The 57,249-nt window shown below is 59.8% G+C and carries 48 protein-coding genes, 1 pseudogene and 1 riboswitch (1 of these 50 cut by a window edge); of the genes and pseudogenes, 21 read left to right on the top strand and 28 right to left on the bottom strand.

All coding sequences use genetic code 11. The features are described 5' to 3' along the window. Together xylB and dalD are read right to left on the bottom strand one after the other, a co-directional pair. On the bottom strand, positions 1 to 1,177 hold the 5' portion of the coding sequence (gene xylB / locus ACLH1U_RS20840) for a xylulokinase (protein ID WP_121935863.1). It extends 287 nt beyond the left edge of the window; only the first 1,177 of its 1,464 coding nucleotides appear in the window; its start codon is at positions 1,175 to 1,177; the stop codon falls past the left edge of the window. A 9-nt stretch (positions 1,178 to 1,186) separates the two neighbouring features. After that, the gene (dalD, locus tag ACLH1U_RS20845; protein ID WP_032453483.1) at positions 1,187 to 2,554 is read right to left on the bottom strand and encodes a D-arabinitol 4-dehydrogenase; all 1,368 of its coding nucleotides are present in this window, start codon (positions 2,552 to 2,554) and stop codon (positions 1,187 to 1,189) included. Positions 2,555 to 2,760: 206 nt separating this feature from the next. On the opposite strand from dalD, the gene ACLH1U_RS20850 reads away from it, so the two are divergent. Beyond that, a complete protein-coding gene (locus tag ACLH1U_RS20850) occupies positions 2,761 to 3,702 on the top strand; it encodes a sugar-binding transcriptional regulator (protein ID WP_032453484.1) in 942 nt (313 codons plus the stop codon). A gap of 21 nt (positions 3,703 to 3,723) precedes the next feature. On the opposite strand, the gene ACLH1U_RS20855 is transcribed toward ACLH1U_RS20850, so the two are convergent. Beyond that, positions 3,724 to 4,725: a substrate-binding domain-containing protein gene (locus ACLH1U_RS20855; RefSeq protein WP_032453485.1), complete on the bottom strand. Its 1,002-nt coding sequence runs from the start codon at positions 4,723 to 4,725 to the stop codon at positions 3,724 to 3,726. 255 nt (positions 4,726 to 4,980) lie between these two features. Here ACLH1U_RS20855 and ACLH1U_RS20860 point away from each other — a divergent pair, with 255 nt between their 5' ends. The 3 genes from ACLH1U_RS20860 to ACLH1U_RS20870 all read left to right on the top strand — a co-directional run bounded on the left by ACLH1U_RS20860 (position 4,981) and on the right by ACLH1U_RS20870 (position 8,730). Then, on the top strand, positions 4,981 to 5,730 hold the full coding sequence (locus ACLH1U_RS20860) for an SDR family oxidoreductase (protein WP_004180592.1): 750 nt from the start codon (positions 4,981 to 4,983) through the stop codon (positions 5,728 to 5,730). A 27-nt stretch (positions 5,731 to 5,757) separates the two neighbouring features. Further along, positions 5,758 to 7,365 (top strand): FGGY-family carbohydrate kinase, encoded by a 1,608-nt coding sequence (locus ACLH1U_RS20865; RefSeq protein WP_217220756.1) that lies wholly within the window; start codon positions 5,758 to 5,760, stop codon positions 7,363 to 7,365. 81 nt (positions 7,366 to 7,446) lie between these two features. After that, positions 7,447 to 8,730 (top strand): RbtT/DalT/CsbX family MFS transporter, encoded by a 1,284-nt coding sequence (locus tag ACLH1U_RS20870; protein WP_032453488.1) that lies wholly within the window; start codon positions 7,447 to 7,449, stop codon positions 8,728 to 8,730. A gap of 60 nt (positions 8,731 to 8,790) precedes the next feature. On the opposite strand, the gene fbaB is transcribed toward ACLH1U_RS20870, so the two are convergent. The 3 genes from fbaB to thiM all read right to left on the bottom strand — a co-directional run bounded on the left by fbaB (position 8,791) and on the right by thiM (position 11,561). Further along, positions 8,791 to 9,843 (bottom strand): class I fructose-bisphosphate aldolase, encoded by a 1,053-nt coding sequence (fbaB, locus tag ACLH1U_RS20875; RefSeq protein ID WP_004201578.1) that lies wholly within the window; start codon positions 9,841 to 9,843, stop codon positions 8,791 to 8,793. A 147-nt stretch (positions 9,844 to 9,990) separates the two neighbouring features. After that, positions 9,991 to 10,791, bottom strand: coding sequence for a bifunctional hydroxymethylpyrimidine kinase/phosphomethylpyrimidine kinase (thiD, locus tag ACLH1U_RS20880; RefSeq protein WP_009307429.1), 801 nt, complete (start codon positions 10,789 to 10,791; stop codon positions 9,991 to 9,993). Further along, positions 10,788 to 11,561, bottom strand: coding sequence for a hydroxyethylthiazole kinase (gene thiM, locus ACLH1U_RS20885; RefSeq protein ID WP_072420675.1), 774 nt, complete (start codon positions 11,559 to 11,561; stop codon positions 10,788 to 10,790). Before thiM ends, thiD begins: the two co-directional genes overlap by 4 nt. Positions 11,562 to 11,595: 34 nt before the next feature. Then, positions 11,596 to 11,693: riboswitch (TPP riboswitch) on the bottom strand. A 239-nt stretch (positions 11,694 to 11,932) separates the two neighbouring features. On the opposite strand from thiM, the gene ACLH1U_RS20890 reads away from it, so the two are divergent. Continuing rightward, positions 11,933 to 13,909, top strand: a complete 1,977-nt coding sequence (locus tag ACLH1U_RS20890) for an alkyl/aryl-sulfatase (RefSeq protein WP_411299440.1) — start codon at positions 11,933 to 11,935, stop codon at positions 13,907 to 13,909. A 65-nt stretch (positions 13,910 to 13,974) separates the two neighbouring features. Here the strand turns inward: ACLH1U_RS20890 and ACLH1U_RS20895 are convergent, their stop codons facing one another. Beyond that, the gene (locus ACLH1U_RS20895) at positions 13,975 to 14,610 is read right to left on the bottom strand and encodes a helix-turn-helix domain-containing protein (RefSeq protein WP_032453493.1); all 636 of its coding nucleotides are present in this window, start codon (positions 14,608 to 14,610) and stop codon (positions 13,975 to 13,977) included. A gap of 201 nt (positions 14,611 to 14,811) precedes the next feature. On the opposite strand from ACLH1U_RS20895, the gene ACLH1U_RS20900 reads away from it, so the two are divergent. Next, on the top strand, positions 14,812 to 16,788 hold the full coding sequence (locus tag ACLH1U_RS20900; RefSeq protein ID WP_411299445.1) for an alkyl/aryl-sulfatase: 1,977 nt from the start codon (positions 14,812 to 14,814) through the stop codon (positions 16,786 to 16,788). A 141-nt stretch (positions 16,789 to 16,929) separates the two neighbouring features. Then, complete coding sequence (locus tag ACLH1U_RS20905) at positions 16,930 to 17,352, top strand: universal stress protein (protein WP_023290412.1); 423 nt, start codon at positions 16,930 to 16,932, stop codon at positions 17,350 to 17,352. Here ACLH1U_RS20905 and ACLH1U_RS20910 read toward each other — a convergent pair. Then, positions 17,349 to 18,263 carry a LysR family transcriptional regulator gene (locus ACLH1U_RS20910; RefSeq protein ID WP_032453494.1) on the bottom strand — a complete coding sequence of 305 codons (915 nt, stop codon included), beginning with the start codon at positions 18,261 to 18,263 and terminating at the stop codon, positions 17,349 to 17,351. The genes ACLH1U_RS20905 and ACLH1U_RS20910 overlap by 4 nt on opposite strands. Before the next feature lie 120 nt (positions 18,264 to 18,383). Between ACLH1U_RS20910 and ACLH1U_RS20915 the strand changes: the two genes are divergently transcribed. Together ACLH1U_RS20915 and ACLH1U_RS20920 are read left to right on the top strand one after the other, a co-directional pair. Beyond that, complete coding sequence (locus tag ACLH1U_RS20915) at positions 18,384 to 20,195, top strand: adenine deaminase (RefSeq protein ID WP_117132549.1); 1,812 nt, start codon at positions 18,384 to 18,386, stop codon at positions 20,193 to 20,195. 2 nt (positions 20,196 to 20,197) lie between these two features. After that, entirely contained in the window at positions 20,198 to 21,541 is a 1,344-nt protein-coding gene (locus ACLH1U_RS20920) for an NCS2 family permease (protein WP_023290415.1), read from the top strand. Here the strand turns inward: ACLH1U_RS20920 and ACLH1U_RS20925 are convergent. Then, complete coding sequence (locus tag ACLH1U_RS20925; protein ID WP_023290416.1) at positions 21,531 to 22,430, bottom strand: LysR family transcriptional regulator; 900 nt, start codon at positions 22,428 to 22,430, stop codon at positions 21,531 to 21,533. The two genes, ACLH1U_RS20920 and ACLH1U_RS20925, sit on opposite strands and share 11 nt — an antisense overlap. Positions 22,431 to 22,613: 183 nt before the next feature. Between ACLH1U_RS20925 and ACLH1U_RS20930 the strand changes: the two genes are divergently transcribed. Continuing rightward, complete coding sequence (locus ACLH1U_RS20930; RefSeq protein WP_004201590.1) at positions 22,614 to 22,931, top strand: RcnB family protein; 318 nt, start codon at positions 22,614 to 22,616, stop codon at positions 22,929 to 22,931. Further along, complete coding sequence (locus ACLH1U_RS20935; protein WP_411299442.1) at positions 22,906 to 23,367, top strand: GNAT family N-acetyltransferase; 462 nt, start codon at positions 22,906 to 22,908, stop codon at positions 23,365 to 23,367. The genes ACLH1U_RS20930 and ACLH1U_RS20935 overlap by 26 nt, the downstream gene beginning before the upstream one ends. On the opposite strand, the gene apbC is transcribed toward ACLH1U_RS20935, so the two are convergent. Then, positions 23,364 to 24,473 (bottom strand): iron-sulfur cluster carrier protein ApbC, encoded by a 1,110-nt coding sequence (gene apbC, locus ACLH1U_RS20940; RefSeq protein ID WP_101989106.1) that lies wholly within the window; start codon positions 24,471 to 24,473, stop codon positions 23,364 to 23,366. The genes ACLH1U_RS20935 and apbC overlap by 4 nt on opposite strands. Positions 24,474 to 24,626: 153 nt before the next feature. On the opposite strand from apbC, the gene metG reads away from it, so the two are divergent. After that, complete coding sequence (gene metG, locus ACLH1U_RS20945; protein ID WP_411299446.1) at positions 24,627 to 26,660, top strand: methionine--tRNA ligase; 2,034 nt, start codon at positions 24,627 to 24,629, stop codon at positions 26,658 to 26,660. Between the two features lie 109 nt (positions 26,661 to 26,769). Here the strand turns inward: metG and ACLH1U_RS20950 are convergent, their stop codons facing one another. From ACLH1U_RS20950 to ACLH1U_RS20960, 3 genes are read right to left on the bottom strand one after another with little or no spacing between them, the layout of a single operon-like run. After that, complete coding sequence (locus ACLH1U_RS20950; protein WP_023290420.1) at positions 26,770 to 27,240, bottom strand: DUF1456 family protein; 471 nt, start codon at positions 27,238 to 27,240, stop codon at positions 26,770 to 26,772. A 47-nt stretch (positions 27,241 to 27,287) separates the two neighbouring features. Then, entirely contained in the window at positions 27,288 to 28,007 is a 720-nt protein-coding gene (gene btsR / locus ACLH1U_RS20955; RefSeq protein ID WP_023290421.1) for a two-component system response regulator BtsR, read from the bottom strand. Further along, on the bottom strand, positions 28,001 to 29,689 hold the full coding sequence (locus ACLH1U_RS20960) for a sensor histidine kinase (RefSeq protein WP_004189065.1): 1,689 nt from the start codon (positions 29,687 to 29,689) through the stop codon (positions 28,001 to 28,003). Before ACLH1U_RS20960 ends, btsR begins: the two co-directional genes overlap by 7 nt. 229 nt (positions 29,690 to 29,918) lie before the next feature. Between ACLH1U_RS20960 and ACLH1U_RS20965 the strand changes: the two genes are divergently transcribed. Next, positions 29,919 to 30,032 carry a protein YohO gene (locus ACLH1U_RS20965; RefSeq protein ID WP_002912762.1) on the top strand — a complete coding sequence of 38 codons (114 nt, stop codon included), beginning with the start codon at positions 29,919 to 29,921 and terminating at the stop codon, positions 30,030 to 30,032. Here the strand turns inward: ACLH1U_RS20965 and ACLH1U_RS20970 are convergent. The 5 genes from ACLH1U_RS20970 to bglX all read right to left on the bottom strand — a co-directional run bounded on the left by ACLH1U_RS20970 (position 30,007) and on the right by bglX (position 36,184). Beyond that, positions 30,007 to 30,744 (bottom strand): ABC transporter permease, encoded by a 738-nt coding sequence (locus ACLH1U_RS20970; RefSeq protein ID WP_023290422.1) that lies wholly within the window; start codon positions 30,742 to 30,744, stop codon positions 30,007 to 30,009. The two genes, ACLH1U_RS20965 and ACLH1U_RS20970, sit on opposite strands and share 26 nt — an antisense overlap. Continuing rightward, complete coding sequence (locus ACLH1U_RS20975) at positions 30,728 to 31,675, bottom strand: ABC transporter ATP-binding protein (RefSeq protein ID WP_060590017.1); 948 nt, start codon at positions 31,673 to 31,675, stop codon at positions 30,728 to 30,730. Before ACLH1U_RS20975 ends, ACLH1U_RS20970 begins: the two co-directional genes overlap by 17 nt. Further along, positions 31,668 to 32,825, bottom strand: coding sequence for an ABC transporter permease (locus ACLH1U_RS20980; protein ID WP_275257073.1), 1,158 nt, complete (start codon positions 32,823 to 32,825; stop codon positions 31,668 to 31,670). The genes ACLH1U_RS20975 and ACLH1U_RS20980 overlap by 8 nt, the downstream gene beginning before the upstream one ends. 7 nt (positions 32,826 to 32,832) lie before the next feature. Then, positions 32,833 to 33,750 (bottom strand): ABC transporter substrate-binding protein, encoded by a 918-nt coding sequence (locus tag ACLH1U_RS20985; RefSeq protein WP_110212350.1) that lies wholly within the window; start codon positions 33,748 to 33,750, stop codon positions 32,833 to 32,835. Between the two features lie 136 nt (positions 33,751 to 33,886). Then, the gene (gene bglX / locus ACLH1U_RS20990; protein ID WP_032453511.1) at positions 33,887 to 36,184 is read right to left on the bottom strand and encodes a beta-glucosidase BglX; all 2,298 of its coding nucleotides are present in this window, start codon (positions 36,182 to 36,184) and stop codon (positions 33,887 to 33,889) included. A gap of 194 nt (positions 36,185 to 36,378) precedes the next feature. Between bglX and dld the strand changes: the two genes are divergently transcribed. Together dld and ACLH1U_RS21000 are read left to right on the top strand one after the other, a co-directional pair. Continuing rightward, positions 36,379 to 38,124, top strand: a complete 1,746-nt coding sequence (dld, locus tag ACLH1U_RS20995; RefSeq protein WP_048297897.1) for a D-lactate dehydrogenase — start codon at positions 36,379 to 36,381, stop codon at positions 38,122 to 38,124. Positions 38,125 to 38,209: 85 nt separating this feature from the next. Further along, positions 38,210 to 38,764 (top strand): GNAT family N-acetyltransferase, encoded by a 555-nt coding sequence (locus ACLH1U_RS21000; protein ID WP_002912829.1) that lies wholly within the window; start codon positions 38,210 to 38,212, stop codon positions 38,762 to 38,764. A gap of 411 nt (positions 38,765 to 39,175) precedes the next feature. Here ACLH1U_RS21000 and pbpG read toward each other — a convergent pair whose 3' ends face one another. Together pbpG and ACLH1U_RS21010 are read right to left on the bottom strand one after the other, a co-directional pair. Next, a complete protein-coding gene (gene pbpG / locus ACLH1U_RS21005; protein WP_074194602.1) occupies positions 39,176 to 40,126 on the bottom strand; it encodes a D-alanyl-D-alanine endopeptidase in 951 nt (316 codons plus the stop codon). A gap of 188 nt (positions 40,127 to 40,314) precedes the next feature. Next, positions 40,315 to 40,902, bottom strand: coding sequence for a Yip1 family protein (locus ACLH1U_RS21010; protein WP_032453512.1), 588 nt, complete (start codon positions 40,900 to 40,902; stop codon positions 40,315 to 40,317). Positions 40,903 to 41,056: 154 nt separating this feature from the next. On the opposite strand from ACLH1U_RS21010, the gene ACLH1U_RS21015 reads away from it, so the two are divergent. Then, entirely contained in the window at positions 41,057 to 41,626 is a 570-nt protein-coding gene (locus ACLH1U_RS21015; protein ID WP_023290430.1) for a DedA family protein, read from the top strand. A gap of 32 nt (positions 41,627 to 41,658) precedes the next feature. Here ACLH1U_RS21015 and mdtQ read toward each other — a convergent pair whose 3' ends face one another. Beyond that, the gene (gene mdtQ / locus ACLH1U_RS21020) at positions 41,659 to 43,098 is read right to left on the bottom strand and encodes a multidrug resistance outer membrane protein MdtQ (protein ID WP_044524206.1); all 1,440 of its coding nucleotides are present in this window, start codon (positions 43,096 to 43,098) and stop codon (positions 41,659 to 41,661) included. A gap of 128 nt (positions 43,099 to 43,226) precedes the next feature. Between mdtQ and ACLH1U_RS21025 the strand changes: the two genes are divergently transcribed. Further along, complete coding sequence (locus tag ACLH1U_RS21025; RefSeq protein ID WP_085551302.1) at positions 43,227 to 43,961, top strand: class I SAM-dependent methyltransferase; 735 nt, start codon at positions 43,227 to 43,229, stop codon at positions 43,959 to 43,961. Positions 43,962 to 43,994: 33 nt separating this feature from the next. Here ACLH1U_RS21025 and ACLH1U_RS21030 read toward each other — a convergent pair whose 3' ends face one another. The 5 genes and pseudogenes from ACLH1U_RS21030 to dusC all read right to left on the bottom strand — a co-directional run bounded on the left by ACLH1U_RS21030 (position 43,995) and on the right by dusC (position 51,046). After that, positions 43,995 to 45,389, bottom strand: a complete 1,395-nt coding sequence (locus ACLH1U_RS21030) for a glycoside hydrolase family 1 protein (RefSeq protein ID WP_048297900.1) — start codon at positions 45,387 to 45,389, stop codon at positions 43,995 to 43,997. 15 nt (positions 45,390 to 45,404) lie between these two features. Beyond that, a pseudogene (bglF, locus tag ACLH1U_RS21035) lies at positions 45,405 to 47,376 on the bottom strand (PTS beta-glucoside transporter subunit IIABC). A gap of 29 nt (positions 47,377 to 47,405) precedes the next feature. Further along, complete coding sequence (gene bglG / locus ACLH1U_RS21040) at positions 47,406 to 48,239, bottom strand: transcriptional antiterminator BglG (protein ID WP_048336199.1); 834 nt, start codon at positions 48,237 to 48,239, stop codon at positions 47,406 to 47,408. 155 nt (positions 48,240 to 48,394) lie between these two features. Then, entirely contained in the window at positions 48,395 to 49,759 is a 1,365-nt protein-coding gene (locus ACLH1U_RS21045; protein WP_105491248.1) for a carbohydrate porin, read from the bottom strand. 354 nt (positions 49,760 to 50,113) lie between these two features. Then, the gene (gene dusC / locus ACLH1U_RS21050) at positions 50,114 to 51,046 is read right to left on the bottom strand and encodes a tRNA dihydrouridine(16) synthase DusC (protein WP_032453520.1); all 933 of its coding nucleotides are present in this window, start codon (positions 51,044 to 51,046) and stop codon (positions 50,114 to 50,116) included. A gap of 358 nt (positions 51,047 to 51,404) precedes the next feature. Here dusC and ACLH1U_RS21055 point away from each other — a divergent pair, with 358 nt between their 5' ends. From ACLH1U_RS21055 to sanA, 4 genes are all read left to right on the top strand, one after another. Further along, a complete protein-coding gene (locus tag ACLH1U_RS21055) occupies positions 51,405 to 51,809 on the top strand; it encodes a CidA/LrgA family protein (RefSeq protein WP_023290438.1) in 405 nt (134 codons plus the stop codon). Next, positions 51,799 to 52,494, top strand: a complete 696-nt coding sequence (locus ACLH1U_RS21060) for a CidB/LrgB family autolysis modulator (protein WP_004201621.1) — start codon at positions 51,799 to 51,801, stop codon at positions 52,492 to 52,494. Before ACLH1U_RS21055 ends, ACLH1U_RS21060 begins: the two co-directional genes overlap by 11 nt. A gap of 128 nt (positions 52,495 to 52,622) precedes the next feature. Then, positions 52,623 to 53,507 carry a cytidine deaminase gene (gene cdd / locus ACLH1U_RS21065; protein WP_032453522.1) on the top strand — a complete coding sequence of 295 codons (885 nt, stop codon included), beginning with the start codon at positions 52,623 to 52,625 and terminating at the stop codon, positions 53,505 to 53,507. Between the two features lie 337 nt (positions 53,508 to 53,844). Beyond that, positions 53,845 to 54,561, top strand: coding sequence for an outer membrane permeability protein SanA (gene sanA, locus ACLH1U_RS21070; RefSeq protein ID WP_004201624.1), 717 nt, complete (start codon positions 53,845 to 53,847; stop codon positions 54,559 to 54,561). Positions 54,562 to 54,631: 70 nt separating this feature from the next. On the opposite strand, the gene mglC is transcribed toward sanA, so the two are convergent. Beyond that, positions 54,632 to 55,642 (bottom strand): galactose/methyl galactoside ABC transporter permease MglC, encoded by a 1,011-nt coding sequence (mglC, locus tag ACLH1U_RS21075; RefSeq protein WP_002912871.1) that lies wholly within the window; start codon positions 55,640 to 55,642, stop codon positions 54,632 to 54,634. A 15-nt stretch (positions 55,643 to 55,657) separates the two neighbouring features. Further along, on the bottom strand, positions 55,658 to 57,178 hold the full coding sequence (gene mglA / locus ACLH1U_RS21080) for a galactose/methyl galactoside ABC transporter ATP-binding protein MglA (protein ID WP_004175074.1): 1,521 nt from the start codon (positions 57,176 to 57,178) through the stop codon (positions 55,658 to 55,660). Positions 57,179 to 57,249: the final 71 nt, after the last annotated feature.

The following is a 57,249-nucleotide window of genomic DNA, read 5'->3' on the forward strand; positions in this document are numbered from 1 at the left end:
GCGCGATCGGCGTCCCGCTCTCTTTCAATACCTGCAGGCCGTCGTTGATGCCAAAGCTCACCCCCTCCAGCACCGCGTAGCCGAGCTGGGCGCGCAGGCTGGAGTGGGTCATACCCCAGAACATGCCGCGAGCGTCAGGATCGTTATGCGGGGTACGTTCCCCGGAGAGATAGGGCAGGAAGAACGGCGCGTTGGCTTTCTCCTCCTCGCTTAGCTCGGCAATCTCCGCCAGCAGCGCCACCTCCGTGGTGCCGGTCAGGCGGCAGAACCACTGTAAACAGCTGGCGGCGCTGAGCATCACGCTCATCTGATGCCACAGGTTCGGCAGAACGTGACAAAACGCATGGACCGCCGACTGCGGCGCCGGACGATAGGCGTCGGTCACCACAAACAGCACCCCTGAGGTGCCGAGCGAAATAAACGCGTCCCCCGGCGAGACCGCGCCGACGCCAATGGCGCTGACCGCGTTATCGCCGCCGCCCCCGGCCACCACCACCGAGGCGTTCAGCCCCCAGCGTTCGGCCACTTTCGGATCAAGGGTGGCGGAAACCTCGCAGCCTTCCACCAGCGTCGGCATCTGGCTGCGCGACAGACCGCACTTGTCCAGCAGCGCATCGGACCAGTCGCGCTTCGCCACGTCCAGCCACAGCGTCCCGGCGGCGTCCGACATATCGGAGACTTTCTTCCCGGTCATCCGGTAGCGCAGATAATCCTTCGGCAGCAGCACCGTGTCGGTGCGCTGAAAGTTTTGCGGCTCGTGACGACGCACCCACAGCAGCTTCGGCGCGGTAAAGCCGGGCATCGCCAGGTTGCCCGCCACCTGATGCAGCTCCGGCGCCATCTCCTCCAGCTCCGCGCACTCTGCGGCGCAGCGGGTGTCGTTCCACAGAATGGCCGGACGGATCGTCTCCCCCTTTTCATCCAGCAACACCGCGCCGTGCATCTGTCCGGAGAGGCCAATCGCCTTGACGGCCGGCCAGTGCTGGGCGCATTTTTCCCGCAGCGTGGCCATCAGATACTCCGTCGCCTCCCACCATAACTCCGGTGATTGTTCTGACCAGTGCGGATGAGGCCGCTGAATGCTCAGCGGCGCGCTATGGCTGGCGATAACCTGATTGTTCTCATCAATGACCAGCGCTTTGACTTCCGATGTGCCAAGATCGATACCCAGATACATAGCCACCTCTTATTTAATCAGCGTGTAAACGGCGGCGACTTTCTCGCGCATCAGCGCCAGGAAATCCGCGTTGTCGGCCAGGTCACCAAACAGGGCTTTATCACGGGCGAAGACAGCCAGCGGATCCTGAGCCTCATACATCTCATGCACCGCCTGCTCATCCAGGATGCCATCCTGGTACTGATACGGCAGGGTTCCCTTATGCCACTGCTCCATAAAGACGAAGAACAGCGCCGGCAGCATGGCGGTCGCTTCCGGGCGGACGCTGCGCTGATAGCACTCCTGCAGGGTTGGGGCGATCATCGCCGGAATTTTCGAGAAGCCGTCGGCGGCGACGCGCTGGTTGGTGTCCTGGATATGCGGGTTGGTAAAGCGCTTGAGCACCACATCGCGGTAGGTCGGCAAATCAATACCGTTATCGCCCAGGCATGGGATCACATCTTCCGTGACGTAGCGGTCGGCAATGGCGTAGATAACATCGGTGAGCGTGCTTTCGTGAATATACTGCTGGCCGATTAAGGTCCCCGCCCACGCAATGCAGCTGTGCGACGCGTTCAGGATGCGGATTTTCGCCTCTTCATACGGGATAACCGACTCGACCATCTCCACGCCGACCGCTTCCAGGTTCGGGCGGGCATCGCGGAAGTTGTTCTCTACCACCCACTGGATAAAGGTCTCGCCCATGACCGGCGCCTTATCGTCAATGCCGGTTTGCGCTTTGATACGGGCCGGCAGATCGGCCGCCGGACGCGGGGTGATGCGGTCCACCATGGTGTTCGGACAGGTGGTATTGGCCGCCATCCAGTCAATCACCGCCTGTTTGCCGGTGAGTTGCAGGAACTCCACCATCCCGTCGTGGAAGCGCTCGCCGTTATGACGCACGTTGTCGCAGTTAAGCAGGGTCAGCGGCCCGGCGTTGTCCGCCATGCGCTTTTCCAGAATTCGCGCGAGGGTGCCGTAAATAGTTTTGCATTCGCCTTTCAGGTCAGCCTGCAGATCGGGGTTGCTGGTTTCCAACTGATGGCGGGTATTCAGGTAGTACCCCCCTTCCGTCACGGTAAAGGCGATAACTTTGGTTTGCGGGTTGGCCCCTTCGTTAATCAGCGGCTGCAGCCCGGCCTGCCACGGCAGCAGTTTCTGAATTGAGGTGATCTCTTCATATTCACGCGCCCCTTCCGGGCTGACGGTCTCCAGGACGTAACGTCCGCCCTGCGCCGCCAGCGCCTGCACCACCTGCTCGGCGTCGTTGCGAATATTGCCCGCCGCGATGCGCCAGCGCTTATCGCCGGAAGCGATCAGACGATGCAGATACCACGCCTGATGCGCGCGATGAAAAGAACCCAGACCGATATGAAGCCATGTGAATTGATTGTTCATGTTCTGCTCTCCTTGAGTGGATGGCGCCACTGTAATTGATCATTTGACCAAAATAAGAGCCACGGATCACAAAAGAGCAATTACCCACTTAAATTACAAATGACCATTAAAGAGCAAAAGCTTGCCAGTTATGGCAACCACGGCGAGAATGCGGATATTCGCCGGGCCAATTGCGTGCCCTGGCCAGCAATTTAGGGCGGGAAACCATGAGTAAAGAAGACGATATCCGGTTGGATCAGAAGGTGCGTGCCGCATGGATGTACTACATCGCCGGCCAGAATCAGAGCGAGATCGCCAGCCAGTTGGGCACCTCCAGACCGGTGGTGCAACGGCTGATCGCCGCCGCGAAAGAAGAAGGGATTGTGTCGATTAATCTGCACCATCCGGTGGCGAACTGCCTCGATTATGCGCAGTTGTTGCAGGAAAAGTACCGGCTTATCGAATGCAATGTGGTCCCCGCCTTTAGCGAAGAGAGTACCCTCGACAGCGTATCGTTTGGTTGCTATCAGCTGATGGCTCGCTATCTGCAGGATGATAAAGAGAAAATCATCGGCCTGGGCTCAGGCCTGACCCTGAAAAAAGCGCTGCAGCGCATCGATTTCGACAGCCTGAACACCCGCTGCGTGGCGCTGATCAGCGCCATGGACGCCGACGGGCAGTGCAACTATTACGATGACGTGCCCCTGCTGCTCACCCGCAAAATTAAGGCCAAGTACTATCAGTGGCCTGCGCCGCGCTACGCCCAGACCGCAGATGAGTATGAGATGTGGTGCACCAATCGCTTATTTCGCAGCGTCTCTGGCGTCGCCCGGGAGGCGGACGTCATTTTTGTCGGCATTGGTCCGCTGGGCACGCAAAGTCCCATCTTTAAAGACGGCTTTATCAATCAGGCGCAGATGGATGAGCTGACCGCCCGCGGCGGCATCGGGGAGATCCTCGGGCGGTTTATCGATGCAGAAGGCGAGGTGGTAGACAGCGAGATCAACCGCATGATCACCAGCTATGATATCCGCCAGAACCACTGCCCGCGGATTGCCGCGGCCTGTGGAGAATACAAACGACCGGCGATCCTGGCCGCCCTTAAAGGCGGCTGGATCAACGGTCTGGTGACCGATGAACATACCGCGCGCTGGCTGCTGACGCGCTAACGGCAATCAGCAGACGGCGACTCAGCTACTGCTCATCAATCGCGGCGGAATTTCAATCCGCTGCTGGCTGGCTTCGCCGGCGTCAATAATCGAAAAAACAGCGTCCAGCATCGCCGGTACGTCCTGCTGCACCATGTCGATATCGTGCCCCAGCAGATAGACAAACGGATCCCAGTCGAAGCAGCCCATCGGCGGCTGCTCGCTGCCGGTCAGCCCCACCTGCGACAGCCAGCGCACAACCCCTTCGAGAGATATCGTCGAGTTAACAAATATCCCCTGCAATAGCGTCTTCGCGCTGCCAAACCGCTCCTGCAGGCAGGCCTCAACGTGACCTTTCGAATAGCCGGGAGCCAGAATATTCGCCTGCGGCACGCGCAGCCCCTGCTCGTGATGCGCATCGTGAAAGCCGCGTAAGCGCTCGCTGGTGTTATGGTCGTTGCTGCGCCCGCCGATGAAGGTCAGCGGCGCCAGCTCTCCCCGACGGCGGGCGCTGTTAGCGAGGATCTTGTGGGTCAGCGCTTTCGCGCCGCCGTAGTTATCTGAAATCACCGACGGAGAGAGAGACCCCGGCAGGTCGAGATTGATCGTGGGCACGCCCGCCTGCTGGCACAGCGCGGAAATTTTATCCGGATTGGTCGCCCCGGTCGCGATCACCCAGTCAACCTGCCAGGAGAGCATCGCTTTTACCGCTTCGAGCTCCAGATCCGGGCTTCGACGCGTACAGGTGATAATCGGCAGCAGGCCACGCTCGCGGGCCATCTCCTCAAAGCGTTCGGCGACGGAGCCGAAGTAGCGGTTATCGTATTTGGGGATAATCATGCCAATGACGTGTGATTTTTTACTGCGCAGCATGCTGGCCTGGCGGTTAATCGCATAGCCCTGCTCCTCAGCAATCCGTGTCACCTTTTCGGCAAGCTTTGCGCTGATGCGGCGTTTTTTCCAGTTGCCGTTGAGGATTGCGCTCACCGCGCTCGCCGAAACGCCGGAAAGCTCCGCCAGGTCGTAAATCGTTATCTTCTTCATTTTTCCAACTTGCGTCACAAAATCATGTCGCTGTTAATTTCCCCACTTGCTCAATCGATGAAGCTAGAGCAACATAGCTTCATCGATTGAGCATCCATTTCACGCCAGGAAGTACGCGCGCATACCGCCTTAACATGCCAGCAAGCCTGAATAATGATGCTGATATTCAATAGGTTACCATGTTTTTGTCCATCACCTCGAACGCGATGCCCTCGGGTTCGATAGTTGCAACCAGACACGGCAAAGGATTATAAAATGAACCACTCTGTCTCCTCTATGAATACTTCCCTCAGCGGTAAAGTCGCCGCGATCACCGGCGCGGCGTCCGGTATCGGCCTCGAGTGCGCGAGGACCCTGCTGGGAGCTGGCGCAAAAGTGGTGCTTATCGACCGCGAAGGCGAAAAGCTCAACAAACTGGTCGCCGAACTTGGCGAAAACGCCTTCGCTCTGCAGGTGGATCTGATGCAGGCGGACCAGGTCGATAACCTTCTGCAGGGCATTTTGCAGCTCACCGGGCGTCTCGATATCTTCCACGCCAACGCCGGGGCCTATATCGGCGGGCCGGTGGCCGAGGGCGACCCGGACGTCTGGGACCGCGTGCTGCACCTCAACATCAACGCCGCCTTCCGCTGCGTGCGCAGCGTCCTGCCGCATCTGATCGCGCAAAAATCCGGGGATATTATTTTCACCAGCTCCATCGCGGGCGTGGTGCCGGTGATCTGGGAGCCTGTCTATACCGCGTCGAAATTCGCCGTGCAGGCGTTTGTACATACGACTCGTCGCCAGGTGGCGCAGTATGGCGTGCGCGTCGGCGCCGTACTACCGGGCCCGGTGGTGACCGCTCTGCTGGACGACTGGCCAAAAGCCAAAATGGATGAAGCGCTGGCCAACGGCAGTTTGATGCAACCGATTGAAGTGGCGGAGTCAGTGCTGTTTATGGTGACGCGTTCGAAAAACGTCACCGTACGCGACATTGTGATCCTGCCGAACAGCGTGGATCTCTGATCCGTAACCAGCCTGTGAGAGGATGTGATGCAAAACGATACGCAAAACATTATTGGTGTGGATGTCGGTTCGGGCAGTGTGCGCGCCGGGGTATTCAATCTGCGTGGCGAGCTTCTCGCCCACGCGACCCGGGAAATTACCCTCTTTCGCAGCGCCGGAAACAGGGTGGAGCAGTCGAGCCGTGAGATCTGGCAGGCGGTGTGCTACTGCATTAAAACCGCCGTGGCCAGCGCCGGCGTCCCGCCGTCATCGATCGCCGGGATCGGCTTCGATGCCACCTGTTCGCTGGTGGTGATTGGCGATAACGACGCGCCGCTGGCGGTCGGGCCTTCGGACGATCCGGACCGCAATATTATCGTCTGGATGGATCATCGCGCCACCGGGCAGGCGGAAAAGATCAACGCGACGGGCCACCCGGTGCTGCAGTACGTTGGCGGCAAAATTTCGCCGGAGATGGAAACGCCGAAAATTCTGTGGTTGAAGGAGAATCGCCCGCACATCTATCAGCAGGCGCGCCACTTCTTCGACCTCGCTGATTACCTTACCTGGCGCTCAACCGGCGATGAAGCCCGCTCGGTCTGCACTGTGACCTGTAAATGGACCTACCTGGCGCATGAACAACGCTGGGATGCCGGCTACTTCCGCCAGATTGGCCTCGAAGAGCTGGCGGATGAAGATTTTGTCCGCATCGGCCAACGGATTGTCGAACCTGGAACCCCCTGCGGCGACGGTCTTTGTGCCACGGCGGCGGAAGAGATGGGCCTGCCGATCGGTACGCCGGTGGCGGTGGGGATGATTGACGCCCACGCGGGCGGCATCGGCACCGTCGGGGTACTTAACGGCGCGGTCAACAATATGGCCTACGTCTTCGGCACCTCCTCCTGCACCATGACCACCACTGAGGAAGCGGTGTTCGTCCCCGGCGTCTGGGGCCCATACTATTCGGCGATGGTGCCTGGCTACTGGCTGATTGAAGGCGGCCAAAGCGCCGCCGGCGCGGCTATCGACCAGCTGCTGAGCTTCCATCCGGCGGCGGCGGAGGCTCGCGAGGAGGCGAAAGCGGCGGGCGTCCCTCTGCCGGTCTGGCTGGCGGATCGCGTACTGGCGCAGACGGCTTCGCCTTCTGAGGCGGTAACGCTGGCCGCCGGTCTGCACGTGGTGCCCGAATTTCTCGGTAACCGCGCGCCGCTTGCCGACCCACACGCGAAAGCGCTGATTGCCGGGCTGGGGATGGAGCGGGACCTGGATAACCTGACCGCGCTGTACGTTGCCGGATTATGCGGGATTGGCTATGGCCTGCGACAGATCCTCGACGCCCAGCGCGCCTGCGGGATTGAGAGTGAAAATATCGTCATCAGCGGCGGGGCCGGACAGCATCCGCTGGTGCGTCAGCTGCTGGCCGACGCCTGCGGCGTTAGCGTCGTGAGCACCGTCAGCAGCGAGCCGGTGCTGTTAGGCTCCGCCATCCTCGGCGCGGTGGCGGGCAGAGTCGCGGCTTCGCTGCCGGAGGCCATGAAGCAATTCACTCAGGTGGATGCCACCTATCACAGCGAGACTGCGTTTAGCTCGTTACATCAGCGCAGATATGAGGCCTATAAGGCGCTACAACAGGCCGGCAGGCTGATTCGCGAATAACATCCCTCTTTTTTTAATAACAATAATGCTCCGCTGCTGTGCAGCGGAGACACTCATCTGCACTCTGAAATCGAGGTCAACATGTCCGTTAATAACAAACAGTGGTATGGTCTACCGCTCAACCTCATCTGGGGATATGTCGCCATCGCCGTGTTTATGACCGGCGACGGCTTTGAGCTGGCTTTTCTGTCGCACTACATCAAAACACTCGGATTTACCCCGGCGCAGGCTTCCTTTGCCTTTACGCTTTACGGTCTGGCCGCCGCCCTGTCGGCGTGGATTTCCGGCGTGGTGGCGGAAATCATCACCCCGCGCAAGGCCATGATGATCGGCTTCGTGCTGTGGTGTGTATTCCACGTGCTGTTCCTCGTCTTCGGTCTCGGTCGCGCCAACTATGCGCTGATCCTGCTGTTTTATGGCATTCGCGGCCTGGCCTACCCGCTGTTCCTCTACTCATTTATCGTCGCCATTATCCACAACGTTCGCAGCGACAGTTCCAGCTCTGCGCTGGGCTGGTTCTGGGCGGTCTACTCCGTGGGTATCGGCGTGTTCGGCAGCTATATTCCGAGCTTCACCATTCCCCACATTGGCGAAATGGGCACCCTGTGGCTGGCGCTGGTCTTCTGTGCCGCCGGCGGCATCATTGCGCTGGTGTCGATGCGTCATACCGAAACGCCGCGCCATATGCAGAACCTGACCACTCGCGAAAAACTCGCCGAACTGGGGCGCGCCGCGACGCTGATCTATACCAACCGCAGCATCCTGTTCTCCAGCATCGTGCGCATTATTAACACCCTGTCGCTGTTTGGTTTTGCGGTGATTATGCCGATGATGTTCGTTGATGAGCTGGGCTTTACCACCTCGGAGTGGCTCCAGGTGTGGGCGGCCTTCTTCTTTACCACCATCTTTTCGAACGTTTTCTGGGGGATCGTGGCGGAGAAAATGGGCTGGATGAAGGTGATTCGCTGGTTCGGCTGCATCGGGATGGCGCTTTCCAGCCTGGCGTTTTACTACATCCCTCAGCACTTTGGCCACAGCTTTGCGATGGCGCTGGTGCCGGCTATTGCCCTGGGTATTTTCGTCGCCGCGTTCGTGCCGATGGCGGCGGTGTTCCCGGCGCTGGAGCCGAACCATAAAGGCGCGGCGATTTCGGTCTATAACCTGTCTGCCGGGCTGTCGAACTTTCTGGCGCCGGCGATCGCCGTGGTGCTGCTGCCCTATTTCAGCACCATCGGGGTGGTGATTGCCTATACCGCCTTATATATTCTGGCCTTCTTCCTGTGCCCGTTAATCCGCGTTGAACAGCCTGGCATTACCCGCGCTCAGAGTGCGAAACCGTTTACCGCCAACGCGGCGGAGTCTTAATAAACCCGACATCTGCTATGAACAACGAGCAATCCGGGCGGTGACGCCCGGATTTTCGCCTTAGGCGATAGTCACTTTGCCGTCCAGATAGACATCCTGCACGGCATTGATCAGCTTCACGCCGTCGGCCATCGATTTCTTAAACGCTTTGCGGCCAAGGATCAGCCCCATGCCGCCGGCGCGTTTATTGATCACCGCGGTGCGCACCGCGTCGGCAAGGTCGGTCTCCCCGCCCGCCGCGCCACCGGAGTTAATCAGCCCGGCGCGGCCCATGTAGCAGTTGGCCAGCTGGTAGCGCACCAGATCGATGGGGTTATCGCTGGTCAGTTTGCTGTACACCCGGTCGTCGGTATAGCCGAAGTTAACCGCTTTGTAGCCGCCGTTATTCTCCGCCATCTTTTGCTTGACGATATCGGCGCCGATGGTGGCCGCCAGGTGGTTGGCCTGACCGGTCAGGTCAGCGGAAACATGGTAGTCGACACCGTCTTTCTTGAATGCCGAATTGCGCAGATAGGCCCACAGCACGGTGACCAGGCCCAGCTCATGGGCCCGCTCAAAGGCCGCAGAGATCTCTTCTATCTGACGACGCGATTGTTCCGAGCCGAAATAGATCGTCGCGCCCACGGCCACCGCCCCCATATTGAACGCCTGCTCAACGCTGGCGTAGAGGGTCTGGTCGTACTCGGTGGGGTAGCTCAGCGTTTCGTTATGGTTGAGCTTCACCAGGAAAGGAATACGATGCGCGTAACGGCGCGACACCGAGGCCAGCACGCCGTAGGTCGACGCCACGCAGTTACAGCCGGCTTCGATCGCCAGCTCGACGATATTTTTCGGATCAAAGTACAGCGGGTTGGCGGCGAAGGAGGCCCCCGCCGAGTGCTCCACGCCCTGGTCGACCGGCAGAATGGACAGGTAGCCGGTCCCCCCCAGTCGTCCGGTGTTGTACAGGGTTTGCATATTGCGTAGCACCGCCGGCGGCCGGTTGTTATCCACCATCACCCGATCAACATAATCTGCGCCAGGCAGATACAGCTGGTCGGCCGGAATGGTTATACAACGGTGCTGCAAAAGGCTCTCGGCATCTTTGCCCAGCAACTGCGTAATATCAGTCATAGCAATCTCCCGTAAGGCCGGCCGGAGCCGGCATGCATTATCCCAACCCAATTATTTTGGGCAGGTTAAGCCTGGTACCGACTTAGCCTATTTTCCAGCCGGGAGGGCATTTTTTCAGGAGATTCTGCTGTCCCGTTACGCTGCCATTTACCACCAGGCATGGAAATGGTGCACCGGCCCGATGCCGTGGCCCACCTCCAGGGAGTCGGCCTGCGCCAGGGCCGCCGACAGCCAGGCCTTGGCCTCGGTAACGGTGGCCGCCCAGTCGGCGTGACGCGGACGCAGCGCCGCCAGCGCCGCCGAGAGCGTGCAGCCGGTGCCGTGCGTGTTTTTGGTCTGTACTCGCGGCGCGGTAAATCGCTGTTCCCCTTCGCGGGTGAAGAGCCAGTCCGGGCTCTCGGCATCGTCGAGATGGCCGCCCTTCATCAATACCGCGCCGCAGCCCAGCGCCAGCAGCGCCCGCCCCTGCTCCAGCATTTCGCGCTCGTTGCGCGCATGGGGAGCATCGAGCAGGGCGGCCGCTTCCGGCAGGTTCGGGGTGATCAGCGACACCTGCGGCAACAATCGTTGACGCAGGGTCTCCACCGCCGAGGCCGACAGCAGCGGATCGCCGCTTTTCGCCAGCATGACGGTATCCAGCACCACGTTGGCCACCCGGTAGCGCGCCAGCCGCTCGGCCACGGCTTCCACAATATCGGTTTCCGCCAGCATGCCGATTTTGGTGGTATCGATGCGCACATCGCTGAACACCGAATCGAGCTGCGCCGCCACAAAGTCCGGTTCAATACGATAGACCGACTGCACGCCGCGGGTGTTCTGCGCCACCAGGGCGGTGATCGCCGAGCAGCCGTAGGCCCCCAGCGCGGAGAAGGTTTTCAGATCGGCCTGGATACCGGCCCCGCCGCTGGGATCGGTGCCGGCGATGGTCAGAGCATTGATGCGTTTCATGCGCGCACCTCCTGATACAGCGCGTCAAGAAACGCCGGAACAAAGCTCCCGGGCCCCCCGTGACGGGCAGCGATTTCCCCGGCCTGCTTCATGAGCCCGCAGGCGGCGGCCACGTTTTCCAGCCGGTCTCCCGGCAGCGCCGCGCTCGCCGCCACCACCGCCGACAGCGCGCAGCCGGTGCCCACCACCCGGGTCATCAGCGCACTGCCGCCCGCCACGCTGAGCACCCGCTCGCCGTCGGTGACGTAATCCACCTCACCGGTGACCGCCACGACGGAGGTCAACTGACGAGCCAGCGCCTGGGCCGCCGGCAGCGCCGCGGCGGCCGTATCGGTGGTATCCACCCCGCGCCCGCCGGCGCTCATCCCGGCCAGCGCCAGAATTTCGGAGGCATTGCCGCGAATGGCCGCCGGCTGGAAGGCCAGCAGCGCGTGACAAAAGGCCGTGCGCACGGTCAGGGCGCCGACCGCCACCGGATCCAGCGTCCAGGGCTTGCCGGCCTGGCGGGCCTGCTCCACTGCGGCACGCATGGCCACTGCGCGATCTTCGGTCAGGGTGCCGACGTTGATTAACAGCGCATCGGCGATGGCGGCGAACTGCGCCGCTTCGCGGGGATCGATCACCATCGCCGGCGAGGCGCCGACGGCCAGCAGAACATTGGCGGTAAAGGTCTGCACCACGTCATTGGTCATGCAGTGCACAAGGGGGGAATGGGCGCGCAGCAGATGGCGCAGGTGCGCGACAGGCGCGGGATTCAACAGCTCAGGCATGGTTTGCTCCCGCCAGACGAGGTAGAAGCAATGACCCTGCGGTCTCTGACTTCCCTACGCTGGCATTATCCAGATCAGGTGGTACGGGTATTTCTCAGCCTTCATTTAAGAAGGGCACCCCGAGTCATAAAAGCGGTACAACTTTTTCCTGAAGCAGGGTACGAAATGTGGCGGTGTAACACAAGCTGACCGGCTTTTTTTCCCCGTTCGCCAGCTAATACAAAAGGCGTAATTTCTGATTAAAAATGTGTTTTTTGCAAGCAAAACTGGATGAATGTAAATGTGTGGTTATATTTAAAAAATCTGTAACAAACAGTCACCTGCGTTAAATCGGTAAAACCGAACGAACCATGCAATAAATGAGGATTGCAATGAAATTAACCCCAATAGTGAAAGGGTTAGCGTTAGCGGGCATGTTGAGTAGTCTCGCTTTCGCCGCCTGGGCAGATACGTCAGCCAAAGAGGCAACCGAAGCGACCAAAAAAGCAAACGATGCCCTCTACAACCAACTCCCCTTCTCCGATAACACCGATTTCACCAATGCGCATAAAGGCTTTATTGCCGCCCTGCCGCCAGAGGTCATCAAAGGCGAACAGGGCAATGTCATCTGGGATCCGGGCCAGTACGCCTTCATTAAAAAAGGGGAAAAAGCGCCAGAAACCGTAAACCCGAGCCTGTGGCGTCAGTCGCAGCTGATCAACATCAGCGGCCTGTTTGAAGTCACCGACGGGGTCTACCAGATCCGCAACCTCGATCTCTCCAATATGACAATCATTGAGGGTAAAGAGGGGATCACCGTCGTAGACCCGCTGGTCTCGGCTGAAACCGCCAAAGTCGGCATGGATCTCTACTATAAGAACCGGGGTAAAAAACCGGTCGTCGCGGTGATCTACACCCACAGCCACGTTGACCACTACGGCGGCGTGCGCGGCGTGGTTGATGAAGCCGACGTCAAAGCGGGTAAAGTAAAAATCTACGCGCCGTCTGGCTTTATGGAAGCGGCGGTGGCGGAAAATATCATGGCCGGGAACGTCATGAGCCGCCGCGCCAGCTATATGTACGGCAACCTGCTGAAGCCGGACGCTAAAGGCCAGGTGGGCGCGGGCCTGGGGACTACCACCTCGGCAGGCACCGTCACCCTGATTGCGCCAACCAACATCATTGATAAGGATGGCCAGAAAGAGGTGATCGACGGCCTGACCTATGACTTCATGCTGGCGCCAGGCTCCGAAGCGCCGTCAGAAATGCTGTGGTATATCGAAGAGAAGAAATTGATCGAATCCGCAGAGGATGTCACCCACACCCTGCATAACACCTACTCGCTGCGCGGGGCGAAGATCCGTGAGCCGCTGCCGTGGTCGAAATATATCAACCAGGCGATCGTTCGCTGGGGCGATAAGGCTGAGATCATAATGGCCCAGCACCACTGGCCGACCTGGGGCAACGAGAACGTGGTTAACCTGCTGAAGAGTCAGCGTGACCTGTATCGTTACATCAACGACCAGACCCTGCGGATGGCTAACGAAGGCCTGACCCGCGATGAAATCGCCGCTAACTTTAAGCTGCCGGACGGCCTCGCCAATACCTGGGCTAACCGCGGCTACTACGGCTCGGTCAGCCACGATGTGAAGGCCACCTACGTGCTGTATCTCGGCTGGTTCGACGGCAACCCGGCCACCCTTGACGAACTGCCGCCGGAAGAAGCGGCGAAGAAGTTCGTCGAGTACATGGGCGGCGCGGATGCCATCCTGAAGAAAGCGAAAGAGGATTACGACCAGGGTAACTACCGCTGGGTTGCCCAGGTGGTGAGCAAAGTCGTCTTCGCCGACCCTAACAACCAGCAGGCGCGTCATCTGGAAGCCGATGCCCTGGAGCAATTAGGCTATCAGGCGGAGTCCGGCCCGTGGCGTAACTTCTACCTTACCGGCGCCCAGGAACTGCGCAATGGCGTGGTGAAAGGTCCGACCCCGAACACCGCCAGCCCGGACACCGTCCGCGCCATGACCCCGGAAATGTTCTTTGATTATCTGGCGGTCCATATTAATGGCGAAAAAGCGGGCAATGCGAAGTCGGTCTTCAATATCGATCTGGGCAATGACGGCGGTAAATATAAACTGGAACTGGAAAACGGTGTGCTGAACCACACCGCCAATGCGCAAGCCAAAGAGGCGGATGCCACCCTGACGCTGGATCGCGCTACCCTCAATAAAATCATTCTCAAAGAAGAGACCCTGAAGCAGGCGGAAGATAAGGGGGAAGTTAAAATCAGCGGTAACGGGGCTAAACTCGATGAAATGTTAGGCTATATGGACCCGTTTGACTTCTGGTTTAACATCGTGACGCCGTAATGATTCGCTGACGGCTATCATGGTAACAAGGCGGTGATCCCGCCTTGTTACCCTCTCCTGCCCGGTCAGTACTCCGCAGGCAGCGGTCGATCGATAGAGATCAGTTTGCCACGTTTCATCGTGATATATCCCCCCGCCTTTAAGTCCGCCAGCACGCGAAACACATGAGTGCGCGAAAGATTCGTACGCCGGATGATAAATAACGCCAGCCCCTCATTTTCACCCTCATGCGTATGCTGCCGATACAAATAGCGATACAGCATCGGACGAATCGTCTGGTAGCTGGTGACCTGGCGACGTTCATTGTGCAGGTCGATGGTAAAGATACTCATGAACACCAACACCTGCGCCAGCGCCTCAACGCGCTGCGGGTGGGTAGCAATAAAAAGGCGATCAAAAGTGGCGTAGGAAATTTTACGCAGCGTCACGGTTGCGCTTCCGGTATATTCAAATTTCGCCAGCGGGCAATACCGTTCCATCAGGCCAATCGGCATATGCTCAATAGTATTACCGATATTCAACCCATCATCCGGCATTAATATGGATAGCGAACCCTCGGTGCAAAAATAAATATACCCCGGTTGCGGGCACCATTTTTTATTGGCGGCGAGAATAACCTCTTCACCTTCCACGAGGATATCGGCAAAAAAGTCGGCTATGGCTAACGTCTTATAATAACTATGTATTTCCTGGAAATTCATTCTCTGCCCTCGCCTGCGCCGTTAGCGACAGTATAGCAGTCCTCGCCTGCTAAAGACGAGGAGATCCTTTAGCGGCGCCGCGCCAGTCCCATATGGGACTATTCAGCGGAATATTAGTCTTTAGAATAAACGACAAGCCATTCACTTTTTAAGCGGGAGATATTTTTTATTTCCGCATAATAAATTACCTGAGAGGTAGTGATGAAATTAAATCAGATAGCCAAAAATCTGGCGCTGGCCGGAATGTTATCGTCTTTGTCGGTAACCGCCTTTGCCGCCGAGCAACAACAGGATGCCACACCGGCCACGCGGGAGGCGAACCAGGCGCTATACCGTAAACTGCCGTTTGCGGATAAAACCGACTTTAACAACGCCCATCAGGGATTTATCGCGCCCCTGCCGCCGGCGATGCTCAAAGGTGACCAGGGAAATATTATCTGGGATCCGGCCAAATATAATTTCGTCAAAGAGGGCGAAAAAGCGCCGGACACCGTCAATCCCAGCCTGTGGCGCCAGTCGCAGCTGCTTAATATCGGCGGTCTGTTCAAAGTCACCGACGGCGTTTACCAGATCCGTAATCTCGATCTTTCCAATATGACCATTATTGAAGGCAAAACCGGGATCACCATCATCGACCCGCTGCTAAGCGCCGAACCGGCTAAAGAGGCTCTGGCGCTCTATTTTGCCCACCGGCCGAAAAAACCGGTGGTGGCGGTTCTGTTTACCCACAGCCATGTGGACCACTACGGCGGTATCCGCGGGGTGGTGGATGAAGCCGATGTCAAAGCCGGAAAAGTGAAGATTTACGCCCCGGACGGCTTTATGAAAGAAGCGGTTTCCGAAAATATCATGGCCGGTACCGCGATGAGCCGCCGCGCCAGCTATATGTATGGCAACCTGCTGAAGCCGGACGCCAAAGGTCAGGTTGGCGCCGGTCTCGGCACCACCACCTCGGCGGGTACCGTCACGCTGATCCCGCCGACCAACTACATTACCCATACCGGTCAGCAGGAAGTGATCGACGGCCTGACCTATGACTTTATGATGGCGCCGGGCTCGGAAGCGCCGTCTGAGATGCTGTGGTATGTCAAAGAGAAGAAAATGATCGAGGCGGCAGAGGATGTCACCCATACCCTGCACAACACCTACTCGCTGCGCGGCGCCAAAATCCGCGATCCGCTGGCGTGGTCGAAATACATCAACGCCGCCATCGACCGCTGGGGCAACGATGCGGAAGTGATTATCGCGCAGCACCACTGGCCGACCTGGGGCAATGACAATATCGTTAAGCTGATGAAAGGTCAGCGCGATATGTATCGCTATATCAACGACCAGACTCTGCGGATGGCGAATTTGGGCATGACCCGCGATGAGATCGCCGCCAACTTCAAGCTGCCGGAGTCCCTTGAGAAACAGTGGTCCAGCCGCGGCTACTACGGTTCCGTCAGCCACGATGTGAAAGCGACCTACGTCTTCTACCTCGGCTGGTTCGACGGCAACCCGGCCACCCTCGACGAGCTGCCGCCAGAGCAGGCGGCGAAGAAGTTCGTGGAATATATGGGCGGTGCCGATGCCATCATGCAGAAAGCCAAAGCCGACTACCAGCAGGGGAACTACCGCTGGGTGGCGCAGGTGACCAGCAAAATCGTCTTCGCCGATCCGAACAATCAGCAGGCGCGTCATCTGGAAGCCGACGCCCTGGAGCAGCTCGGGTATCAGGCGGAAGCCGGGACCTGGCGCAACTTCTACCTCACCGGCGCTCAGGAGCTGCGTAACGGCGTGCAGAAACTGCCGACGCCGAACACCGCCAGCCCGGATACCGTGCGGGCGATGACGCCGGAAATGTTCTTCGATTATCTCGGGGTGCATATCAACGGCGAAAAAGCCGGGGCGGCTAAAGCGGTCTTTAACATCGACCTCGGTAAAGACGGCGGCAAGTACAAACTGGAGCTGGAAAACGGCGTGCTTAACCATACCGCCAATGCGGTAGCCGACAACGCAGACGCCAGCATCTCGCTCAGCCGCGACACCCTGAATAAGATCATCCTGAAACAGGAGACGCTGAAGCAGGCTCAGGCTAACGGCGAGGTTAACATTCGCGGCAATGGCGCTAAGCTCGACGAAATGCTGAGCTATATGGACACCTTTGCCTTCTGGTTCAACATCGTCACCCCGTAAGCGCCACGCGCCCCACGCTCCCCCCGCCGCCTGTCAGGCCGCGGGGGAACTTTATCTTCAGGCAAACGCGCCGAGGGTTTGCCATCCCCCCGCCCGCGGCTCAAAATACGCTGAGGACAACTTTTTTGCGCGGAGGTATTTATGGCGCTTTATCACCATGCGCTGGTACTGATTAACAGCAGTCAGGACGGCGTCCCGCTGCTCGAGCATGCCGCCAGAATGGCGGAAGAGAACGGCATGCGCATCACTATCGCCCACATCAGCACCGACTACCGGGCGCTGAACTATGTTTCCGACAGCCTGCGCGACGATCAGGTCTCGCAGGAGGTGATCCAGGCCAAAGCCCTGCTCAACGAGCTGGCCTGCACCGTCTCCCTGCCGGTGGATACCCTCTCACTGGTGACCACCCGCCGCTTTGAAGATGTCGAAACCTGCGTTCGACAGCGGCAGATCGATTTAATTATTGCCGGACACCATAACCGGCTGCTGGGCGTCCTCTCCTCACACTCGCTGGAGTACATCAACCACTTAACCATAGACGTGCTGATCAAGCACCTGCCCTAGCGCAAGGCGGCCTGCAGCAGGGAAAAACAGTCTTCGATAAGCGGCGGCAGCGCCTGCGGCCCGCGCATCAGGGCCACCGTGCGGGTCAACGCCGGCTGCTGCAGCTCGGCGACCTTGAGCGCCGGGTCCTGCAGATGGGTGGTGTACAGCTCCGGCAGTATCGCCACCGCTAAGCGCGAGCGCACCAGGCCATACAGGGTTTCGATATAGTCCACCTGGTAGCGGGTGGTCAGCGTCAGGCGATGGCTCTCCACTAATGCCGCCACCAGCCGCTGAATATTGCCCTTCGAGAAGACGGCAATGTCCCGCCCCACCAGCTGTTTCCACGGCAGATGCGCCTGCGCGGCCAGCGGATCGTCGCGGTGCAGCACCGCCACGAAGGGATCGTCGCGCAGCGGATAGACCAGCAGTTCTGCGGGCAGTGAGCTGTCGATCGCCCCGATGCCGAAATCAATCTCGCCGCGCAGCAGCGCCTGGATGAGCGCATCGTTGGTCTGATCGTGAAATTCAATACGCAGACGGGGAAAGGCCTGGGCCAGGGTCTGCGGCAGCAGCGGAAACAGCAGCGAACTGACCGACGGCACCAGGCCGATGCGCACCGTCCCGTCGCCGCCCGCCTCGACGATCTGCTGCATATCGAAAAAGGCCGCCTGCGCCACGCTGAGGATCCGCTGGGCGTGGGGTAAAATCGCCGCCCCCAGTTCAGTCAGGGTGACCGCCGAAGCGGTGCGGTTGACCAGCTTGCCGCCGAGCACCGTTTCAATCTGCCGCAGAGCGCTGCTCAGCGCTGGCTGGCTAATCGCCAGCCGACTGGCGGTATCGGTAAAATGGCGCAGCTGGGCCAGGGTGACGAAATACTGAAGCTGTTTAAGAGAGAGCGCGGGCAGCCGCTGCCAGGGTTCGTTCATCATCGGGTTCGCTACGGTGGTCCTGCACAATAACCCGAGCTTATCGGGTGATAAATTTATTCATCTGGGCAAACGTTTGCTGTGCCCCTAGAGTATCCGCATTATCCTTGTGCCGGAGTGGTTATGTCCAGCAATGCTCAAGTCCGCCGTCGCGCCGTGCAGGCCGCGCGCGGCGAATCCCCGTTTGATCTGCTGCTGGTCGATGCGCAGATCGTCGATATGGCCACGGGCGAAATCCGCCCGGCTGATGTCGGTATCGTCGGCGAGATGATCGCCAGCGTCCACCCGCGCGGCAGCCGCGTCGACGCCCATGAAGTGCGTTCCCTGTCCGGCGGCTACCTGTCGCCCGGCCTGATGGACACCCACGTGCACCTCGAAAGCTCCCACCTGCCGCCCGAGCGCTACGCCGAAATCGTCCTCACCCAAGGCACCACCGCGGTGTTCTGGGATCCGCATGAGCTGGCCAACGTGCTCGGCGTCGAGGGCGTGCGTTACGCGGTAGACGCCAGCCGCCACCTGCCGCTGCAGGTGATGGTCGCCGCGCCGTCGAGCGTGCCCTCCACCCCCGGCCTCGAAATGTCCGGCGCCGATTTCGCCGGCGCGGAAATGGAGACCATGCTCGGCTGGCCGGAAGTGCGCGGCGTGGCGGAAGTGATGGATATGCATGGCGTGCTGCACGGCAGCGAGCGGATGCAGGAGATTGTCCAGGCCGGTCTCAACAGCGGAAAACTGATTGAAGGCCACGCCCGCGGGCTGAGCGGCGCCGACCTGCAGGCCTACCTCGCCGCCGGCGTCACCTCCGATCATGAACTGACCTCGGCGGACGACGCGCTGGAAAAACTGCGCGCCGGGCTGACGATCGAGATCCGCGGCTCGCACCCCTACCTGCTGCCGGATATCGTGGCGGCGTTGAAAACGCTGCCGCACCTCTCCTCGCAGATCACCGTCTGCACCGATGACGTGCCGCCGGATATGCTGCTGGAGAAAGGCGGGATCATCGCCCTGCTCAACCTGCTGATCGAGCATGGATTACCGGCGGTCGATGCGCTGCGTTTCGCCACCCTCAACGCTGCTATTCGCCTGCAGCGCCACGATCTCGGGCTGATTGCCGCCGGGCGACGCGCCGACCTGGTGGTGTTTGATTCCCTGGAGAAACTGGCGGCCCGCGAAGTCTACGTTGGTGGGGAACGGCTGGCCCATGCCGGCCGCCTGCTGAAGCCGATCGCCCCGGCGCCGGGCGTGACGCCGCCGCGCGATACCTTGCAGATAGCCCCCCTCGCCGCCGATGACTTTATCCTGCGCATCAAGGACATTCGCCACGGCGTCGCCCGCCTGCGCCATATCCGCGGCGCGCGCTTCACCCAGTGGGGTGAGGTCGAAGTGCAGATCCGCGACGGCCAGGTCCAGCTGCCCGCCGGCTTCAGCCTGATCTGGGTCAAGCACCGCCACGGCCGCCATCAGGCGACGCCGCAAATCGCCCTGCTTGAAGGCTGGGGCGAGCTGCGCGGCGCCATCGCCACCAGCTATTCCCACGATTCACACAATCTGGTGGTGCTCGGGCGCAATGCTGAGGATATGGCGCAGGCGGCCAACCAGCTTATCGCCTCCGGCGGCGGGATGGCGCTGGCGCAACGGGGCGAGATCCTCGCCCATGTGGCGATGCCGATTGCCGGCATGCTGTCGGATCTCCCGGCGGCCGAGCTGGCGCGTCAGTTCCGCGAGCTGCGCGATCTGAGCAGCAAAGTCGCCGACTGGGAGCCGCCGTACCGGGTCTTTAAGGCCATTGAAGGCACCTGTCTTGCCTGTAACGCCGGGCCGCATTTAACCGATTTGGGTCTGACCGACGGCGGCAGCCGCCAGATAGTCGACCCGTTGATAGCCTGCCGGGAAACCCCGGCGCCAACGCCTCACAACAATAATCCTCAGGGAGCCTGAGCATGGCCGATAACACACTTCACTCTTCCGCCCGCGATAACTGGCTGGAGCGCCGCTTTGCGCTGCGCTCGCGCGGCGGCACGCTGCGCAGCGAATGCCTGGCCGGGATCACCGGTTTTCTCGCCGCCGCCTATTTACTGGTGGTCATCCCGGGACTGCTGGCGATCGGCGGAATGGACAAAGGCGCCGCCACCACCGGCACCATTCTGGTCTTCGTCGTCGGCTCGCTGCTGATGGCGTTTTACGCCAACCTGCCGTTTATCGTCGGCCCGGGCATTGGCGGCTCAGTGCTGGTGGGGGTCACGCTGGCCGGTAGCGAGGGGATTGGCTGGCAGACGGGCCTCGGGATCGCCTGCTGGTCGGGGGTTCTCTTCTTCCTGCTGACCCGCTTTGGCCTGCGTGAAGTGGTGACCCGCTCGGTGCCGCAGTCGATCAAGCTGGGGCTGACGGCCTCCATCGGCCTGTTCGTCGCCGTCCTCGGCTTTCGCAACGCCGGGCTGGTGCTCGCCAATGCCAAAACCAACGCCCTGATGCTCGGCGACTTCCTCGCCCCCGGCGCGCTGGTGGCGCTGTGCGGCCTGTTCCTGGCCATAGCCCTGCAGGCGCGTAAGGTGCCGGGCGCCATTTTGTGGGCCATTCTGTGCGCTACCCTGGTGGGGATCCCGTTCGGCGTCACGAAACTGCCGACGCATTTTATCGATGTCCCCCACTCGCTGGCCCCGGTGCTGGGAGAGGTTGACCTGCTGGGGGCGTTAAACATCGCCTTCCTGCCGTTCCTGTTTGTCTTTTTCGCTTCTGAGTTTTTCTCCACCATGGGGACGACGCTGGCGGTGGGCGGCGAGGCGGGTCTGCTGGATGAAGAAGGCAACATGCCGCAGATTAATCGCCCGTTTATGGTCGATTCGATTGCCGCGGCGCTCGGCCCGTGGGTAGGTATTCCGGCGGCGACGGCGCTGATTGAGTCCTCGGCGGCGGCGGAAGCCGGCGGCAAAACCGGCCTCACCGCGCTGTCGGCGGCGGTGATGTTCCTGCTGATGCTGCTGTTCACGCCGGTGGCGCTGATGATCCCGAAGGAGGCCACCGCCCCGGCGCTGATCCTGATCGGCCTGAACATGTTCAGCGGCCTGCGCAAAGTGGATCTCGGCAACTTCACCGACGGCCTGCCGGTGCTGATGATGGTGATGATCACCCTTATCGCCAACAGCTTCGGCACCGGCATCGCCGGCGGGCTGCTGTTTTACATTGTGATCAAGGCCATCGCCGGCAAGTGGCGGGAAATCCCGATTGGCCTGTGGGTGCTGGCCGTCCCGCTGGTCTACTACTTCGCGACCTTAGTTAGACATTAAGCCCTTCACAATGTGATTTCACCTCTTCATATAACAAACGCACCGCGGCAGAGAGCTGTTTGCGGTGCGGACAAATCAGGTTCAACGGCACCACATCCCCCTGGTAACGCGGCAGCAGGCGCCGCAGGCGGCCCGCCCGCAGATCGTCGCTGACGTCGAGCATCGATTTATAGGCAATGCCCTCCCCGGCCACCGCCAGCCGGCGGATCACCTCCGCGTCGTCGCTCATCACCGTGCCGGAGACCTTCTGCTGCAGAACTTCGCCGTCGAGGCTCAGCGACCAGCGGTCGAACGGGCGGCCGCGCAATATGTAGATCAACGCATTGTGCTGGCCGAGCTCCTCAAGGGTCTGCGGCTCGCCGTGGCGGGCGATCCACTCAGGAGAGGCCACCAGTACCCGACGATTTTCCGGCGCCACCGGCAGCGAAATAAACGAGGCGTCATCGTTATTGCCATAGCGAAACGCGACGTCCACCGGATCTTTAAACACGTCGGTCAGCTGGTCGGAAAAGAGCAGCCGCAGGCGCAGCGCCGGGTGGCGTTGCCGAAAGTCGCGGAACAGGCTCAGGAGCAGGTTACGCCCGAGATCCGACGGCACGGCGATCTGCAGCATGCCGCGAATTTCATCGTCCGGGGTCTGGATCTTCTGCAGGCCAGCCTCGAGGGTATCGAGCATCTGGGTGGCATACGGCAGCCAGGTCTCCCCCTCCGGCGTCAGGCGCAGGCTGCGGGTCGAGCGGGCGAACAGGCGAATATTGAGGATTGTCTCCAGACGCTTAATCGCCGCGCTTACCTGCGCCGGTTGCTGCCCCGCCTCGCGCGCGGCGTCGCTAAAACTGCCCAGTGCCGCGGCGCGGACAAATAAGGTCAGATCTTCCAGCCTGAACATGCCGATTCTCCCCTGCTTCAGATTGCTCCCAAAATAGGCATCACCGTCGCTGCAACGCAAGCGGCGCATGACTTGCGCCGTGTTTTGCTTACACTTTTTAAAAATCCAGTGCTTGCCATTTCAGCAACGCATCAGGAATGATACGAGGCTGCTATTTTGAGTCCAGGTAATATTGAGGAAACTATGCGTAAAACAAAAATGATGCTTCTGGGCGTACTCCTTGCCACCGCCGGCGCCAGCTGGACGGCTTCTGCCGCGGGGATCGATCAGTATGCGCTGAAAGAGTTCACCGCCGACTTCACCCAGTTCCACATTGGCGACACCGTTCCGGCGATGTACCTCACCCCCGAATACAACATCAAAGGGTGGCAGCAGCGTAATCTGCCCGCGCCGGACGCCGGCAGCCACTGGACCTATATGGGCGGTAACTACGTGCTGATCACCGACACCGAAGGCAAAATCCTCAAGGTGTACGATGGCGAGATCTTCTATCATCGCTGATCCGCTCAAACTCCGCATCCGCCCCGGCGAACCAGCGGACTCTCCGGCGCTGCGCCAGCTCTTTCTGCGGGCGCGCAGTATGTCGTGGACCTGGCTTCCCTCCACGACGTGGCGGCTGGAAGATTTCGATGCCGCCACCGCGGATGAACAGCTATGGGTCGCGGAATACGACGGCCTGCCGGTGGGCTTTGCCGCCGTATGGACCGCCGATAACTTTCTTCACCATCTGTTCGTCGACCCGGACTGGCAGGGCAAACATATCGGCAGCGCGCTGCTGGCGCAGGTCGAACGGACCTTTACCACCAGCGGGACGCTGAAGTGCCTGATGGAAAATAAAAACGCCCTGCGCTTCTACCAGCGTCACGGCTGGACCATCGAAGCACAGGGCGCCTCGCCCGAGGGCGGATACTGGCTGATGCGCTCGCCGCGGCCTTAAACGGCGCGGAAGGCAATCTCACCCGGGATCACTTCTCCCTGCCAGTACATCTGGGCCGCCACCCGACCCGCCAGCTGGCGGTAGATGCCGGTAAATTCGCTTTCCGGACGCGCCACCACCGTCGGCGTGCCGTTATCGAGATCTTCCCGCAGCGTAATATGCAGCGGCAGCTGGCCCAGCAGCTGGGTATGGTATTTCTCGGCCAGTTTTTGCGCGCCGCCGGTGCCGAAGATCGGCTCATGGTGCCCGCAGTTGCTGCAGATATGCATGCTCATGTTTTCCACGATCCCCAGCACCGGCACTTCCACTTTTTCGAACATCACGATGCCTTTTTTGGCGTCGATCAGCGCGATATCCTGCGGCGTGGTGACTACCACCGCGCCGGTGACCGGAATGTTCTGCGCCAGCGTCAACTGGATGTCGCCAGTGCCCGGCGGCATATCCAGCACCAGGTAGTCGAGATCCGGCCACAGGGTCTCCTGCAGCATCTGCATCAGCGCCTTGCTGGCCATCGGCCCGCGCCACACCATGGCGTTGTCGTCGGTCACCAGGTAGCCGATGGAGTTGGTGGCCAGACCGAACTTCATGATCGGCGCCATATGGGTACCGTCCGGCGAGGTCGGGCGGCTGTCTTCCGCGCCAAGCATGGTCGGAATCGACGGGCCGTAGATATCGGCATCCAGAATGCCCACCTTCGCCCCTTCCGCGGCGAGCGCCAGCGCCAGGTTTACGGCAGTAGAAGATTTACCGACGCCGCCTTTCCCGGAGCTGATGGCGATAATGTTCTTCACGCCGTTGATGCCGGGCTGGTTTTTCACGCGCTTGAGGGTCGCGATGCTGTGGGTCAGCTTCCAGTCGATGGCCTTCGCGCCAGTGATGCGCAACAGCTCAGCGCTGCACTGCTCTTTGAGCGCTTCGAAGGCGCTGCTCCAGACGAACGGCATTTGTAGCTCGATATGAACGGTATCGTCCAGCCAGGCGACATGGTGCAGCGCCTTGAGGGTGGTGAGATTATGCTTCAGGGTTGGGTGCTGGAAATTGGCCAGCGTCCCGGCGACCATCGCGCGGAGGCGCTCGGGGGATTTGGCCTGGGATTGCGAATTCATCCCGACTCCTTTGTTGTTTTGAGATGCTTTCAGTAATCACAGAGTTTATCACAGGAAAGGATTATCCATATATGGGCAGCCATTTATGGCGCACCCACAGCCCTTTTGGTAATATCGGAAGCCCTTTTTACAACAGAAGATGTAATGCTCACTATGACTCAAGTCGCGAAGAAAATTCTGGTAACGTGCGCCCTGCCGTACGCCAACGGCTCCATCCACCTCGGCCACATGCTGGAGCACATCCAGGCTGATGTCTGGGTCCGTTACCAGCGAATGCGCGGCCACGAGGTCAACTTCATCTGCGCCGACGACGCCCACGGCACGCCGATCATGCTCAAGGCGCAACAGCTCGGTATCACCCCGGAGCAGATGATTGGCGAGATGAGTCAGGAGCATCAGACCGATTTTGCCGGCTTCGACATCAGCTACGATAACTATCACTCGACGCACAGCGACGAGAATCGCGAGCTGTCGGAGCTTATCTACACCCATCTGAAAGAGAACGGTTTTATCAAAAACCGCACCATCTCTCAGCTCTACGATCCGGAAAAAGGCATGTTCCTGCCGGACCGTTTTGTGAAAGGCACCTGTCCGAAGTGTAAATCTCCGGACCAGTACGGCGATAACTGCGAAGTGTGCGGCGCGACCTACAGCCCCACCGAACTGATCGACCCGAAATCGGTGGTCTCCGGCGCCACGCCGGTGATGCGTGACTCCGAACACTTCTTCTTCGACCTGCCGTCGTTCAGCGAAATGCTGCAGGCGTGGACCCGCAGCGGCGCGCTGCAGGAGCAGGTGGCGAACAAAATGCAGGAGTGGTTCGAATCCGGCCTGCAGCAGTGGGACATCTCCCGCGATGCGCCGTACTTCGGCTTCGAAATTCCGAACGCGCCGGGCAAATATTTCTACGTCTGGCTGGACGCGCCGATCGGCTACATGGGCTCTTTCAAGAACCTGTGCGACAAGCGCGGCGACACCACCAGCTTCGACGAATACTGGAAGAAAGACTCCACGGCCGAGCTGTATCACTTTATCGGCAAGGACATCGTCTACTTCCACAGCCTGTTCTGGCCGGCGATGCTGGAAGGCAGCCAGTTCCGTAAACCGACCAACCTGTTCGTGCATGGCTACGTGACGGTCAACGGCGCGAAGATGTCTAAGTCGCGCGGCACCTTCATTAAGGCCAGCACCTGGCTGAAGCACTTTGATGCCGACAGCCTGCGCTACTACTACACCGCCAAGCTCTCTTCGCGCATCGATGATATCGACCTCAACCTGGAAGACTTTATCCAGCGCGTTAACGCCGACATCGTCAACAAGGTGGTTAACCTCGCTTCGCGCAACGCCGGCTTTATCAGCAAGCGTTTTGACGGCGTGCTGGCCGCTGAGCTGGCCGACCCGGCGCTGTACAAAACCTTCACCGACGCGGCGGAAAGCATCGGCGAAGCGTGGGACAGCCGCGAGTTCGGTAAGGCCATCCGCGAAATCATGGCCCTCGCCGACGTGGCCAACCGCTATGTCGATGAGCAGGCGCCGTGGGTGGTGGCGAAACAGGAAGGCCGCGACGCCGACCTGCAGGCCATCTGCACCATGGGCCTGAATATGTTCCGCGTGCTGATGACCTGGCTGAAGCCGGTCCTGCCGCAGCTGGCCGCGCGCGCGGAAGCGTTCCTCAACAGCGAGCTGAGCTGGGACGCCATCCAGCAGCCGCTGCTGGCGCATAAGGTCAATCCGTTTAAGGCGCTGTACAACCGCATCGAGATGAAGCAGGTGGAAGCCCTGGTGGAAGCCTCTAAAGAAGAGGTGAAAGCCACCGCGGCGCCGGTCAGCGGCCCGCTGGCGGACGATCCGATTCAGGAAACCATCACCTTTGACGATTTCGCCAAAGTCGACCTGCGCGTGGCGCTGATTGAAAACGCGGAATTCGTCGAGGGCTCCGACAAGCTGCTGCGCCTGACGCTGGATCTTGGCGGCGAGAAGCGTAACGTCTTCTCCGGCATCCGCTCCGCTTATCCGGATCCGCAGCTGCTGATTGGCCGCCTGACGGTGATGGTCGCCAACCTGGCGCCGCGCAAAATGCGCTTCGGCATCTCGGAAGGGATGGTGATGGCCGCCGGCCCTGGCGGGAAGGATATCTTCCTGTTAAGCCCTGACGATGGCGCGAAGCCGGGTCAGCAGGTGAAATAATAAAAAAGCCGGAGAATATCTCCGGCTTTTTTTTGCCCGGCGGCGCTACCCTTGCACGGGCCGACGGGTTTTGTAGGCCGGGTAAGGCGAAGCCGCCCCCGGCTAACCATCACGCCTTCGGGTTATGCACCCGCTGGGTCAGGCCGCGCAGGAAATTGCGCAGAAACTGGTCGCCGCACTCGCGGTAGTTTTTGTGGTCAGGCGACCGCATCATGGCGGTCACTTCCGGCACCGAGACGCGGTATTTCTGCTCGCTCATGATCGCCACAATATCATCCGTTTTCAGCGAGAAGGCGATCCGCAGCTTTTTCAGCACCGTATTGTTATTCACCCGGCGCTCCAGCGCCAGCTCCGGCGCCGAATCGTCTTTACCGCGCTTGTCATAGATAAGGCCGTTGAGGAAACCCGACAGGATAATGTCCGGGCAGCGGACAAAGCCCTCTTCATCCTCTTTCGTCGTCCAGGTGTCAAAGCTGGCGGAGGTGGATTCCATATCGGATAGCGCAAGAATGCGCACCATATCGTTATTATTGACTTTCAGGGTGTAGCGCAGGCTACGAAGAATATCATTACTGAGCATGAGTGCCTTTTACTGTCGATGATGCAATGGGGCGCAGTGTAGCAGCTTTACAGGCCAATCGCCTCTTTCAGGCTTTTTAAATAGCGCCGGCTCACCGGCACCGTTTGCCCGGCGCGCATCAGCAGCTCCGCCTGACCATTCTCCTCCAGGCGAATCTCCTTCAGGTGCGCCATATTCACCAGATACTGGCGATGACAGCGCAGCAGCGGCGTGCGGCTCTCAAGGGTGCGCAGGGTCAGCTCGGTAAACCCCTCCTTGCCCTCGCGGTCGGTCACGTAGATCCCGCTCATCCGGCTGCTGACAAAGGCCACATCCTCCATCTGCAGCAGCCAGATACGGCTGTGGCCGGTACAGGGGATGTATTTCAGCGTCTGCCGGGCGTCATCCAGCAGCGACACATCCTGCAGATTACGCTCCTGGCGCAGGCGGGCGAGGGTTTTCTCCAGCCGGGCAGCTTCAATCGGCTTGAGCAGATAGTCAAAGGCGTGCTCCTCAAAGGCTTTCACCGCGTATTCATCAAAGGCGGTGAGAAACACGATATAGGGGCGGTGCTCCGGGTCGAGCATCCCGACCATCTCCAGGCCGCTGATGCGCGGCATCTGGATGTCGAGAAACAACACGTCGGGACGCAGCTTATGGACCGCGCCAATCGCCTCCACCGCGTTGCCGCATTCGCCGACGATCTCGATATCGCGCTGAGTCTCCAGCAAAATACGCAGGTTTTCCCGCGCCAGCGGCTCATCATCGACGATCAATACTCTCAGCATGCATTCTCCTCCAGGGGCAAACGTAGGGTGACACGGGTAAAGCGCTCCGGTTCGCAGGTGACGCTGATGCCGCAGTCGGCGCCAAAACGCGCCCGAAGCCGCCTGTCCACCAGATTCATCCCCAGCCCGCTGGCCTGAGGGTTGGCCCGGTACAGCCCAGCGTTATCTTCGATATCCAGCTGCAGCCAGCGATCGTCCTGGCTGGCGCGAATGGTAATTTCGCCGACGCCAAGATGTTGCGATGTGCCATGCTTTATAGCGTTCTCCACGATCGGCTGTAGGGTAAAGGCCGGCAGCTGGTGATGCGCCAGCCCTTCCGGCACCGCCATCTGGATCTGCAGGTTAGCCTGAAAGCGGGCCTTCTCAATCTGCAGGTAGGCGTTAACATGCTCGATCTCATCGGCGAGGGTGACGATTTCTGTCGGCCGCTTCAGGTTCTTGCGAAAGAAGGTCGACAGATACTGCACCAGCTGGCCGGCCTGCTCGCTGTCGCGACGGATCACCGCCTTCAGGGTGTTAAGCGCGTTAAACAGGAAGTGCGGGTTGACCTGGGCATGCAGAAGCTTGATTTCGGATTGCGTCAGCAGCGCCTTCTGCCGCTCGTACTGCCCGGCGAGGATCTGCGCCGACAGCAGCTGGGCAATCCCCTCCCCGAGGGTGCGGTTGATCGAACTGAACAGGCGGTTTTTCGCCTCATACAGTTTGATGGTGCCGATCACCCGCTGGTTCTCGCCGCGCAAGGGGATCACCAGCGTCGACCCCAGCTTACAGTGCGGATGAATCGAGCAGCGGTAGGGCACCTCGTTGCCGTCGGCATACACCACCTCCCCGGTCTCAATCGCCCGTTGCGTATACGAGGAGGAGATAGGTTTGCCCGGCAGGTGGTGGTCGTCGCCGATGCCGGTAAACGCCAGCAGCTTGTCGCGGTCGGTGATCGCCACCGCGCCGATATCCAGCTCCTGGATAAGCACCTGGGCCACCTTCATGCTGTTCTCTTCGTTGAACCCCTGACGCAGGATCCCCTCGGTGGACGCCGCCACCTTCAGCGCCGTGGCGGAAAAGGCGGAGGTGTACTTCTCGAACATCGCCCGCTTGTCCAGCAGAATGCGCATAAACAGCGCCGCGCCGACGGTATTGGTCACCATCATCGGCGCGGCAATGCTCTGCACCAGATGCAGGGCGTCCTGGAACGGGCGGGCGATCAGCAGAATAATCATCATCTGCACCAGCTCGGCCACGAAGGTGATCGCCCCGGCGGTCAGCGGGCTAAAGACTTTGTCCGGCCGGCCGCGCTTGACCAGCACGCTGTGCACCAGACCGCCCAGCAGCCCCTCGACGATAGTGGAGACCATGCAGCTTAAGGCGGTCATCCCCCCCAGCGAGTAGCGGTGCAGGCCGCCGGTCAGCCCCACCAGCCCGCCGACCACCGGGCCGCCGAGCAGGCCGCCCATCACGGCGCCGATGGCGCGGGTGTTGGCGATAGAGTCTTCGATATGCAGACCAAAATAGGTCCCCATAATGCAGAAAATGGAGAAGGTGACGTAGCACAGCAGCTTGTGCGGCAGGCGAACGGTGACTTGCATCAGGGGGATAAACAGTCGGGTTTTGCTCATCAACCACGCGATGACCAAAAATACGCACATCTGCTGAAGCAGCAGCAACACCAGATCAAACTCGTACATACCCGCAAACCACACATTCCTGAAAGCGCGTACCTTACACTGCCTGGCGGAGACTTTCTTTGAAGCCCTGCATAAAAATGAAAAATGACGGGCAGGATCACACTTTTTTGCGGCGCGTGACGCAGCGAAAGCGGCAAAAAGCCCGGCGCGGCGCGCTAAACCGCAATTAATGTTTCATTAACACCTGTGCTTCACCGTATAATCCCCCTGTTAACATCAGGAGTCTATTATGAAGCCAGCGAAAATCGCGGTCGTCACTCTCTTCTTACTTATGGCCATCGGCGGGATCAGCGGCGTGATGCTGGCCGGCTATTCCTTTATTGTACGTGGCGGTGTCGGCTGAGCCAGCGGGCCAGGCGCTCAAATGCGCGGTCGACAATAATCGCCGCCAGCGCCACCAGCAGCGCCCCCTGCACGATATAGGCGGTATTAAACCCGCTCAGGCCGATGATGATCGGCGTCCCAAGCGTATTGGCCCCCACCGTCGAGGCTATCGTCGCGGTACCAATATTGACGATGACCGAGGTGCGGATCCCCGCCAGGATCACCGGGGCCGCCAGCGGCAGCTCCACCTTGCACAGACGCTGCCAGCCGGTCATGCCCATCCCTTCTGCCACATCTGACACGCCCGACGGTATCGACCCCAGACCGGCCAGAGTCCCTTGCAGCACCGGCAGTATGCCATACAGCGCGAGGGCGATCAGCGCCGGCAGCCAGCCAAAGCCCAGCACCGGCACCGCCATCGCCAGCACCGCCACCGGCGGAAAGGTCTGCCCGATAGCGGCGATGGTCTCCACCAGCGGACGAAACGCGCTGCCCGCGGGCCGGGTGACCGCCACCCCTGCCCCCAACCCGACAGCGGTCGCCGCGAGGCTGGACGCCGCCACCAGCCAGCCGTGATCGACAGTGAGCGCCCAGAAGCTCTCCTGCTGGTAGACCGGCCGCGGCAGTTCCGGAAACAGCCGGCTAAACAGCGGCGCGCTGTAGGGCAGCCCCGCCAGCAGGCCGATAAACAGCGCGCTAAGCCACCACAGCGGCTCACGAAGCGCCTTCATGACTCGCCTCCTGGCGCAGCAGATCGGCAAAATGCAGCGTGCCGCAGGGTTGCCCCTCGGCATCCACCACCGGCAGCGCCTCGCAGCGCCGGGCGACAAACTGCGACAGCGCTTCCCGCAGGGTCATGGTGACTGTCAGCCCCTCGCCCGCCAGCCGCTCGTCGGGACGCAGATAGTCCCGCACCTCGCGCAGCGACAGCAGGCGCACGCCCAGCTCGCTGCGGCCAAAAAAGGTTTGCACAAAGCGATTCTCTGGCCGCAGGAGCATCTCCAGCGGCGCCCCCTGCTGGACCACCTCGCCGCCGTCCATCAGCACCAGGTGGTCCGCGAGACGCAGCGCTTCGTCAATATCATGGGTCACCAGGACAATCGTCCGCCCCAGCAGGCGATGGATGCGCAGCATCTCCTGCTGCAGCGCCTCACGGGTCACCGGGTCGAGGGCGCCGAAGGGCTCATCCATCAGCAGTACCTCCGGGTCTGCCGCCAGCGCCCGCGCCACCCCGACCCGCTGCTGCTGGCCGCCGGAGAGCTGATGAGGATAGCGGTCGCGCAGCGTTGCCTCCAGCCCCAGCAGCGCCATCAGCTCGTCGACCCGGTCGGCGATCCTCCCCCGCGGCCATTTTTGCAACTGCGGCACGGTGGCGATATTCTGCGCCACCGTCCAGTGGGGAAACAGGCCGATGGACTGGATGGCATAGCCCATCCGCCGCCGCAGGGTCAGGAGCGGCTGCTGGCGGATGTCTTCGCCGGCAAAGCGAATCATGCCCCGGTCCGGCTCCAGCAGGCGGTTGATCATTTTCAGCGTCGTCGACTTGCCCGAGCCGGAGGTTCCCACCAGCACCGAGAAAGCGCCTTCGCGCAGCTGCAGGGTCAGATCCTTCACCGCCGGGTGACCGGCAAACGCTTTGCTGACCCCTTCAAATTCAATCATTGGCCTCTCCTTTCAGCCAGGCGCCCCACAGGGCGAACAGGGCATCCACGACCACCGCCAGGGCAATGGTCGGCACGACCCCGAGCAACACCAGATCCAGCGCGCTGCTCAGCAGCCCCTGGAACACCAGCGCGCCAAAGCCGCCGGCGCCGATCAGCGCCGCCACCACCGCCATGCCGACGGTTTGCACGCTGACCACCCGCATGCTGCGCAACAGCACCGGCATCGCCAGCGGGAGCTGCACCAGACGAAAGCGCTGTCCGGCGCTCATGCCCATCGCCGTCGCGCTCTCCAGCGCATCCCGCGGCACCTGCTGCAGGCCGGTCACCACCCCGCGCACCAGCGGCAGCAGCGCATACAACGTCAGGGCGATCAGGGCCGGCGCCACGCCGGTCCCGGAGACGCCCAGCTCGCCCAGCGCCGGGAAATAGCGCGCCAGACCGGCAAGCGGGGCAATCAGCAGGCCGAACAGCGCCACCGACGGGATAGTCTGGATCACATTGAGCACGGTGAAGGCCGGCGCCTGCCAGCGCGGACGCCGCCAGAGCCATACCCCCAGCGGCAGGCCAATGATCAGGCCCGGCAGCAGGGTGCCAAACAGCAGAAGCAGATGCTGGCGCAGGGCGTCGTCAAACACCTCCTGGCGGTTGGCATACTCCTTCAGCAGCGAGAGCTGATCGAGCGCCCCGGCGGCGAGCAGGATGATGGGCAGAAGCCAGACTTGCGCATTGAGCAGCCAGCGCCACAGCGGCCGGGCGGTAAGATGACGAATGGCCTCGCTGGCCAGCAGCAGGCAGAGCGCCAGCGACAGCCACAGACCGCTGCCGGGCGAGGTGCGCGCCAGCGGCGAGCCGTGCCGGGAGAGCTCAATCGCCGCCTGGCCGCTGCCCCAGATAAGCAGCGGGAAGAGCAGTTCGGCCAGCAGCAGATGGAGAAGCGGCGCAACCCTGCCCGGCAGCCAGCAGAGCAGGATCCCGGCGAGGGCTGCCGCCAGCTGAACGCCGGCGAGCCAGGGCATCACCTGCCACAGCCCGCGCCCTTCCCCGGAGAGTAAGCGATTCGGCGCGTAAGCGATAAACGGCAGCGCCAGCGTAACCAGCAGCAGGCCTGTCAGCAGCAGGCCGACGCGGTGAGTACAGCGAATGGTCACCGGTAGCTTACTTCAGCAGGCCTTTCTGCTGCAGATAATCTGCCGCCACGCGCTTCGCATCCTGGCCTTCCACCGCGATGCGGGCGTTGAGCTGCTGCAGGGTCTTTTCATCGAGGCTGGCGAAGACCGGCTTCAGCCAGTCGGCGATCTGCGGGTAGGCTTTAAGCACCGCCTCGCGCACCACCGGCGTCGGGGCGTAAATCGGCTGCACGCCCTGCGGGTCGCTCAGCGTCTGTAACCCCAGAGCCGCCACCGGGCCGTCGGTGCCGTAGGCCATCGCCGCGTTGACGCCGGAGGTCTGCTGCGCCGCCGCTTTAATGGTCACCGCCGTATCGCCCCCGGCCAGCGACAGCAGCTGGTTCTGGTTGAGTTTGAAGTCATACGCTTTTTCAAACGCCGGCAGCGCGTCCGGGCGTTCAATAAACTCCGCCGAAGCCGCCAGCTTAAATTCGCCGCCCTGCTGCAGATAGCGGCTGAGGTCAGCCAGCGAGGTCAGATGATTTTTCTCCGCCAGCTCCTGGCGCACGGCGATGGTCCAGGTGTTGTTAGCCGGCGCCGGGGTGAGCCATACCAGCTGATGTTTCTCCTGATCCAGGCGTTTCACCTTCTCATAGCCCTGCCGGGCATTCTTCCATGCCGGGTCGTTTTCATCTTTAAAGAAGAAAGCGCCATTGCCGGTATACTCCGGATAGATATCCAGCTCGCCGGCGACAATCGCCCCGCGCACCACCGGCGTGGTGCCGAGCTGGATTTTATTAATCGTTTTGACGCCGTGGTTTTCCAGCACCTGCTGGATCATATTGCCCAGCAGCGCCCCTTCGGTATCAATTTTCGAGCCGATCTTCACCGGCTCCGCCGCCTGCAGCGGCACACTTATCAGGGCGGCCAGCGCCAGCGCGCCGGACCATTTCGTCGCCATCTTCATCCCGCTTCCCTCAGTTCTTTTGCGCTTCGCTTACAGAAGCTTAAGAGAAAAGCGTAGTCCATTTGCCAGCGATACGAAAAAGAAAAGGCCGATTAATCGGCCTTTAACGTGTGACGTTGGGCTTAAGGGCTCTGCCTTACAACAGCTCAAACTCGCTCTGCTGCACGCGGGCGGAGTCCACGCCGATAAAGACATTGAATTTGCCCGGCTCAGCGACGTATTTCATCTGCTGGTTCCAGAACTTCAGCGCGTCGACGTCGATCGGGAAGCTGACGGTTTGCGTTTCACCCGGCTTGAGGGTGACCTTTTTAAAGCCGCGCAGCATTTTCACCGGCCGGCTCATGGAGGCGGTGACGTCCTGCAGATACAGCTGAATGACCGTCGCCCCTTCGCGTTTGCCGGTGTTGGTCACCTGCACGCTGGCGGTCACGCTGCCGTCGCGCGGCAGGGTGGCCGACGACATGGTGACATCGGAGACGCTAAAGGTGGTGTAGCTCAGACCGTAGCCAAACGGGTACAGCGGGCCGTTGGCCTCATCGAAGTAACGCGAGGTGTACTTGTTCGGCTTCTCCGGATTATACGGCCGACCGGTATTCAGATGGCTGTAGTAGGTTGGGATCTGCCCCACCGAGCGCGGGAAGGACATCGGCAGCTTGCCCGACGGGTTATAGTCGCCAAACAGCACGTCGGCGATGGCATGCCCGCCTTCGGTGCCGGCAAACCAGGTCTCCAGCAGCGCATCGGCTTGCTGATCCTCTTTCACCAGCGCCAGCGGACGGCCGTTCATCAGCACCAGCACCAGCGGTTTGCCGGTGGCTTTGAGGGCGGCAATCAGATTGCGCTGGCTCTGCGGCAGGGTGATGTCGGTCCGGCTGGAGGCCTCATGGGCCATCCCCTGCGCCTCGCCCACTACGGCGACCACCACGTCGGCTTGCTTCGCCGCCGCGACGGCTTCGTCGATCATTTCCTGCGGCGAGCGCGGGTCAACCTGCACTGCTTTCTCATACAGATTGAGGAAATCGACAATGCCTTTGTCGTCGGTAACGTTCGCCCCTTTGGCGTAAATCACTTTGCCGTTATCGCCCAGCGCTTCTTTGATGCCGGTCAGGACGGTCACCGACTGATCGGCCACGCCCGCCGCCGACCAGCTGCCCATCATGTCGCGTTTGCTGTCCGCCAGCGCGCCCACCACCGCGATAGTGCCGGATTTTTTCAGCGGCAGCGTATCGAGACGGTTTTTCAGCAGCACCAGGCTCTCGCGGGCCACTTCGCGCGCCTCTTTACGATGCAGACGGCTTTCCGCGTTGGTGTCCTGCGGGTCAGAATCTTTTGGTCCCAGGTGGCTGTACGGATCGTTGAACAGCCCCATGTCATATTTGACGTTGAGCACGTGACGGGTGGCGTCATCCAGTTCAGCCATGGTCACCTTGCCGGATTTCACCAGCCCCGGCAGGTATTTGCTGTAATACTCGTCGCTCATGCTCATGTTGATGCCGGACTTCAGCGCCACGCGCACCGCGTCTTCCGGGTCGGAGGCCACGCCGTGCTTGATCAGCTCTTTGATGGCGCCGTGGTCGGAAACCGTGATGCCTTTAAAGCCCCACTGGTCGCGCAGGACATCTTTCAGCAGCCAGGAATCGGCGGTCGCCGGGGTGCCGTTCAGCGAATTCAGGGCCACCATCACCGCGCCGCTGCCGGCATCGAGACCGGCTTTATACGGCGGCATATAGTCGTTGAACAGACGCTGCGGGCTCATGTCGACCGTGTTGTACTCTTTCCCGCCCTCCACCGCGCCGTAGGCGGCGAAGTGCTTGACGCTGGTCATCACCGAATAGCGGTCAGCCGGGCTCTTGCCCTGCATCGACTCCACCATCGCCTGGCCCATCATCGTGGTCAGATACGTGTCTTCCCCGAAGCCTTCGGAAGCGCGTCCCCAGCGCGGGTCGCGGGAGACGTCGACCATCGGCGCCCAGGTCATGTTCAGCCCGTCATCGGCGGCTTCATAAGCTGACACGCGGCCCACGGTTTTCACCGCGTCGAGGTTAAACGACGAGGCCAGACCGAGGCTTATCGGGAAGACAGTGCGCTGGCCGTGCAGCACATCGTAGGCAAAGAACAGCGGGATCTTCAGGCGACTAAGCTGCATCACCTGATCCTGCATGACGCGGATATCCGGACGGGTGACGGTGTTAAAAATCGCTCCCACCTGGCCCGCTTTGATCATCTCGCGGATCGCTTCTTTCGGGTTATCCGGGCCGACGCTTATCAGACGCAGCTGGCCGATTTTCTCGTCCACGGTCATTTTTTTCAGCAGGTCGGTAACAAAGGCATCCCGCGCCTGCGGGGTCAGGGGGTGGTTACCAAACAGTTCATCCGCCAGCGCGGGTTGCAGCGCCAGACTCACGGCGACGCCTACAGTGCAGAGCCATTTCATTGTTATCTCGCTTTTTCTCAGACGGGGACTTGGTAAAACATAATAAAAACCGCAGTTTGCCATATATATAAACAACGCGCCCGCAGAATGCTAAGGTTCTTCTCTGATTTTTGCGAAACATTCATGCATCAAATTGTCATACAAAGCGCTATGCTTATCCTCGATATTTCGCGCACCACCACAAGGAGTGGAACATGTCATCTGCACCCACTAACACCCATAAAACGTTTCTGGCTGACCTGGCGCGCCTGGTTGGCCCTTCGCATCTGCTGACCGACCCGGCAAAAACCCAGCGCTACCGCAAAGGCTTCCGCTCCGGCCAGGGCGAAGCGCTGGCGGTTGTCTTTCCCGGCACCCTGCTGGAACTCTGGCGCGTGCTCAACGCCTGCGTCGACGCCGATAAAATCATTTTGATGCAGGCGGCCAACACCGGCCTGACCGAAGGCTCCACCCCCAACGGCAATGATTACGATCGCGAGATCGTGATTATCAGCACCCTGCGCCTGGATAAGCTGCATCTGCTGGACAAAGGCGAGCAGGTGCTGGCCTGGCCCGGCACCACTCTCTATTCACTGGAAAAAGCGCTGAAACCGCTGGGGCGCGAGCCGCACTCGGTGATCGGCTCATCGTGCATCGGCGCGTCGGTGATCGGCGGGATCTGCAACAATTCCGGCGGTTCCCTGGTGCAGCGCGGGCCAGCCTATACCGAGATGTCGCTGTTCGCGCAGATTGACGCCGACGGTAAGCTAAAGCTGGTCAACCATCTGGGCATCGATCTCGGCAGTACGCCGGAGCAGATCCTCAGCCGACTCGACGACGAGCGGATCAGCGATAGCGATGTGCTGCACGATGGCCGTCACGCCCACGATCACGACTATGTTACCCGCGTGCGCGATGTCGATGCCGACACCCCGGCGCGCTACAACGCCGACCCGGACCGCCTGTTCGAATCCTCCGGCTGCGCCGGTAAACTGGCGGTTTTCGCCGCGCGTCTCGATACCTTCCCGGCGGAGAAGCGCCAGCAGGTGTTTTACATTGGCACCAATCAGCCGCAGGTATTGACCGAGATCCGCCGCCATATCCTCGCCGAGTTCCAGCATCTGCCGGTGGCCGGGGAATATATGCACCGCGATATTTACGATATCGCCGAGAAGTATGGCAAAGACACCTTCCTGATGATCGACAAGCTCGGCACCGACAAAATGCCGTTCTTCTTCACCATGAAGGGGCGCACCGACGCGATGCTGGAGAAAGTGTCGCTGTTTAAGCCGCACTTTACCGACCGCTTTATGCAGAAGCTCGGCCACGTCTTCCCGGCGCATTTACCGGAGCGGATGAAAACCTGGCGCGACAAATATGAACACCATCTGCTGCTGAAGATGGCCGGCGACGGCATCGAAGAAGCGCAGCGCTGGCTGACGGCGTACTTCCAACAGGCCGAGGGGGAGTTCTTCGCCTGCACGCCGGAGGAAGGCAGCAAAGCGTTCCTCCATCGCTTTGCCGCCGCGGGCGCGGCGATCCGCTATCAGGCGGTGCATGCTGACGAGGTGGAAGATATTCTGGCGCTGGATATCGCCCTGCGCCGTAACGATACCGAGTGGTTCGAACATCTGCCGCCGGAGATCGACAGCCAGCTGGTGCATAAGCTCTACTATGGCCACTTTATGTGCCATGTGTTCCATCAGGATTACATCGTCAAGAAAGGGGTCGACGCCCATGCGCTGAAGGAGCAGATGTTGGCGTTGCTGAAAGCCCGCGGCGCCCAGTACCCGGCGGAGCATAACGTGGGTCATCTGTATGAAGCGCCGGAGAGCCTGCAGCAGTTCTATCGCCAGAACGATCCGACCAACAGCATGAACCCGGGGATCGGCAAAACCAGCAAGCAGAAATACTGGGGTGAAGCGGCCCCGACGCCGGCCTCCCCGACGGATCCGCAATAATCGGCGGCAGGACTATTCAGCCTGGCGCTTCTGTATTACGCTGCACGCCGGAGAATGTCTCTCCGGCAGATTCAGGAGCGCCGCCATGCCTGCAGAGGCCCCGTTACTCGACAGTGATTTAGAAATTCGTGAAGCGCTGCCCGACGATGCGCACGCCATCGCCGCGCTGTATGTCTGGCACGTGCTCAATGGCCGCGCCTCCTTCGAAGAGATCCCCCCCACCGTTGACGAAATGCGTAAACGGATCCAGACCGTGCGCGATAACGGGCTGCCCTGGCTGGTAGCGCTGTGGCGCGGGGCTATCGTCGGCTACTGCTACGCCACTTTCTATCGCCCGCGCCCGGCCTATCGCTACACCCTCGAAGAATCGATCTACGTGGAATCCGGAATGGGCGGTCGCGGCATCGGCAGCGCGCTGCTGTCGCGGCTGATCGCCGAATGCGAGAAAGGCCCATGGCGGCAGATGCTGGCGATCATCGGCGATGGCCATAACAATGCCGGCTCGTTGGCGATCCATAAAAAGTTCGGTTTTACCGTGGCAGGTCAGCTGCGCAGCGTCGGCTATAAGATGGGCGACTGGCGGGATACGTTGATTATGCAGCGCGCGCTGGGTGACGGCGACTGGACGCTGCCGGAGTAATATTCGGCGTCACATCCCGCGGCTCGCGGCATAAACCCCCCAGCCCGATTGCCCGGCGGCGCTGCGCTTGCCGGGCCTACAATCCCTGATAACCATTTGATATAAATCCATCTTTAGGTCGCGTAGGCCGGATAAGGCGTTAGCCGCCATCCGGCACAAACGCGGCACGGTGCCGGGTATATTGCCCGGCGGCGCTGCGCTTGCCGGGCCTGCGAAGGGGCGGAACCCGGCGCCAAATAATGTAGGCCGGATAAGGCGTCAGCCACCATCCGGCACAACGCGGCATGCTGCCGGGTATATTGCCCGGCGGCGCTGCGCTTGCCGGGCCTACAAGACCTGATAACCCTTTGATATAAATGCATCTTTATCCCGAACAAGGCGCAATGCGCCGTCATCCGGGGCATATGCAGATTAATCGTTCTGCGCGGTCTGGGCGCCGCCTTTCAGCATCGCCTCCGCCATCTGCGCTTCGCGCTGCTTTTTATAGCTCAGCGCCGAAGCCGGGACTGGCATCACCTTCCCGGTCTCGATCCACGTCCGCAAACGGCTGGCGTCGGCGAAGTGGGTATATTTGCCGAAGGCATCCATCACCACCAGCGCCACCGGACGTTGGTTAATCACCGTGCGCATAATCAGGCAGTGGCCGGCAGCGTTGGTGAAGCCGGTTTTGGTCAGCTGGATGTTCCAGTTGTCGCGATACACCAGATGGTTAGTGTTGCGGAACGGCAGGCTGTAGGCCGGATGGGCAAAGGTGGCGGTCTCTTCTTTGGTGGTGCTCAGCTGGCCAATCAGCGGATACTGCTCGCTGGCGATCAGCAGTTTGGTCAGATCGCGGGCGGTGGAGACGTTATGCACCGACAGACCGGTGGGCTCCACATAGCGGGTATGGGTCATACCCAGCGCCTGCGCTTTGGCGTTCATCGCGCGAATAAAGGCGTCGTAGCCGCCCGGATAGTGATGCGCCAGGCTGGCGGCCGCGCGGTTCTCGGAAGACATCAGCGCCAGCAGCAGCATATCGCGGCGGCTGATCTGGCTATTGAGACGCACGCGGGAGTAAATCCCCTTCATTTCCGGAGTATGGCTGATATCCACCGTCAGCATTTCGTCCAGCGGCAGATGGGCATCGAGAACCACCATGGCGGTCATCACCTTGGTGATCGACGCCATCGGGCGCACCAGATCCGGCTGGCTGGCGTAGATGATTTTTTTAGTGGCCAGATCGACGATCATGGCGCTGCCGGAAGCGATGTCCGGCTGCGAGGCGGTTACCGCCGTCGGGGTTTTTGCTAACGCCTGGGGCGCAAAAGGCACAGCCAGCAGCAAGGTCAGGCTGAGCAAAGAGACTCGGAATTTCGGCATCATGGGCATTCTGAAAAGTATTTTTGCACGTTATGGAACGTACGCCGCGAGGTTAAGTGGGCAACTTCGCTGGCAAACGCCATCATACCGCGCCGTAAGGCCCTGTGCCTAATAAGAATCGTGAAGAAATGCTGCATTGCCGACATAAAATACATATTTGCCGGCAATGCATATTGACCCGTTTCGTCCGATCAGAACAGTCGGTAGCCATACCCCCATAGCACCACGGTGATCGCCAGCAGTACTTCCAGCACCAGCACCCCGATGGCCAGGGTCGAGCTGGCGAAACTGAGCCCCTCTTCCCGGTTAATGCTCAGGAAGGTCGGGATTCCGAGATAGAGCAGATAACCGGTATAGAACAGGGCAACGGTACCGATCAGCGCGCACAGCCAGACCAGCGGATAGAGCGCCACAATCCCGCTCAGGAACAGCGGCGTGGCCACATAGCCGGCAAAGACCATGCAGCGTTTCAGGGAAGGCTGCTGCGGATATTGCCTGGCCATCCACCAGATAACCCGCCCCATGATCGCCACCCCGGCCAGCATCACGGCATAAAACAGGACAGCCAGCGCCAGCCCGGTCCACATCGACAGTTTAATAATGGTGCCGTCACCGAAGTTCCAGCCCAGCTGCGTGGTGCCGATAAAGGCGCAAACCACCGGAACCGCCGCCATCAGCAGCACATGGTGCGTATAGTGATGAGAAATGGTTTCATTCTCGCTCTTTATCACGCTCATCTCCCGGTTGGGATGAGCGAAGAGCCCCCAGACATGGTTCATAGCGTCCCCCTTGTCACGGCTTCGTACTGCACTGATCCAAGTATAATTCACCCTGTAGATTATTTTGCGTACAGCACAAAAAATCTGCGTTCGACGCGTTTTGGTCTGCAGGGTGTATGATTAACAGGTGATGAGGTAAGGAGATAAGCTGTTTATGGATATCAATCACCTGATTTCCCAGTATGGCTACGCGGCGCTGATCGTCGGCAGCATGGCGGAAGGTGAGACCATTACCCTGCTGGGCGGCGTCGCGGCGCATCAGGGACTACTGAAGTTTCCCCTGGTGGTGATCGCTGTCGCCCTCGGCGGGATGATTGGCGATCAGTTGCTCTATCTGCTTGGTCGCCGCTTCGGCGGGCGCATTCTGCGCCGTTTCGCCAGCCAGAAGGCGCGGATCAGGAAAGCCCAGCGCATGATCCAGCACCGGCCGTGGCTGTTTGTCATCGGCACCCGCTTTATGTACGGCTTCCGGGTGATCGGCCCCCTGCTGATCGGCGCCAGCCGCCTGCCGCCGCGCATTTTCCTGCCGCTGAATATTGCCGGGGCGCTGGTGTGGGCTCTGCTGTTTACCACCATAGGCTATCTTGGCGGCGAGGTGGTTGGCCCGTGGCTGCACCACCTCGACGCCCATCTGAAGCACTGGATCTGGCTGATCCTCGCGGTGGTGGTGGTCGTGGCCGCCCACTGGTGGTTCAGGCGGCGCGAAGGGAAGAAGAAAGACTGAGCGGCGCGCCCGCTGACGCGCCGGGGGGCCGGTTACTTCACGCTCTGGTGGTAGCCGCCGCCGAGGGCCGAGGTCAGCTGAATGCTGGCGTCAATCCACTGGCCGTGCAGGCGCAAGGCGGTGATACGCTCCTGCAGCGCCGGGAGCTTCGCCATACTGACCCGGGAGCCGGGCAAGATCCCCGCCGCCATCCGGGCCTGCGCCAGGTCCACCACCCGCTGAGCGTCTTTTTCAACCTGCTGCTGCTGTTGGCTCTTGGCCATCAGCGTCTCGACCTGGCTGGCGGTTTTCGCCACCTGGTTGACGGCGTCCACCACCGCTTTGTTGTACTGGGCGATGGACAGGCTGTTCTGCGCGCTGGCGATATCCAGATTGGCATTGAGGCGACCGCTGTCGAAGATCGGCAGCGTCAGTCCGGCAGTGACGCCCATCTGCTGCGCCGAATGGCGGAAAAGATCGCTTAAGTGCAGGGCATCCTGCTGCAGGAACGCCATCAGATTGATGTCCGGGTAAAACGCCGCCTTCGCCGCGTCCACTTCGCTCAGCGACGCCTCGATATACCAGTGAGCGACCTGCAGATCCGGGCGGCGCGCCAGCAGCTCATAGCCAAGGGTGTCCGGCAGCTGCGCGCTGACCGTCGGCAGGCTGGCGGGTTTGAGGTTTAGCGACTGGCTCTGGCTGTTGGTCAGGGCCATCAGCCGCGCTTCAATCTCTTTCATCGTGCCCGCCACGTCCGCCAGCTGCTGGTCGGTTTTGCTGACGTTAATATCGTTTTCCGCCCCTTCGGCGGAGTTGGTGATCCCGCGCTGATACAGGGCCTTGTCGACCGTCACGATATTATTTTGCTCGTTTTTCACCTGCTGCAGCACCGCTTTGATCGCCGCTTCCGTCTGCCACTGCCAGTACAGGCGCGCCACGCTGCCGGAGAGCAGCTCGCGGGTCTGAGCCTGCTCGGCCACCTGGGCTTTCAGCTCGCCGATGCGGGCTTTCACCAGCGCACGGTTTTTGCCCCACAGATCGAGATCCCAGCCGGCGGTCAGGCCGAAGGTACCGTTGGTGTACCACGGGCCGGTATTGCCGTCGGTGTCGGTGGCGAACGGCCCCATCAGACCTTCGGCCGACATGCGTTGACGTTCGATGTCAGCGGAGAAATCCATCTCCGGGCCAAGATTCGCCTGCGACATTCTGGCCTGCGCTTCGGCAAGCCTGATGCGCTGTTCGGCAATCTGCATATCCGGCGCGTTGGCGAGCGCGCGCTGAATCAAATTATCCAGTTGGGCATCGTGGTAGTCTTTCCACCAGTCGGTCTGCGGCCAGCCGTTTTTGACGGCGGCGGGGAGATCCATGGCAACGTGGGAAGCCGGAATTTGCTGCTGCGGCGGACGAGCAACCTCATGGGAAGGCGCGCAGCCTACCAGCGCGATGGCCAGGGGCAAGGCCGCCAGCACGCTATTATTTAATCTCAATTTCATTAGACAGGTCAGATAATATAATCAGGTGAGTGATCATAAGTTAATTGAATTAAACGCGTTTAGTAAAGCGTGTGACTAAATTATTAGTTTGCTAAAAATAAACAAACTTATCAATTCAAGGGATGAATATGAGCCAGAATATTTATGACGATCCGCACTTCTTCGCCGGCTATGCAACCCTCGATCGTTCGGTGAAAGGGCTGGATGGCGCACCGGAGTGGCCTGCCCTGCAGCAAATGCTGCCGCCGCTAGCCGGTTTGCGGGTGGTAGATCTCGGCTGCGGCTACGGCTGGTTTTGCCGCTGGGCGCAGCAGCAGGGAGCCAGCCAGATAATGGGTTTTGATATCTCCCGGCGTATGCTGGCGCAGGCACGGGAAATGACCCGCGGGGATGAGATTGACTACCGCTGCGCCGATCTGCAAACCTTGACGCTGCCCGCCAACAGCTGCGATCTGATCTACAGCTCGCTGGCCCTGCATTATTTACCCGACATCGCCCCGCTCTTCTCCACCCTGCAGCAGGCGCTGGTCCCTGGCGGTGTCCTGGTTTTTTCTGCCGAACATCCCATCTATACCGCGCCGCTGCAGCAGGGATGGCAGGTGAATGAACAGGGGCAAAAGAGCTGGCCGGTCAGCCACTATCAGCAGGAGGGGGAGCGCGTCAGCAACTGGTTTGCCGAGGGCGTCATTAAACAGCACCGCAAACTCTCGAGCTGGATAAACGCGCTTATCGCCGCCGGTTTTGTGCTGGAGCAGCTGGATGAGTGGGGGCCAGGCGCCGAACAGATTGCTCAACAGCCCGCCCTGGAGGAAGAGAAAGAGCGGCCGATGATCTTTTTACTGCGCGCGCGTAAACCGGCTTAATCCCCCGCCCGACGATGGCCGGGCGGAGAAACGTTACGCTTTCAGGCTGGCGCCGCGGCTGGCAATCACCTCTTTATACCAGTCAAAGCTCTTCTTCTTACTGCGCGCCAGGGTGCCGGTGCCGTCATCATGGCGGTCGACATAGATAAAGCCGTAGCGCTTCGACAGCTCCGCCTTCGAGGCGCTCACCAGGTCAATCGGTCCCCAGCTGGTAAAGCCCATCAGCTCAACGCCATCGTCAATGGCCTCCCGCGCCTGCACCAGATGGTCGTTCAGGTAGCTGATGCGGTAGTCATCGTTAATGCTGCCGTCGGCTTCCACCTTATCTTTGGCGCCCAGACCGTTTTCCACGATAAACAGCGGCTTCTGATAGCGATCCCACAGCACGTTCAGCAGCGTACGCAGGCCCAGGGGGTCTATCTGCCAGCCCCACTCCGAGCTCGCCAGGTGCGGGTTCGGCACCATGCTGAGAATATTGCCGCGCGCCTGCTGGTTCAGCGCCTCATCGGCGGTGACACACCCGGTCATGTAGTAGCTGAAGGAGATAAAATCGACGGTGGTTTTCAGCGTGTCGCGATCGGCCTCGGTGATGTCGAGCGTGATGCCGTTGTCGCGGAAAAAGCGCTGCATATAGCCCGGGTACGCCCCGCGCGCCTGCACGTCGCCGAAGAACTGCCAGCTGCGGTTCTCCTGCAGCGTCTCGAACACATCTTCCGGTTTGCAGCTCAGGGGATACATCAGCCCGCCGAGCAGCATATTGCCGATTTTGCCCTCGGGCACCAGCTCGTGACAGGCTTTGACCGCCAGGGCGCTGGCCACCAGCTGGTGGTGAATGGCCTGATACACCTCGCCTTTGCTGCTGCCGGCCGGCAGGCCGACGCCGGTCATCGGGGCATGCAGCGACATATTGATTTCGTTAAAGGTCAGCCACAGTTTGACCCTGTTTTTATAACGGCTGAACACCGTCCGGGCGTAGCGCTCAAAGAAGCCAATCACCTCCCGGCTACCCCAGCCGCCGTAGTTTTTCACCAGCGCCCACGGCATTTCATAATGCGACAGCGTCACCAGCGGGGTGATGTTGTGCTTCGCCATCTCGTCGAACAACTTGTCGTAGAACACGAGTCCGGCTTCGTTCGGCTCGGCGTCATCGCCGTTGGGGTAGATACGGGTCCAGGCGATGGACACCCGCAGGCAGTTAAAGCCCATCTCGGCAAACAGGGCGATATCTTCCGGGTAACGATGGTAAAAATCGATCGCCACATCCTTAATCCCGCTGTCGCCGGGTACGCGCTCGACCACTTCGCCGAAGACGCCGTGCGGCTGCGCATCGGAGGTGGATAACCCTTTGCCATCTTCCAGGTACGCCCCTTCCACCTGATTCGCCGCGGTCGCGCCGCCCCATAAAAAATCTGCCGGGAATGTTTTCATCTCTCTCTCCTGTGATTAATGGCTGACTGACAACAGCGGCTGACCGGCTTCGACGGCGCTGGGCGCCACCGTGTCGATCTCACGATAGTCATCGCTGTTGCTGATAATAATCGGGGTCGCCAGGTCGTAACCGGCGTCCAGAATTGCCTGACGATCGAACTCAATCAGCAGATCGCCGGCCTGTACTCTGTCGCCCTCTTTCACATGCGCGGTAAACGGCACGCCGTCGAGTTTGACCGTGTCGATGCCGACGTGGATCAGCAGCTCAATGCCGCTGTCGCTCTGCAGGCCGATGGCGTGTTTGGTCTGAAACAGAGAGGCCACTTCGCCCGTGAACGGGGCGATGACTTTGCCCACCGCCGGGATAATGGCGACCCCATTCCCCAGCAGGCCGCTGGCGAAGGTGCTGTCCGGCACCTGATCGAGGGCGATGACGCTGCCGCTCATCGGCGCCAGAATGTCGTTTGCCGAGACCGGCGCTACCGCCACGGCGCCCGGCGCGGCGCTGGCGCGCGGCAGGCCGGCGAAGAAAGTTAAGCCACAGGAGATAATCAACGCCGCGAAGATGCCCACTATGCCGCCCCAAACGGTGCTATCAAGCCCTTGGGGCGGGATCATTTGCGCCACGGTAAAAATGTTCCCGAAGCCGAATGAATAGACGTTAGCGTTACTGAAACCCACAATAGCGCCGCCGATGGCGCCCGCCACGCAGCCGAAGATAAACGGCCGGCGCAGCGGCAATGTTAAGCCATAGATAGCGGGCTCGGTAATGCCGAAGATGCCCGCTGAAAACGCAGAACCGGCCAGCACTTTCTGACGGGCATCGCGGGTTTTCAGCAAAATACCCAGCACCGCGCCGACCTGCCCCATAACGGCCGGCAGCAGCATGGGCAGCATGGAATCATGGCCAAGCACCGTCAGATTGTTAATCATCAGCGGAATCAGTCCCCAATGCAGGCCGAAGATCACACAAACCTGCCACAACGCGCCCATCGCCGCTCCCGCCAGCCACGGCGCCACCGCGTAGATAATCTGATACCCCTGGGCCAACAGATGACTGAGCCAGGTCGCCAGAGGGCCAATCAGCAGAAACGTCAGCGGAACCACAACGGCGAGACAAATCGCCGGCGTAAAAAAGTTTTTCATTGATGACGGCAGCAGCGCGTTGCTCTTGCGCTCCAGCCAGCAGCAGACCCATGAGGCGAGAATAATCGGGATCACCGATGAGCTGTAATTAATAAAGGTCACCGGGATGCCGAGAAAGTGCTCCACCGCCGCGCCCGGCGCCTGGCTGGCCTCAAAGGCCTGAATCATCAGCGGGTGGGTTAACGCCCCGCCGATCACCATCGAGACAAACGGGTTACCGCCAAATTTTTTACCGGCGGTGTAGCCGAGAAACAGCGGGAAGAAAAAGAACAGCGCGTCGCTGGCGGCAAACCAGATTTTATAGGTTCCCTGTTGCGGGGTCAGCCAACCGCAGACGACCGCCAGCGCCAGCATCCCTTTCAGGATACCGGAGGCCGCCAGCACGCCGATAAACGGCGTGAAAATTCCCGACACGACATCGATGATCTGCCCCAGCAGCGACCCTTTTTCAACGCTTTCCGCCACCGGTTCGCTGTCGTCGCTTAACCCTGCCTCCTGACGCACCGCCAGCCAGACGTCGTGAACGTGGTTGCCAATCACCACCTGAAACTGGCCGCCGCTCTCCACCACCATAATGACGCCCGGGTTGGCCTTCAGCCCTTCGGCATCGGCTTTGCCGTTATCTTTCAGCTTAAAACGCAGACGTGTCGCACAGTGAACCAGACTCACAATGTTCTCTTTGCCGCCGACGCGGCGGAGAATATCCTGCGCGAGTGCTTTATATTCCATGCTCTTTTCCTTACTGCCGCTGCCCGCAGACAACCGGCGACTGAGTAGTAAAAATAAAAAAAACCCGAGAACCACGCCGGTAGGCGTCGCGCTCAGGTTTTGCCTGCATCATGCAGTAACAATCCAGTTTTGTCGGGAGACTTAGCGTCCCTCTTTTCTTACCCGTTCAATATGAATGGCAAGAAACATAATTTCTTCGGTGGTCAGCGCCCGCTGATACTGCTTTTGCAGATGCGTCGCCACCGTTTCCGCGCACTTCCACGCTTTGGCGTAGTTGTCTTTCACCGCGCTGTGCAGCGAGACGTCGTCATCTTCCACCACCGTGCGGGTCAGCATCCGCTGGGCGAAAAACTTCAGGTGGGTGACGAAACGCTGATAGCTCAGCGACTCCTCGTCGTAGTTCAGATGCAGCTGATACTTCACCAGCTGCAGGATCTCCTGCATCACCCGGGTCACGTGCATGACCTCCGGCATTTCGCTGTTGAGCTGCGCCGTCACCAGATGGAGGGCGATAAATCCGGCTTCATCCTCCGCCAGCGCCACGCCGAGCCGTTTGCCAATAATGGCCCTTGCCTCCTGGCCCAGCGCGAACTCCTTCGGATAGAGCCGCTTGATCTCCCACAGCAGCACGTTACGCAGTGCGATACCCTTTTTCTGCCGCTCGATAGCAAAGTGACAGTGATCCGTTAACGTGATGTACAAACTTTCCTGTAACTTGCCCAACCGCCCGCGCGCCAGGTCGATAATGCGATCGCAGGTGGTCATCACTTCTAACGGAATCTGACTGAGCAGTTCACCTAAGCGGCCGACCAGTTCATCGCTTTGTAAGGCGAAGACTTTTTCAATTTTGCTGTCGTCCAGCGCGTCGCCCGGGCGTTTCTGAAAGGCCAGCCCTCGCCCCATCACCACCTGTTCGCGCTGGTGCTCGTCAAGAACCACCACCACATTGTTATTGAGTACTTTGGCGATTTGCATATTGACCCCAGAAACAAAAAAACCTGACCCCCGACGAAACGCCAGGTAATCAGGTTTTGCCTGCCGCAGCAGTTGCAATCCAACGCCAGCACTGTAACAACTTCTGCTGCGCGCTCAACCTGACAAGTGAAAAAACGTGATTAAGATCGCGACTATCAGAAGGTCACGACGGTTTTCCACTCCACCACCCACGCGTCCTGGGTCTGCGCAACGCCGCCCGGACGGTGCCAGTACTGCAGGCCCGGCTGCAGCTCCAGCCAGGAGACCGGACGGAAGCGATAATAGAGTTCGCCGTTCAGCGAGTGGCCGGCCACCGGCTGCCAGGCCGGATCGTTATAGTCGGCGGCGCCGCTGAGCTGGTTCATGTAGCGCTGATTGCGCGCGTAGTGGCTGCTCATGTCGATCCACGTCAGGCCGAAGCCGATCCAGTCCTCCGGACGGGCGTCAAACAGCCCGCGGTAACGCATCGAGGCGGCGACGGCGGAGTGGATATAGTTGCTGCGCTGGTCGCTGAGGCTGCCGCTCAGCGAGACGCTCATTCCCCGCAGCGGATCGTCGGCGTGGCGGGTAATCTGCTGGTTCAGGCCGGCGTACATAAACCAGGTGCTGTCGTGCTCGGCGTAGCCCTGCGGGTCCGTCGCCCCGGCGCCGCCGGATTTGCCGCTGTAGAGGTCGCTTTGCGGCGCGTTAGTCCAGACCACGCCGAGGTTATAGGCTCCCGGCAGGCCATTCATCAGCGGACGGGTTTCGATCTCCAGCGGCAGTAAAATGCCTTTGCTGCCCTTCGTCGACCAGCTCCAGGCATGGCTGCGCGAGGCGGCCTGCGGGTTTTGCTCCATCACCCCGCCTTTGAGGGTGACCGTCGGCGTCAGCTTGTACTCCAGGGTGGTGCCCCAGGTGTGGATGTTCCAGTTATTCCAGGTCAGCGAGTTGGCCGATTTGCCGCCGCACTGGGTCAACAGCTGGAAATCGCAGGGAATGATCTGGTCGAAGGTTTGCACCTTGTTCATCATGCCGATGCGCCAGGTCAGACGACGGTCGTCAAAGCTGCGGGCGAAGGTCAGCCAGCCGAGACGGGTGATCGACCCGCCGCCCCAGCTCTCCTGCGACAGATCGTTGAAGCTGACCCGCGGATCCTGCAGCCGTTTCGTGGTGAGGTTATCATCGTGGTTGCGGTTGACGATGTTGCCCTCGAGACGGGCGTCCGGTATGCCGGTCCAGCGCTCCAGATCCTGGGTAAAGGTCAACGACACCTGGTCAATATAGGCCAGATGTTTATCGTGGTTATAACCGCCGCCGGCGTTGTAGGCCATCTCGTTAAGATAGCCGAGATTATAATGAAAGCCGTTCTCTTCAAGGATTGGACGAATACCCAGCATATCGCCCAGCAGCCCTGGCTGTCCGGCTTCAAACCCCAGCACGCTGCCGTTCCACGCCGGGGTTTGCGCCGCGTTCACGACGGGCGCCATCGCCGCCAGCGCCGCGCCGATAAAAAGCTGATTTATTTTTTTGTTATACATTGTGATCTCCACCGTGACTGAATAAAAACAAAGGGATCCCCAGGCTATTTATTTACCTGTTTTCTTTTTTAAAAAAGGAATGGCAGGGGCCTCCTTCGGTAATAAAACCGCGACCGTGCCAGAGAAAAGATGAATGACAATCTCTTGTTTTACGTCATTATTTACCCACCGTTAAATTTTGGCCAAAAAAAAACCTAAGCACTTGCCGCCACGAATGACGGAAGTGCTTAGGTTTTGCCTGCGTTCAGTAGCAATCCTGAATTGATTGACCGCACAGTATCACTTTATTTCACTCATGCCTATCATCAATAGGCGGACAAGTAATAATATGTGAAGCGAATAACAATATGGCGCTTAATAGCGGGCGATCGCCGCCGCTATTTCAGCAGAGGTTTGCAGGGCGCGAATTTCATTAAACAGCGTCAGCGCCTCGGTATATTCCTTGCGTAAATAGCCCAGCCACTGCTTAATTCTCGCCACATGATACAGGCCGGTATCGCCCTGCTTTTCCAGACGGGTATATTTTTGCAACAGCTGAACCACCTGCGGCCACGGCATGCGCGGTTCGTTGTATTTGATCACCCGGCTGAGGTTCGGTACGTTGAGCGCCCCGCGGCCAATCATCACCGAATCACAGCCGGTGACGGCCATACAGTCCTGAGCGCTTTGCCAGTCCCAGATTTCGCCGTTGGCGACTACCGGAATGGTCAGGCGCTGGCGGATCTCGCCGATGGCCTGCCAGTTGATGCGCTCCGCTTTGTAGCCATCTTCTTTGGTGCGGCCGTGGACCACCAGCTCGCTGGCCCCCGCCTGCTGCACCGCGTCGGCGATTTCAAAGCGCCGTTCGCCGCTGTCCCAGCCGAGACGAACTTTCACCGTCACCGGCAGATGACCGGGCACCGCCTCGCGCATCGCCTTCGCGCCGCGATAGATAAGCTCCGGATCTTTCAGCAGCGTCGCCCCGCCGCCGCTGCCGTTCACCAGCTTCGACGGACAGCCGCAGTTTAAATCGACGCCCCACGAGCCAAGCGCCACCGCGCGGGCGGCGTTTTCCGCCAGCCACTCGGGATATTGCCCCAGCAGCTGGACGCGCACGCGGGTACCGGACGGGGTGCGGCTTTGATAATGCAGCTCCGGGCACAGCCTGTAGAACGATTTAACCGGCAGCAGTTGATCCACCACCCGCAGAAACTCGGTGATGCACAGATCGTAATCGTTCACTTCGGTCAGCAGCTCGCGCACCAGCGAATCGAGCACGCCTTCCATCGGCGCCAGTAGTACACGCATATCATTACCCGGAAAAAAAAGAGGCGCTATGGTAGCGCCTCCGGGCGTTGGTTGAAAGTGCTCAATGCGTCCCGCCTGCCGTACGCCATTCCCCATTCGGCGAATGCGGCAAAGCGAGGAGATAATCTCTATGCTTTACAGGAGTCTGCGGCGTCTCATACCGCCTTCATTTGCCGCTTCTCTTCCAAAAAGGTAGCGTGGGACCCGATATACCCAAAGCTGCGAGCTGTCAGGTCCTGCCGGGAGAGACTATTGTTCCCGTACGCTATCAGCGCTATGCATAGAATTCATGATGTGATCGGTAGCACATTTTAGGGATTAATTGTATGATGAATACACTTCATCAAGGGTTATTACCATGAGTAAATCGCTGACTATTATCTGGCACTACCTGCGGGCTTTCGTCCTGATTTACGCCTGCTTATACGCCGGAATATTTATCGCCGGGCTGCTGCCCATCACCATCCCCGGCAGCATCATCGGCATGCTGATCCTCTTCGTGCTGCTGGCGCTGCAAATTATGCCGCCGCAGTGGGTCAACCCCGGCTGCAATATCCTGATCCGCTATATGGCGCTGCTGTTCGTGCCGATCGGCGTCGGCGTGATGCAGTACTGGGATCTGCTGCGCGCCCAGCTGGGGCCGGTCGTCATCTCCTGCGCCATCAGCACGCTGGTGGTGTTTGTGGTGGTGAGCTGGAGCTCTCACCTGGTGCATGGCGAACGCAAAGTGATTGGGCAAAAGGAAAAGAAAAATGATGCATGAAATCTGGTGGTCGCTGCCGCTAACCCTGATCGTCTTTTTCCTCGCCCGCAAACTGGCGGCCCGCTTCAAATTCCCGCTGCTCAACCCGCTGCTGGTGGCGATGGTGGTGATAATCCCGTTTCTGCTGCTGACCGGGATCTCCTATGAGCGTTATTTTGCCGGCAGCAAGATCCTGAACGATCTGCTGCAGCCGGCGGTGGTCGCGCTGGCCTTCCCGCTGTATGAACAGCTGCACCAGATCCGCGCGCGCTGGAAATCGATCATCACCATCTGCTTTATCGGCAGCTGCGTGGCGATGATCACCGGCACCACCGTGGCCCTGCTGATGGGCGCCACACCGCAGATCGCCGCCTCTGTTCTGCCCAAATCGGTGACCACGCCGATTGCCATGGCGGTGAGCGGCAGTATCGGCGGCATCCCGGCCATCAGCGCCGTGTGCGTGATTTTTGTCGGCATCCTTGGCGCGGTATTCGGCCATACCCTGCTCAACCTGATGCGTATTCGCACTAAAGCGTCGCGCGGCCTGTCGATGGGCACCGCCTCGCACGCCCTCGGTACCGCCCGCTGTGCGGAACTGGACTATCAGGAAGGGGCGTTCAGCTCGCTGGCGCTGGTGCTGTGCGGGATCATCACTTCGTTGATGGCGCCGTTTTTATTCCCGCTGATCCTTGCGGTAGTGGGATGAAATGTGACTCACATCACATTTATTAATGCAACGATGAAAAGTTGCATTAGCAATGAGATGTAAATCACATTTGAAACCCCTTGACGCCCGTACACTGGTTTCCCATTACACTGTTATGAGGCAACGCTATGCACTCACGTTTTCAAGCTGCTTTGACGACTCTGGCAGCAGACCTGCAGGCGGCCATCGCCCCGATGCTCGTCGACCCGCACTTCCCGGCGCTGCTCGAAGCCGATCAGGTGGCGACGCTGCAACAGGCGACAGGTCTGGACGAAGACGCGCTGGCCTTTGCGCTACTGCCGCTGGCCGCCGCCTGCGCGCGCGCCGACCTTTCCCACTTTAACGTCGGGGCTATCGCCCGCGGCGTCAGCGGCCGCTGGTACTTTGGCGGCAACATGGAGTTTCTCGGCGCCACCATGCAGCAGACCGTCCATGCGGAGCAGAGCGCCATCAGCCACGCCTGGCTGCGCGGTGAAACCTCCCTGCGCGCCATCACGGTGAACTACACGCCGTGCGGCCATTGCCGTCAGTTTATGAACGAACTGAACAGCGGACTGGCGCTGCGCATTCATCTGCCCGGTCGCGAAGCCCATGCGCTGCAGCACTATCTGCCGGATGCCTTCGGCCCGAAAGACCTGGAGATCAAAACCCTGCTGATGGACCACCAGAACCACGGCTTCCCGGTCAGCGGCGATGCCCTGTCCCAGGCGGCGATTGAGGCCGCTAACCGCTGCCACGCGCCGTACAGCCACTCGCCTTCCGGCGTAGCGCTGGAGCTGAAAGATGGCACCCTTTTCAGCGGCAGCTATGCGGAAAACGCGGCGTTCAACCCGACGCTGCCGCCGCTGCAGGGGGCGCTGAATCTCCTCAGCCTCAACGGCTATGATTATCCGGACATCCAGCGGGCGATCCTGGCGGAGAAAGCCGATGCGGCGCTGATTCAGTGGGACGCCACCGTCGCCACCCTGAAGGCGCTGGGCTGCCACAATATCGAGCGCGTGCTGTTAGGTTAATCAGCCTGAGCAGATGGCCGGATGACGATTTCGTCTAATCCGGCCAACCTTTTATGCCGTTATGTTGTCGGGTGTCGCTCCGCTAACCCGACCTACCGTTCGCGCCATTGCGAGCTGAAGATCGCGATGACTGCTGAAACTGCCGACCTGACGGCCTCAAAGTCGCTGAGACGTTCCCGGAGGGCCGGAGAACAGGTTGCGGCTACGCCTTGCCCGGTCTGGGATCGGCGATCGGTCCATATTGCTGAAAATCCCCGCAATTAAACGCGGGTTTCTTGCGCTTACCCGGCGGGTAAAGTAGCCTGAAGACTCCGTTGTCTATTATTGAGCCAAGTTCATGTTAAAGCGTGTGTTCTACAGCCTGTTAGTCCTGCTCGGCCTGCTGCTGTTGACCGTGCTGGGTCTTGACCGCTGGATGAGCTGGAAAACCGCGCCCTATATCTATGACGAACTGCAGGACCTCCCCTACCGCCAGGTCGGCGTGGTGCTGGGCACCGCTAAATACTACCGCACCGGGGTGATCAATCAGTATTACCGCTACCGCATCCAGGGCGCGCTCAACGCCTACAACAGCGGCAAGGTCAACTATCTGCTGTTGAGCGGGGATAACGCCCTGCAAAGCTACAATGAACCGATGACTATGCGCCGGGACCTGATTAAAGGCGGCGTCGATCCGGCGGATATCGTGCTGGACTATGCCGGTTTCCGCACGCTCGACTCGATCGTCCGCACCCGCAAAGTGTTCGACACCAACGACTTCATTATCATCACCCAACGCTTCCACTGCGAACGGGCGCTGTTTATCGCCCTGCATATGGGGATCCAGGCTCAGTGCTACGCGGTGCCGTCGCCGAAGGATATGTGGAGCGTGCGGCTGCGCGAATTCGGCGCCCGCTTCGGCGCGCTGGCGGACCTCTACATCTTCAAACGGGAACCGCGCTTCCTCGGTCCTTTAATTCCGATTCCGGCGCAGCAGCACGACGTGCCGGATGACGCCCAGTCCTACCCGGCGGTCACCCCGGAGCAGCTACTGGAGCTGCAGAAAGAAAAGTAGCCTCCATCAACGCATCCGTTTCAGATATAAAAAAACCCGCGCCAGGCGCGGGTTTTTACTCAGGCAAAAATTACTTCTTACGGGCGTATTTCAGGGAATCCAGCGCCACGGCGAAGATAATGATCGCCCCCTTAATGATGTACTGCCAGTAAGGGTTAACGCCGATATAGGTCAGGCCGTAGTTGATCACGGTGAAGATAATCACCCCGGTCACCACGCCGAATACGGTCCCTACCCCGCCGCTGAACGATACGCCGCCCACCACGCAGGCGGCGATGGCGTCCAGTTCGTACATAAAGCCGAGGTTATTGGTCGCCGAGCCGATACGACCAGCTTCCAGCAGGCCGCCGAAGGCGTAGAACACGCCGGAGAGGGCGTAGATCATCAGCAGGTTCAACGCTACGTTGACCCCGGAGACCTTCGCCGCTTCCGGATTACCGCCGATAGCGAAGATGTTTTTGCCAAAGCGCGTCTTGTTCCACAGGATCCAGACAAAGAAGACGGCAATCAGCGCGTAGAAGGTGATGTAGGACAGGCGGAACGAGCCCAGCGCCACAAACCCCTGCGCAAAATGGGAGAAATGGCTGTCGAAGCCGGAGATCGGCGACGCGCCCACGAAGTCGTAGTACAGCGAGTTAATGCCGTAGACGATGATCATGGTCCCAAGGGTGGTAATAAACGGCGTCACGTTCAGATAGGCAATGACGATCCCGTTAATCAGGCCGATGACCGCCCCGATGGCGCATACCAGCAGGATGACCAGCGGGATCGGCATGGTCGCCATATCCGGGAACACCTTGTTGGCATTATCCACCGCCTGCAGCATGGTCGCGGCAATCACCGCCGCCAGTCCCACCTGACGGCCGGCGGAGAGGTCGGTGCCCTGCGTGACGATCAGTCCGGCCACCCCGAGGGCAATAATAATACGCACCGAGGACTGGGTCAGAATATTACTCAGGTTGAGCAGACTTAAAAATGTCGGATCCTGAAAAATAATAATGGCCAACAGGACCAGAAGGACGACATATATCCCACCCTCTTTCAGGTAAGTGAGAAAACTCTTTTTATTTAACGCACTCATGTGAAGCCCCTGATCTTAAAGGTGCAATGACGCAAGACGCAGTATTTCGTTTTGCGTGGTGGTTTTAGTCTCAACAATGCCCGCGACCAGGCCGTTGCTCATCACCAGAATGCGGTCGGTAATCCCCAGCAGTTCCGGCATTTCGGAGGAAATAATAATGATCCCTTTATCTTTTTTAGCCAGCTCGGCAATCAGCTGATAGATCTCGAATTTGGCGCCGACGTCGATACCGCGCGTCGGCTCATCCAGCATCAGGATCTCCGGCTGGGTCAGCAGCCAGCGGCCAATAATGACCTTTTGCTGGTTACCACCGGAAAGCGAACCAATCTGCGTATGCTGGCCGGGGGTTTTAACGCGCATAGAGTCAATGACCCATTGGGTATCGCTCTTCATCCGCGAGTTATCCAGCAAGCCGATGCTGTTTTTGTATTTCTTAATATTGGAGATCAGCGAGTTAAAACCGATATCCAGATAGGCGTAAATCCCGGTGGAGCGCCGCTCCTCGGTCACCAGCGCAAAACCGTGGTTAATCGCCTCATTGGCGCTGTGGTTGTTGATCTTCTTCCCGTGCAGGGTGATGGTGCCGCTGGCCTTCTCACGGATCCCGAACAGGGTCTCCACGATGTCGGTACGCTTCGCGCCCACCAGACCGGCGATACCGAGAATTTCGCCCTTATGCAGATCGAAGGAGACATCGCGAATGGACGGCTGGCGCAGGGAGGTAAGATTGCGCACCTGGAGGATCACTTCTCCCGGGGTGTTTTCGCGATCCGGAAAGCGCTGGTTGAGCGAACGCCCGACCATCATGGCGATGATCTTGTCCATATCCAGCCCTTCCAGCGGCTGGGTGGCGATCCACTGGCCGTCGCGAAGGATGGTAATTTCATCGCACAGCTGGAAAATCTCTTCCATTTTGTGCGAGATATAGACGATACCGCAGCCGCGATCTTTCAGCTTGCGGATGATCTTAAACAGATGGTTGACCTCTTTTTCCGTCAGCGACGACGTCGGCTCGTCCATGATGACGATTTTGGCGTCATAGGAAAACGCCTTGGCGATCTCAATCATCTGCATCTGGGATACCGATAAGGTACCGACGCGGGCGCGCGGGTCGATATCAATATCCAGCTCATCAAATATGGCCTTGGTGTCCCGGTACATTTTGTCCTGATCGACAAACATACCTTTAGTGGGATAACGCCCGAGCCACATGTTGTCCATGACCGAACGCTGTAAGACCAGGTTTAATTCCTGATGTACCATCGAAATACCGTTTTCCAGGGCTTCTTTCGCCGAATGGAAATCGATCTCTTTTCCCTGAAAAAGAATGCTGCCGGAATCTTTTTGATAGATCCCAAAAAGGCATTTTAATAATGTCGATTTACCGGCGCCGTTCTCACCCATTAACGCATGAATGGAGTGCGGACGAACCTTCAGGTTGACATTATCAAGAGCCTTGACGCCAGGAAACGATTTGTTGATGTTGCTCATCTCCAACAAATATTCGCCTGACCGTTCGCTATTATTGCTGACCATAGTTATACCTGGCTGCGTTCATGCACGCCCCGTCCGGCGCAATAACGCCAGCAGGAGTCTGGTTCTGTATC

The organism is Klebsiella sp. 1SOBk5mer, assembly GCF_046603115.1.
GTDB lineage: Bacteria > Pseudomonadota > Gammaproteobacteria > Enterobacterales > Enterobacteriaceae > Klebsiella > Klebsiella quasipneumoniae.

Coding starts and splice junctions, on each gene's coding strand:
- bglX (WP_032453511.1), bottom strand. CDS start 36,184: ATGAAATGGCTCTGCACTGTAGGCGTCGCCGTGAGTCTGGCGCTGCAA.
- btsR (WP_023290421.1), bottom strand. CDS start 28,007: ATGCTGAGAGTATTGATCGTCGATGATGAGCCGCTGGCGCGGGAAAAC.
- ACLH1U_RS21055 (WP_023290438.1), top strand. CDS start 51,405: ATGAGTAAATCGCTGACTATTATCTGGCACTACCTGCGGGCTTTCGTC.
- ACLH1U_RS20935 (WP_411299442.1), top strand. CDS start 22,906: ATGGCGAGATCTTCTATCATCGCTGATCCGCTCAAACTCCGCATCCGC.
- ACLH1U_RS20920 (WP_023290415.1), top strand. CDS start 20,198: ATGGCCGATAACACACTTCACTCTTCCGCCCGCGATAACTGGCTGGAG.
- ACLH1U_RS21025 (WP_085551302.1), top strand. CDS start 43,227: ATGAGCCAGAATATTTATGACGATCCGCACTTCTTCGCCGGCTATGCA.
- dld (WP_048297897.1), top strand. CDS start 36,379: ATGTCATCTGCACCCACTAACACCCATAAAACGTTTCTGGCTGACCTG.
- ACLH1U_RS20900 (WP_411299445.1), top strand. CDS start 14,812: ATGAAATTAAATCAGATAGCCAAAAATCTGGCGCTGGCCGGAATGTTA.
- ACLH1U_RS20865 (WP_217220756.1), top strand. CDS start 5,758: ATGCAAAACGATACGCAAAACATTATTGGTGTGGATGTCGGTTCGGGC.
- ACLH1U_RS20930 (WP_004201590.1), top strand. CDS start 22,614: ATGCGTAAAACAAAAATGATGCTTCTGGGCGTACTCCTTGCCACCGCC.
- dusC (WP_032453520.1), bottom strand. CDS start 51,046: ATGCGTGTACTACTGGCGCCGATGGAAGGCGTGCTCGATTCGCTGGTG.
- dalD (WP_032453483.1), bottom strand. CDS start 2,554: ATGAACAATCAATTCACATGGCTTCATATCGGTCTGGGTTCTTTTCAT.
- ACLH1U_RS20925 (WP_023290416.1), bottom strand. CDS start 22,430: ATGTTCAGGCTGGAAGATCTGACCTTATTTGTCCGCGCCGCGGCACTG.
- metG (WP_411299446.1), top strand. CDS start 24,627: ATGACTCAAGTCGCGAAGAAAATTCTGGTAACGTGCGCCCTGCCGTAC.
- ACLH1U_RS20855 (WP_032453485.1), bottom strand. CDS start 4,725: ATGAAGAAGATAACGATTTACGACCTGGCGGAGCTTTCCGGCGTTTCG.
- ACLH1U_RS21015 (WP_023290430.1), top strand. CDS start 41,057: ATGGATATCAATCACCTGATTTCCCAGTATGGCTACGCGGCGCTGATC.
- ACLH1U_RS21000 (WP_002912829.1), top strand. CDS start 38,210: ATGCCTGCAGAGGCCCCGTTACTCGACAGTGATTTAGAAATTCGTGAA.
- mdtQ (WP_044524206.1), bottom strand. CDS start 43,098: ATGAAATTGAGATTAAATAATAGCGTGCTGGCGGCCTTGCCCCTGGCC.
- ACLH1U_RS20975 (WP_060590017.1), bottom strand. CDS start 31,675: ATGATTGAATTTGAAGGGGTCAGCAAAGCGTTTGCCGGTCACCCGGCG.
- mglA (WP_004175074.1), bottom strand. CDS start 57,178: ATGGTCAGCAATAATAGCGAACGGTCAGGCGAATATTTGTTGGAGATG.
- pbpG (WP_074194602.1), bottom strand. CDS start 40,126: ATGATGCCGAAATTCCGAGTCTCTTTGCTCAGCCTGACCTTGCTGCTG.
- ACLH1U_RS20915 (WP_117132549.1), top strand. CDS start 18,384: ATGTCCAGCAATGCTCAAGTCCGCCGTCGCGCCGTGCAGGCCGCGCGC.
- fbaB (WP_004201578.1), bottom strand. CDS start 9,843: ATGACTGATATTACGCAGTTGCTGGGCAAAGATGCCGAGAGCCTTTTG.
- ACLH1U_RS20950 (WP_023290420.1), bottom strand. CDS start 27,240: ATGCTCAGTAATGATATTCTTCGTAGCCTGCGCTACACCCTGAAAGTC.
- ACLH1U_RS20870 (WP_032453488.1), top strand. CDS start 7,447: ATGTCCGTTAATAACAAACAGTGGTATGGTCTACCGCTCAACCTCATC.
- thiD (WP_009307429.1), bottom strand. CDS start 10,791: ATGAAACGCATCAATGCTCTGACCATCGCCGGCACCGATCCCAGCGGC.
- ACLH1U_RS20965 (WP_002912762.1), top strand. CDS start 29,919: ATGAAGCCAGCGAAAATCGCGGTCGTCACTCTCTTCTTACTTATGGCC.
- ACLH1U_RS20905 (WP_023290412.1), top strand. CDS start 16,930: ATGGCGCTTTATCACCATGCGCTGGTACTGATTAACAGCAGTCAGGAC.
- ACLH1U_RS20850 (WP_032453484.1), top strand. CDS start 2,761: ATGAGTAAAGAAGACGATATCCGGTTGGATCAGAAGGTGCGTGCCGCA.
- ACLH1U_RS20960 (WP_004189065.1), bottom strand. CDS start 29,689: ATGTACGAGTTTGATCTGGTGTTGCTGCTGCTTCAGCAGATGTGCGTA.
- apbC (WP_101989106.1), bottom strand. CDS start 24,473: ATGAATTCGCAATCCCAGGCCAAATCCCCCGAGCGCCTCCGCGCGATG.
- ACLH1U_RS20970 (WP_023290422.1), bottom strand. CDS start 30,744: ATGAAGGCGCTTCGTGAGCCGCTGTGGTGGCTTAGCGCGCTGTTTATC.
- sanA (WP_004201624.1), top strand. CDS start 53,845: ATGTTAAAGCGTGTGTTCTACAGCCTGTTAGTCCTGCTCGGCCTGCTG.
- thiM (WP_072420675.1), bottom strand. CDS start 11,561: ATGCCTGAGCTGTTGAATCCCGCGCCTGTCGCGCACCTGCGCCATCTG.
- bglG (WP_048336199.1), bottom strand. CDS start 48,239: ATGCAAATCGCCAAAGTACTCAATAACAATGTGGTGGTGGTTCTTGAC.
- ACLH1U_RS21060 (WP_004201621.1), top strand. CDS start 51,799: ATGATGCATGAAATCTGGTGGTCGCTGCCGCTAACCCTGATCGTCTTT.
- ACLH1U_RS21030 (WP_048297900.1), bottom strand. CDS start 45,389: ATGAAAACATTCCCGGCAGATTTTTTATGGGGCGGCGCGACCGCGGCG.
- mglC (WP_002912871.1), bottom strand. CDS start 55,642: ATGAGTGCGTTAAATAAAAAGAGTTTTCTCACTTACCTGAAAGAGGGT.
- ACLH1U_RS20985 (WP_110212350.1), bottom strand. CDS start 33,750: ATGAAGATGGCGACGAAATGGTCCGGCGCGCTGGCGCTGGCCGCCCTG.
- ACLH1U_RS20860 (WP_004180592.1), top strand. CDS start 4,981: ATGAACCACTCTGTCTCCTCTATGAATACTTCCCTCAGCGGTAAAGTC.
- ACLH1U_RS20910 (WP_032453494.1), bottom strand. CDS start 18,263: ATGATGAACGAACCCTGGCAGCGGCTGCCCGCGCTCTCTCTTAAACAG.
- cdd (WP_032453522.1), top strand. CDS start 52,623: ATGCACTCACGTTTTCAAGCTGCTTTGACGACTCTGGCAGCAGACCTG.
- ACLH1U_RS20890 (WP_411299440.1), top strand. CDS start 11,933: ATGAAATTAACCCCAATAGTGAAAGGGTTAGCGTTAGCGGGCATGTTG.
- ACLH1U_RS20895 (WP_032453493.1), bottom strand. CDS start 14,610: ATGAATTTCCAGGAAATACATAGTTATTATAAGACGTTAGCCATAGCC.
- ACLH1U_RS21045 (WP_105491248.1), bottom strand. CDS start 49,759: ATGTATAACAAAAAAATAAATCAGCTTTTTATCGGCGCGGCGCTGGCG.
- ACLH1U_RS21010 (WP_032453512.1), bottom strand. CDS start 40,902: ATGAACCATGTCTGGGGGCTCTTCGCTCATCCCAACCGGGAGATGAGC.